This is a genomic window from Streptomyces sp. QH1-20 (assembly GCF_041283565.1).
Classification (GTDB): domain Bacteria; phylum Actinomycetota; class Actinomycetes; order Streptomycetales; family Streptomycetaceae; genus Streptomyces; species Streptomyces syringius.
The window spans coordinates 6,231,008-6,288,678 of record NZ_CP166299.1 but is presented as its reverse complement, the minus strand read 5'-3'; the positions used below and the strand labels follow the sequence as shown (position 1 = coordinate 6,288,678).

At 71.1% G+C, this 57,671-nt stretch carries 40 protein-coding genes (1 of these 40 cut by a window edge); 21 read left to right on the top strand and 19 right to left on the bottom strand.

Annotation, left to right across the window (positions count from 1 at the left end; translation table 11 throughout):
* A protein-coding gene (locus AB8O64_RS28410) for an acyltransferase family protein (protein WP_370422144.1) crosses the window boundary here: on the top strand, positions 1-82 show its final stretch. Its footprint begins 1,127 nt before the window's first position; the window shows 82 of its 1,209 coding nt (coding positions 1,128-1,209); the start codon falls outside the window, past its left edge; its stop codon occupies positions 80-82.
* Positions 83-323: 241 nt separating this feature from the next.
* On the opposite strand, the gene AB8O64_RS28405 is transcribed toward AB8O64_RS28410, so the two are convergent.
* From AB8O64_RS28405 to AB8O64_RS28390, 4 genes are all read right to left on the bottom strand, one after another.
* Positions 324-9,830 (bottom strand): amino acid adenylation domain-containing protein, encoded by a 9,507-nt coding sequence (locus tag AB8O64_RS28405; protein WP_370422142.1) that lies wholly within the window; start codon positions 9,828-9,830, stop codon positions 324-326.
* Between the two features lie 88 nt (positions 9,831-9,918).
* Complete coding sequence (locus AB8O64_RS28400; protein ID WP_370422141.1) at positions 9,919-12,732, bottom strand: amino acid adenylation domain-containing protein; 2,814 nt, start codon at positions 12,730-12,732, stop codon at positions 9,919-9,921.
* A 69-nt stretch (positions 12,733-12,801) separates the two neighbouring features.
* The gene (locus AB8O64_RS28395; RefSeq protein ID WP_370422139.1) at positions 12,802-13,626 is read right to left on the bottom strand and encodes an SDR family oxidoreductase; all 825 of its coding nucleotides are present in this window, start codon (positions 13,624-13,626) and stop codon (positions 12,802-12,804) included.
* A 13-nt stretch (positions 13,627-13,639) separates the two neighbouring features.
* Positions 13,640-14,395: a thioesterase II family protein gene (locus AB8O64_RS28390; RefSeq protein WP_370422138.1), complete on the bottom strand. Its 756-nt coding sequence runs from the start codon at positions 14,393-14,395 to the stop codon at positions 13,640-13,642.
* A 323-nt stretch (positions 14,396-14,718) separates the two neighbouring features.
* On the opposite strand from AB8O64_RS28390, the gene AB8O64_RS28385 reads away from it, so the two are divergent.
* Genes AB8O64_RS28385 through AB8O64_RS28350 form a run of 8 tightly spaced genes read left to right on the top strand, consistent with a single transcriptional unit; the run spans position 14,719 to position 23,081 of the window.
* A complete protein-coding gene (locus AB8O64_RS28385) occupies positions 14,719-15,987 on the top strand; it encodes a beta-ketoacyl synthase (RefSeq protein ID WP_370422136.1) in 1,269 nt (422 codons plus the stop codon).
* Positions 15,984-17,111, top strand: a complete 1,128-nt coding sequence (locus AB8O64_RS28380) for a beta-ketoacyl synthase (protein ID WP_370422134.1) — start codon at positions 15,984-15,986, stop codon at positions 17,109-17,111. The genes AB8O64_RS28385 and AB8O64_RS28380 overlap by 4 nt, the downstream gene beginning before the upstream one ends.
* Positions 17,108-18,016, top strand: coding sequence for a beta-ketoacyl synthase N-terminal-like domain-containing protein (locus tag AB8O64_RS28375; RefSeq protein WP_370422133.1), 909 nt, complete (start codon positions 17,108-17,110; stop codon positions 18,014-18,016). The genes AB8O64_RS28380 and AB8O64_RS28375 overlap by 4 nt, the downstream gene beginning before the upstream one ends.
* The gene (locus tag AB8O64_RS28370; protein ID WP_370422132.1) at positions 18,013-18,762 is read left to right on the top strand and encodes an alpha/beta fold hydrolase; all 750 of its coding nucleotides are present in this window, start codon (positions 18,013-18,015) and stop codon (positions 18,760-18,762) included. Before AB8O64_RS28375 ends, AB8O64_RS28370 begins: the two co-directional genes overlap by 4 nt.
* 27 nt (positions 18,763-18,789) lie before the next feature.
* Complete coding sequence (locus AB8O64_RS28365; protein ID WP_370422131.1) at positions 18,790-19,824, top strand: hypothetical protein; 1,035 nt, start codon at positions 18,790-18,792, stop codon at positions 19,822-19,824.
* Complete coding sequence (locus tag AB8O64_RS28360; protein ID WP_370422130.1) at positions 19,821-20,924, top strand: beta-ketoacyl synthase N-terminal-like domain-containing protein; 1,104 nt, start codon at positions 19,821-19,823, stop codon at positions 20,922-20,924. The genes AB8O64_RS28365 and AB8O64_RS28360 overlap by 4 nt, the downstream gene beginning before the upstream one ends.
* A complete protein-coding gene (locus tag AB8O64_RS28355) occupies positions 20,921-21,832 on the top strand; it encodes a 3-hydroxyacyl-ACP dehydratase FabZ family protein (protein ID WP_370422128.1) in 912 nt (303 codons plus the stop codon). Before AB8O64_RS28360 ends, AB8O64_RS28355 begins: the two co-directional genes overlap by 4 nt.
* Positions 21,833-21,869: 37 nt before the next feature.
* Positions 21,870-23,081, top strand: coding sequence for a cytochrome P450 (locus AB8O64_RS28350; RefSeq protein WP_370422127.1), 1,212 nt, complete (start codon positions 21,870-21,872; stop codon positions 23,079-23,081).
* A gap of 110 nt (positions 23,082-23,191) precedes the next feature.
* Here AB8O64_RS28350 and AB8O64_RS28345 read toward each other — a convergent pair whose 3' ends face one another.
* The 5 genes from AB8O64_RS28345 to AB8O64_RS28325 all read right to left on the bottom strand — a co-directional run bounded on the left by AB8O64_RS28345 (position 23,192) and on the right by AB8O64_RS28325 (position 27,375).
* Complete coding sequence (locus tag AB8O64_RS28345; RefSeq protein ID WP_370422125.1) at positions 23,192-25,159, bottom strand: ABC1 kinase family protein; 1,968 nt, start codon at positions 25,157-25,159, stop codon at positions 23,192-23,194.
* 165 nt (positions 25,160-25,324) lie between these two features.
* Positions 25,325-25,531, bottom strand: a complete 207-nt coding sequence (locus AB8O64_RS28340) for an MbtH family protein (RefSeq protein ID WP_370422124.1) — start codon at positions 25,529-25,531, stop codon at positions 25,325-25,327.
* A complete protein-coding gene (locus tag AB8O64_RS28335) occupies positions 25,528-26,193 on the bottom strand; it encodes a 2-hydroxychromene-2-carboxylate isomerase (RefSeq protein ID WP_370422122.1) in 666 nt (221 codons plus the stop codon). Before AB8O64_RS28335 ends, AB8O64_RS28340 begins: the two co-directional genes overlap by 4 nt.
* Positions 26,194-26,245: 52 nt before the next feature.
* Positions 26,246-26,992 (bottom strand): 3-oxoacyl-[acyl-carrier-protein] reductase, encoded by a 747-nt coding sequence (fabG, locus tag AB8O64_RS28330; RefSeq protein ID WP_370422120.1) that lies wholly within the window; start codon positions 26,990-26,992, stop codon positions 26,246-26,248.
* 98 nt (positions 26,993-27,090) lie between these two features.
* On the bottom strand, positions 27,091-27,375 hold the full coding sequence (locus tag AB8O64_RS28325) for an acyl carrier protein (RefSeq protein ID WP_130881606.1): 285 nt from the start codon (positions 27,373-27,375) through the stop codon (positions 27,091-27,093).
* Positions 27,376-27,695: 320 nt separating this feature from the next.
* Between AB8O64_RS28325 and AB8O64_RS28320 the strand changes: the two genes are divergently transcribed.
* Positions 27,696-29,858, top strand: coding sequence for an MMPL family transporter (locus AB8O64_RS28320; protein ID WP_370422119.1), 2,163 nt, complete (start codon positions 27,696-27,698; stop codon positions 29,856-29,858).
* A gap of 132 nt (positions 29,859-29,990) precedes the next feature.
* On the opposite strand, the gene AB8O64_RS28315 is transcribed toward AB8O64_RS28320, so the two are convergent.
* The 4 genes from AB8O64_RS28315 to AB8O64_RS28300 all read right to left on the bottom strand — a co-directional run bounded on the left by AB8O64_RS28315 (position 29,991) and on the right by AB8O64_RS28300 (position 33,612).
* On the bottom strand, positions 29,991-30,746 hold the full coding sequence (locus AB8O64_RS28315) for a thioesterase II family protein (RefSeq protein ID WP_370422117.1): 756 nt from the start codon (positions 30,744-30,746) through the stop codon (positions 29,991-29,993).
* Positions 30,747-30,779: 33 nt separating this feature from the next.
* Complete coding sequence (locus tag AB8O64_RS28310; protein WP_370423992.1) at positions 30,780-31,694, bottom strand: ACP S-malonyltransferase; 915 nt, start codon at positions 31,692-31,694, stop codon at positions 30,780-30,782.
* Positions 31,695-31,891: 197 nt separating this feature from the next.
* Entirely contained in the window at positions 31,892-32,713 is an 822-nt protein-coding gene (locus tag AB8O64_RS28305; protein WP_370422116.1) for a LuxR family transcriptional regulator, read from the bottom strand.
* Positions 32,714-32,859: 146 nt separating this feature from the next.
* Positions 32,860-33,612, bottom strand: a complete 753-nt coding sequence (locus AB8O64_RS28300) for a DNA-binding response regulator (protein ID WP_370422115.1) — start codon at positions 33,610-33,612, stop codon at positions 32,860-32,862.
* An 889-nt stretch (positions 33,613-34,501) separates the two neighbouring features.
* On the opposite strand from AB8O64_RS28300, the gene AB8O64_RS28295 reads away from it, so the two are divergent.
* The 3 genes from AB8O64_RS28295 to AB8O64_RS28285 are packed head-to-tail and all read left to right on the top strand — an operon-like array spanning position 34,502 to position 38,768.
* A complete protein-coding gene (locus AB8O64_RS28295) occupies positions 34,502-37,345 on the top strand; it encodes an AMP-binding protein (protein ID WP_370422114.1) in 2,844 nt (947 codons plus the stop codon).
* Between the two features lie 5 nt (positions 37,346-37,350).
* Positions 37,351-38,274 carry an NAD-dependent epimerase/dehydratase family protein gene (locus tag AB8O64_RS28290; protein WP_370423991.1) on the top strand — a complete coding sequence of 308 codons (924 nt, stop codon included), beginning with the start codon at positions 37,351-37,353 and terminating at the stop codon, positions 38,272-38,274.
* Between the two features lie 35 nt (positions 38,275-38,309).
* Positions 38,310-38,768 carry a nuclear transport factor 2 family protein gene (locus AB8O64_RS28285; RefSeq protein WP_370422113.1) on the top strand — a complete coding sequence of 153 codons (459 nt, stop codon included), beginning with the start codon at positions 38,310-38,312 and terminating at the stop codon, positions 38,766-38,768.
* A 60-nt stretch (positions 38,769-38,828) separates the two neighbouring features.
* Here AB8O64_RS28285 and AB8O64_RS28280 read toward each other — a convergent pair whose 3' ends face one another.
* Positions 38,829-39,083 (bottom strand): LysR family transcriptional regulator, encoded by a 255-nt coding sequence (locus AB8O64_RS28280; RefSeq protein ID WP_130881613.1) that lies wholly within the window; start codon positions 39,081-39,083, stop codon positions 38,829-38,831.
* 316 nt (positions 39,084-39,399) lie between these two features.
* Here AB8O64_RS28280 and AB8O64_RS28275 point away from each other — a divergent pair, with 316 nt between their 5' ends.
* Positions 39,400-40,080: a hypothetical protein gene (locus AB8O64_RS28275; RefSeq protein ID WP_370422111.1), complete on the top strand. Its 681-nt coding sequence runs from the start codon at positions 39,400-39,402 to the stop codon at positions 40,078-40,080.
* A gap of 196 nt (positions 40,081-40,276) precedes the next feature.
* Entirely contained in the window at positions 40,277-40,930 is a 654-nt protein-coding gene (locus AB8O64_RS28270) for a UdgX family uracil-DNA binding protein (protein ID WP_370423990.1), read from the top strand.
* A 58-nt stretch (positions 40,931-40,988) separates the two neighbouring features.
* Here AB8O64_RS28270 and AB8O64_RS28265 read toward each other — a convergent pair whose 3' ends face one another.
* The 4 genes from AB8O64_RS28265 to AB8O64_RS28250 form a co-directional block, all read right to left on the bottom strand.
* Positions 40,989-41,396, bottom strand: a complete 408-nt coding sequence (locus AB8O64_RS28265; RefSeq protein ID WP_370422109.1) for a hypothetical protein — start codon at positions 41,394-41,396, stop codon at positions 40,989-40,991.
* Positions 41,378-45,214, bottom strand: a complete 3,837-nt coding sequence (locus AB8O64_RS28260) for a polymorphic toxin-type HINT domain-containing protein (RefSeq protein WP_370422108.1) — start codon at positions 45,212-45,214, stop codon at positions 41,378-41,380. The genes AB8O64_RS28265 and AB8O64_RS28260 overlap by 19 nt, the downstream gene beginning before the upstream one ends.
* Before the next feature lie 599 nt (positions 45,215-45,813).
* Entirely contained in the window at positions 45,814-46,128 is a 315-nt protein-coding gene (locus AB8O64_RS28255) for a hypothetical protein (protein ID WP_370422106.1), read from the bottom strand.
* On the bottom strand, positions 46,122-50,078 hold the full coding sequence (locus AB8O64_RS28250; RefSeq protein ID WP_370422104.1) for a polymorphic toxin-type HINT domain-containing protein: 3,957 nt from the start codon (positions 50,076-50,078) through the stop codon (positions 46,122-46,124). The genes AB8O64_RS28255 and AB8O64_RS28250 overlap by 7 nt, the downstream gene beginning before the upstream one ends.
* Between AB8O64_RS28250 and AB8O64_RS28245 the strand changes: the two genes are divergently transcribed.
* From AB8O64_RS28245 to AB8O64_RS28230, 4 genes are all read left to right on the top strand, one after another.
* On the top strand, positions 50,028-51,710 hold the full coding sequence (locus AB8O64_RS28245) for a DUF885 domain-containing protein (RefSeq protein WP_370422103.1): 1,683 nt from the start codon (positions 50,028-50,030) through the stop codon (positions 51,708-51,710). The two genes, AB8O64_RS28250 and AB8O64_RS28245, sit on opposite strands and share 51 nt — an antisense overlap.
* A 229-nt stretch (positions 51,711-51,939) precedes the next feature.
* Positions 51,940-52,665, top strand: coding sequence for a trypsin-like serine protease (locus tag AB8O64_RS28240; protein WP_370422102.1), 726 nt, complete (start codon positions 51,940-51,942; stop codon positions 52,663-52,665).
* 207 nt (positions 52,666-52,872) lie between these two features.
* Positions 52,873-53,640, top strand: a complete 768-nt coding sequence (locus AB8O64_RS28235; protein WP_370422100.1) for a MerR family transcriptional regulator — start codon at positions 52,873-52,875, stop codon at positions 53,638-53,640.
* A 129-nt stretch (positions 53,641-53,769) separates the two neighbouring features.
* Positions 53,770-54,318 (top strand): RDD family protein, encoded by a 549-nt coding sequence (locus tag AB8O64_RS28230; protein ID WP_370422099.1) that lies wholly within the window; start codon positions 53,770-53,772, stop codon positions 54,316-54,318.
* A 74-nt stretch (positions 54,319-54,392) separates the two neighbouring features.
* Here AB8O64_RS28230 and AB8O64_RS28225 read toward each other — a convergent pair whose 3' ends face one another.
* On the bottom strand, positions 54,393-54,968 hold the full coding sequence (locus AB8O64_RS28225) for a class IV adenylate cyclase (RefSeq protein ID WP_370422098.1): 576 nt from the start codon (positions 54,966-54,968) through the stop codon (positions 54,393-54,395).
* A 563-nt stretch (positions 54,969-55,531) separates the two neighbouring features.
* Here AB8O64_RS28225 and AB8O64_RS28220 point away from each other — a divergent pair.
* Together AB8O64_RS28220 and AB8O64_RS28215 are read left to right on the top strand one after the other, a co-directional pair.
* Positions 55,532-56,419: an NAD(P)-dependent oxidoreductase gene (locus AB8O64_RS28220; RefSeq protein WP_370422097.1), complete on the top strand. Its 888-nt coding sequence runs from the start codon at positions 55,532-55,534 to the stop codon at positions 56,417-56,419.
* 97 nt (positions 56,420-56,516) lie between these two features.
* Positions 56,517-57,659: a hypothetical protein gene (locus AB8O64_RS28215; RefSeq protein ID WP_370422096.1), complete on the top strand. Its 1,143-nt coding sequence runs from the start codon at positions 56,517-56,519 to the stop codon at positions 57,657-57,659.
* Positions 57,660-57,671: the final 12 nt, after the last annotated feature.

The following is a 57,671-nucleotide window of genomic DNA, read 5'->3' as shown; positions in this document are numbered from 1 at the left end:
GCCGGAGACCTCCGACTCCTCGGTGAGCTCGCCCTCGGCGGACTCACGCCCGGTCGCTTCCTCCGCGTCCGCGGTCAACTGAGCTGCCCCGCACCCATGGTGGGCTCACCGAGCCCCACCCGTAGGCAGGGACAGCGCTCCGGCTACTGAGGCGCCTGTTTGACGACCATCCCGGTCGTCAGGCAGGCGCCTCAGTAGTGTTCGGCCACCCGTTCGGCCACCCCTTCAGTCATCCGTTCAGCTCCAGCCGGGGCCGCGTCGACAACGACGAAGCCGGGGCGGTGGCTCATCGCCACCGCCCCGGCTCCTTCAGGCCGTTCGCGTCAGAATCCCCATTCCTCCGACAGCAGGTCCAAGTCCTTCTGGCTGAGGTTCACCAGCGGGAGGTCGGAGGGGGTGAACCCGCCGGCGTCGGGTGCCTCCGCGTGCGTGACGAGTGCGCCGAGCGCCCGGAACCAGCTCTCGGCGAGTTCACGGACGTCGTCCTCCGTGAACAGCTCCCGCGGCCATGACCAGGTGGCCATGAGCCGCGGCCCGTCGGGCTGGTCCTGCGTGACCGCGTTCAGCTCCAGGGCGTGGCCGAACGGCATGGCCGGGTCGTGTCCGTCGCCCAGGTCGGCGTCCGACCGTACGGCCCAGTCCGCCACAGCGCCGCCCTGGGCGCCGTCGGTCATGTCGATGCGCCCCAGGTAGTTGAAGCTGATCTGCGGCGACGGCAGGGCCGACAGGGTGGCCGCGGTGTCCGGGTGGAGGTGGCGCAACAGCCCGTAGCCGATGCCGTTGTCCGGAATCGCGCGCAGCTGCTCCTTGATCTCCTTCAGGGCCCGGCCCAGGGCGGGGCCGCCCGACCAGACCTCGGGCCACTCGCTGTCGTCGAGCCGCGGGTCCAGCCGTACCGGATACATGCTGGTGAACCAGCCCACGGTCCGGGAGATGTCGAACCCGTCCGCGATCTCCTCGCGCCCGTGGCCCTCCAGGTCGAGCAGCACCGAGCCGGCTCCGGCGATGCGGTCACGCCGCCAGTCGGCGACCGCGAGGGTGAAGGCCGTCAGGAGCACGTCGTTGATGCCCGCGTGGTAGATGGCCGGCAGCCGGGTCAGCAGCGGCTCGGTCTGCTCGGCGGACAGGGTGAGCGTGAGCCGGCTCGAGGCCGCGGCGGTGTCCCGCGCGGGGTCCAGCGCGCGGGCGCCCAGCGGAGGTTCGGGCTCACCCAGCATCTCGGTCCACAGCGGGAGTTCCGCCGTCCGACGCGGCTCCTGGGACTCCTCGGCCAAGTACCGGGCCCAGCTCCGGAAGGAGGTGCCCACCGAACCCAGCTCGGCCGCACGCCCCTCGGCCGCCGCCCGGTACAGCTCGGACAGCTCCGGGAGCATGATGCGCCAGGAGATGCCGTCGACCACCAGGTGGTGGACGGTGAGGAGCAGTTGTCCCGGAGCGTCGGGGCCCGCGTCGAACCACACGGCCTGGAGCATCACCCCGACCGCCGGGTCCAGCCGCCGCTGGGCGGCCCGGGCCTCCTCGGCGATGTCGGCACCGAACGCGTCGGTCCAGCGGAAGATCTCCTCCGCCCGGATGCTGCCGGGCGGCCGTACCTCCAGCTCCCAGTCACCACCGGCCGGCCGGGCCATTCGGGCCCGCAGGACGTCGTGCCGGTCCAGCAGCGCGCCCAGCGCGCCGGCCAGTGCCTCGGCGTCGCAACCGGCGGGAGTCTGTACCAGCATGGCCTGGTGGAAACCGTCGACCGGTCCGCCGAGCTCCCGCAGCCAGTGCATGATCGGGGTCAGCGGCACCGGGCCGAGGCCCGCTTCCCGCGGTTCCTGCGCCGACCCGGCGACCTCCTCGGCGACCTCCGCGAGCGCGGCGGGCGTCTGGTGGTCGAAGATGTCCCGCGTCCGGAGCAGCAGTCCGGCCCGGTGGGCGCGGCTGACCAGCTGGATCGAGATGATGCTGTCGCCGCCCAGCTCGAAGAAGTTGTCGTCGATACCGACACGTTCGAGGCCCAACAGCTCGGCGAACAGAGCACAGAGCTCACGTTCCCGGGCGTTGCGGGCGTCACGGCCGGTGGCCTGCTCGCCGAAGTCCGGGGCGGGCAGGGCCTTGCGGTCCAGCTTGCCGTTCGCGGTCAGCGGCAGCGCGTCGAGAGTCACGAACCCGGCCGGGACCATGTACTCCGGCAGCCGGTCCACCAGGTACCGGCGCAATGCCTCCTGGTCGATGCCCTCGTCCGCCGGCACGACGTACGCCACCAGTCGCTTGACGCCCGGCCGGTCCTGACGGACGACGACGGCGCTGTGGGCGACGGAGTCGTGACCGGCGAGTGCCGCCTCGATCTCACCGAGTTCGATACGGAAGCCGCGCAGCTTGACCTGGTTGTCCGCCCGGCCGAGGAACTGGATCTGTCCGTCCGCGGTCCAGCGGGCCACGTCGCCGGTGCGGTACATCCGCTCCCCCGGCATGCCGTGCGGGGAGGCCACGAAGCGGTCGGCGGTCAGCCCCGGCCGGTTGAGGTAGCCCCGGGCCAGACCGGTGCCCCCGATGTACAGCTCGCCCGGCACGCCGGGCGGCACCAACCGCAGATCACGGTCGAGGAGATGAATCCGCATGGAGTCCAGGGGCCGGCCGATCGGGACCGACGACGGAAGCTCCGTGTCCGGCCCGATCCTGAAGCAGGCGGCGAAAGTGGTGGTCTCGGTCGGACCGTAGCCGTCCACCACGACCAGTCCCGGGCACACCTCACGCACGCGGCGCACCGCGTCGGCCAGGACGACGTCACCGCCGGTCCACACCTCGCGCACACCGTTCAGACAGCCGGGGTCGTCCTCGGCGAAGAGGTGGAACAGTGCGGCGGTCAGCCAGATCGCGGACACACCGTGGCGTGCGATGACATCGCGCAGCAGTGCGGCCGACAGGTCGCCGGGCGGGGCGATCACGGCCCGGCCCCCGGCCAGCAGCGGTACCCACACCTCGTAGGTGGAGGCGTCGAACGCCTGCGGCGAGTGCACCAGCACCGCCTCGTGGCCCGTGGCGAAACGGCCGTCGCCGGCCAGGGCGACGACGTCCCCGTGCGTGACCAGTACGCCCTTCGGCTTGCCGGTCGACCCGGAGGTGTACATCACATACGCGCCGGAGTCCGGCGTCAGGGAACCGCCACGCTCGGCGTCGGTGATGTCACCGTCGGCCAGTGCGGCCAGTTCCGCCGCCAGGCCCGGCTCGTCCCACACCAGCAGCCGCCCGTCGTCCGCCATCAGCGGTTCCAACGTGCCGGACTGCTCCGCCGTGGTCAGCAGCAGCCGGGGCCGCGCGTCCCGCAGCATGTGCGTGATGCGGTCGGCCGGGTACCCCGGATCGACCGGAAGATACCCGGCCCCGGCCTTCAGCACCGCGAGCAGTGCCACGATCATGTGCTCGGAGCGCGGCAGCGCCAGCACCACCAACTGCTCCGGCTTCACGCCCCGCGCGATCAGATGACGCGCCATCCGGTTGGACCGCGCGTTGAGCTCCGCGTACGTGAGTGAGCCGGACTCCGACACCACGGCGACCGCGTCGGGAGTACGGGCCGCCTGGGCCTCGAACAGCTCCGGCAGCGTCGCGGCGGAAGGCACGTACCCGGTGGGGTTCCACTCGGTCAGGATGCGCTCGCGCTCACCCGGCGCCAGCAGGTCGAACCGCGCCGGCACCAGGTCCGGTTCGGCGGCCACCGCCGTCAGCAGCCGCTCCAGCCGCCCGGCCAGCTGCTCGACCGTGGCACGGTCGAAGAGGTCGGTGGCGAATTCGAGGCCGCCCTCGATGCCCACGGGCGAGCCGTCGGCGGCGAAGACCTCACCGAGCTGGAAGGACAGGTCGAACTTCGCGGTGTCGATGTCCACCGGCAGCGGGGCAGCCGATACATCACCCAACCGCATCGTGGCGGCCGGGGTGTTCTGCATGGACAGCATGATCTGGAAGAGCGGGTGCCGGGCCAGGGAACGGACGGGGTTCAGGTCGTCGACCAGCCGCTCGAACGGCACGTCCTGGTGGGCGTACGCGGCCAGGTCCGTGTCCCGGACGCGCTCGACGATCTCACGGAAGGTGGGGCTGCCGCTCAGGTCGGTGCGCAGCACGAGGGTGTTGACGAAGAAGCCGACGAGGTCGTCGAGTGCTTCGTCGGTGCGTCCCGCGATGGCGCTGCCGATCGGCACGTCCTCCACGCCGCCGAGCTTGCCCAGCAGTGCCGCGATCGCGGCCTGCATCACCATGAAGACGGTGGCACCCGACTCACGGGCCAAGCCGGCCAGGTTCCGGTGCAGCTCGGGGCCGAAGCGGAGCGGCACGGTCTCGCCGTGGTAGCTCATCCGGGCGGGCCGCGGGCGGTCGACGGGAAGCGGCAGCTCCTCCGGCAGGTCGGCGAGCGCCGAGCGCCAGAAGTCGAGTTGCGCGGCGATGGGGCTGTCCGGGTCGTTCTCGTCGCCGAGTACGTCGCGCTGCCAGAGGGTGTAGTCGGCGTACTGGACCGGCAGCGGCTGCCAGTCCGGGGCCGAGCCGGTGCTGCGCGCGGCGTACGCGGTGGACAGGTCCCGGGACAGCGGTGCGTTGGACCAGCCGTCGCTGGCGATGTGGTGGACGACGAGCAGCAGGACGGAGTCGGTGGGGCTCAGTACGAACAACTGGGCGCGCAGCGGAGGTTCGACCGAAAGGTCGTAGTCGACCGAAGCGGCGCGCGTGAGGGCCGCGTCGAGGTCACTCGCGTCGACGGCGGTGACGGTCAGCTCCGGGACGGCCTGCTCGGGGGCGAGGATCAGCTGTCGCGGCTGCCCGTCGGTGTCGGGGAAGACGGTCCGCAGACTCTCGTGCCGCGCCACGACATCGGCCAGCGCCGCACGCAACGCCGCCTTGTCCACCGCACCGGACAGCCGGAGGGAGAGGCCGGTGTTGTAGTTGCCGCCGGCGTCCTCCATACGGTTGATGAACCACAGCCGCTGCTGCGCGGGCGACAGCGGGATGTGTTCCGGCCGCTCCTGAGCGGTCAGCGCCGACCGGGCGCCAGAGGCGCCGGTGAGCCGCGACGCCAGCGCCGAGACGGTGGGGGCCTCGAAGATGGTACGAACGTCGACCTCTACGTCGAGTTCGGTGCGGATGCGGCTGATGAGGCGGGTGGCGAGGAGGGAATGGCCGCCGAGGTTGAAGAAGCTGTCGTCGATGCCGACGGTGTCGAGGCCGAGGACGTCGGCGAAGAGGGTGCAGAGCAGTTCTTCGCGTGCGTTGCGGGGTGCGCGGCTGGTTGCCTGTGCGGTGAAGTCGGGGGCGGGCAGGGCCTTACGGTCGAGCTTGCCGTTGGCCGTCAGCGGCAACGTGTCGAGAGTGACGAAGGCGGCGGGGACCATGTACTCGGGCAGGACACCGGCGACGTGGGTGCGCAGGGTGTCGGTGTCGAGTCCGCTGTCGTCGGTGGGGACCACGTAGGCGACGAGGCGTCCGTCGCGGACGATGACGGTGGCTTGCGCGACCGTGTCGTGGGTGGTGAGGGTGTGCTCGATTTCGCCGAGTTCGATGCGGAAGCCGCGGAGTTTGACCTGGTCGTCCGCCCGGCCCTGGTACTCCAGCACCCCATCGGCGGTCCAGCGGGCGATGTCGCCCGTGCGGTACATACGCTCGCCCGTGGTGCTGTACGGGTCGGCGGTGAAGCGTTCGGCGGTCAGGCCCGGGCGGCCGGTGTAGCCGTGGGCGAGCTGGATGCCCGCGAGGTAGAGCTCGCCGGGCACGCCGACGGGTGCGGGCCGCAGGGCGGCGTCCAGGACGTAGGTGCGGGTGTTCCAGATGGGCCGGCCGATCGGCACCGACGCGCTGGCCGCGTCGGGTGCGCAGGTGTGCGCGGTGACGTCGACGGATGCTTCGGTGGGTCCGTAGAGGTTGTGCAGCTCCACACCGGGAAGCAGCTGGTGGAAACGCTGGACGGCGTCGGCGGGCAGTGCCTCGCCCGAGCAGATGACCCTGCGCAGTCCGGTGCAGTGTCCGGCGGCGGGGTCGGCGAGGAACGCCTGCAGCATCGACGGCACGAAGTGCACCGTCGTGATGTTCTCGTCCTGGATCAGGCGTGCCATGTAGGCGGGGTCCTTGTGCCCCTCCGGACGCGCCAGCACCAGCGTGGCGCCGGTGCGCAGGGCCCAGAAGAACTCCCACACCGACACATCGAACCCCGACGGCGTCTTCTGCAGCACCCGGTCCGACGCATCCAGCCCGTACGCGTCCTGCATCCACTCCAGCCGGTTGTGAATGCCCTCGTGTCCGACGACGACACCCTTCGGGCGCCCGGTCGAGCCGGACGTGAAGATGACATACGCCGCCGCGTTCTCCGGCAACACCCGCTCGGGAGCCGTGTCGGGCCGGTCGGCGGCGATGCCGTCTGCGGTGTCCAGCAGCAGGGTCGGCACGCCCGTCTTCGGCAGAGCCGGGGCCACCTCGACAGTCGTCAGCAGCAACGCCGGCTTGGCGTCCTCAAGGATCCAACCAATGCGCTCGGCCGGATAGTCCGGGTCCACCGGCACGTACGCCGCACCGGCCTTGACCACCGCGTACAGCGCGACCATCAACTCCAGCGACCGAGGCGCGGCCACGGCGACGAAGTCACCACTTGCCACCCCACGGGCCACCAGCTCATGCGCCAGCCGGTTCGCCCGAGCGTCCAACTCCGCATACGACAACGACTCGTCCTCGAACACCACAGCCGTCGCATCCGGCGTCCGCGCGACCTGCGCCTCGAACACCTGCGGCAGTGTGCCCGCCGCGATCTCACGACCCGTCGCGTTCCACTCCTCGACGACCAAACCGTGCTCAGCTCCGGACTGCACCTCCACCGCACCGATCGACACACCGGGATCAGCCGCGACCGCCTCCAGCAGTCGCACCAGCCCCTCGGCCAACCGCCGCGCCGAACCCTCATCGAACAGATCCCGCGCGAACTCCAGACGACCACCGATACCGGCGGCCGAGCCGTCCGGCGCGTTCTCCTCGACCAGCCGGAAGAACAGGTCGAACCTGGCGCTCCCGGTGTCCATCAGCTCGGAGTCCGCGTCCAGGCCCGTCAGTTCCAGGCGTGACGTGTCGCCGCTCTGTACGTCGAGGGCGGTCTGGAACAGCGGGTGGCGGGCCAGCGAACGGGTCGGGTTGAGGGCCTCCACGAGGCGCTCGAACGACAGGTCCTGGTGCGCGTAGGCCGCGAGGTCCGTCTCCCGGACCCGGCCCAGCAGTTCTCGGAACGTCGGGTCGCCCGAGGTGTCCGTGCGCAGCACCAGCGTATTGACGAAGAAGCCGACCAGGTCGTCCAGCGCCGCGTCCGTACGACCCGCGATCAGTGAACCGATGGGGACGTCCGTGCCCGCCCCGTAACGGGTGAGGAGCGCGGCCACGCCCGCCTGCGCGAGCATGAACATGCTGGCGCCGTTCTCGGCGGCCAGTGCCCGGAGCTTGTCGTGTGTGTCCGGGGAGAGCCGGAAGGAGACGCGTCCACCCTCGTACGTCGCCGTCGCCGGGCGCTGCCGGTCGGTGGGCAGGGGGATCTCCTCGGGGAGCCCCGCGAGGGTTTCACTCCAGTAGCGCAGTTGTCCCGCGAGCTCGCTGTCCCGGTCTTCGGCGTCGCCCAGCACGTCGCGCTGCCAGAGCACGTAGTCGGCGTACTGCACGGGCAGCGGCTGCCATTGGGGTGCCTCGCCCGTGCGGCGGGCGGCATAGGCGGTGGACAGGTCGCGGGTGAAGGGGGTGACCGACCAGCCGTCGCACGCGATGTGGTGGACGACCAGTTGGAGGACGTGCTCGTCCTCGGCGAGGGTCAGCAGCCGGGCGCGGACGGGGATCTCGGTGCCGAGGTCGAAGCCGTGCCGTGCCGTTTCCGCGAGGGCGGTGGGCAGGGTGGCCGGGGTGACCGGCTCCACGGGCAGGGCCACGGTCGCGGCGTCCGGTGCGAGGATCAGCTGGCGTGCCTCGCCGGCGAACTCGGGGTAGACCGTGCGCAGGCTCTCGTGGCGGGCCACCACGTCGTTGAGTGCCGCGTGCAGCGCCGGGACGTCCGGGCGGCCGTGCAGGCGGATGGCCACGGCCTCGTTGTAGACCGCGTCCTGGCGGCCCAGCTGGTTGAGGAACCACAGCCGGTTCTGGGCGGCCGAGAGCGGGATGATCTCCGGGCGGGCGGCGGCGGTCAGTGGCCGCCGGGCTCCTCGGGCCCCGCCGAGCTGCTCGGCGACGCCGGCGACGGTGGGGGCCTCGAAGACGCGGCGGAGGGGGAGTTCGGCCTGGAAGAGGGCGCGCACCCGGCTGACGATCTTGGTGATCTGGAGGGAGCGCCCGCCGAGCAGGAAGAAGTTGTCGTCGACGCCGATGCCGTCGACGCCGAGCACCTCGGCGGCGATCCGGCAGAGGACTTCCTCCTGCGGGGTGCGCGGGCGGCCCGGGACCGTCGCTTCGGTGGTGGGGGCCGGGTCGGTCGTTCCGTTGTCGGCGGAGGTCGCGGCGACCGCCCGCCGGTGGGTGTCGCGTGCCGCCTCGGGGGCGGTGAGGTCCTCGACGCGCCGGTCCGGGCCCGCCGTGGCGAGCTGCCGCAGGAACTCCAGGAAGCCTTCCTGGTAGGTGGTGAGTTCGTCCTCGCCGTAGAGCTCGGCGTTGGCGTCGCAGTCGATCTGCAGCCCGGGCTCGGCCGTGCGGTCGTAGATGAGGAACGACAGGTCGTCGACCGGGCCGGTGGCCAGGGTGCGGGGGCGGGAGGGGTGCTCGCCGAACGACAGCTTGTGGTCGAAGAGCATGAGGTTGACGTGCGGGCCGGTGAGCCGGCGCTCGTCGGCGAGCATGCCGAGGTCCTGGCGGATGTCCTCGTACGGGTACCGCTGGTGGCGGGTGGCTCCGCGCAGTTCGCCCGAGACCTGGGCCATCAGTTCGGCGACCGTCATACCGGGGGTGAAGGTGATCCGCAGCGGCAGGACGTTGGAGACCATGGACGGCACGCTGAGGGCCGTACGGCCCAGCCGGTTGGACACCGGGAGTCCGAGGATCACCTCGTCCTCGCCGGTCAGCCGCTGGAGGTAGGCCGCGACCGCGCCGAACAGCACCGGGGGCCAGGAGACGCCGGCCGCGCGGCCGAGGCCGCGCAGGTCGTCGGTGTCCTGCTGGGGCAGGTGCGCGGTGCGGTGGATGAGCCTCTCGACGGTGCCGGGGCGGCGCCCGGACAGTCCGGCCGGTTCGGGCGCGTCGGCCATGTGCTCCGACCAGTACGCCCGGTCCTTCGCCCCGCGCTCGGAGCTCCGGTACGCGGTGTGTTCGGCGATCAGGTCGGCCAGCGGCGCGAACGGGGTGTCGCCGACGGGCCGGCCTTCGGCGAGAGCCGAGTAGATCTCCGGTACGCGTTGTGCGATGACGACGACGGTGTATCCGTCGGCCAGCAGGTGGTGGTAGCGGTAGAACCAGAAGTAGCGTTCGTCGGCGACCTTGAGCAGCGCGAACCGGAACAGGGGGTCGCGCATCGGGTCGACCGGGCGGTCGAGTTCGGCGGCCATCCAGGCGCGGGCCGCGGCCCGGGGGTCGCTCTCGCCGGTGAAGTCCAGCCGGTCCGGTGACCAGGCGAAGTCCGCCGCGCGCAGGACCCGCTGGACGGGCTCGCCGTCGGCCAGCTCGAAGCGGACGCGCAGGGTGTCGGCTTCCTCGACGACGCGGCGCAGGGCCCGCTCCAGCAGTTCCACGTCCACGGCGCCGTCGATGTCGAGGTACTCACCGAGGTGGAAGATGGTGTTCTGCGGGTTCAGCTGCTGTGCGTACCAGATGCCGGCCTGGGCGGCGGTCAGCGGCAGCGGGACGCCCTGGTGTTCGGACACGACTAATTACCTCCAGCGGAGTCGATGCCGCCCCGGGGTGTCCGAGGGCGCTCGTGAATACCTGCTGCCTCGTCGTCGGTGGACGGGCTCAGCCTTGGCTGCCGACGAACGAAATGAACTGCGCCGCCACGGAGTTGCGGTAGAAGTCCTGGGTGGCGACGCGGGGCAGACCGCGGTCGCGCATTTCCCGCAGGAGCCGGATGACCAGCAGGGAGTTCCCGCCCAGTTCGAAGAAGTTGTCGCCGGGCCCGACGTCGGTGCCCAGCACCTGGCTCCACAGGGCGAGGATGTCGGCGGCGAGCGGGTCCTCGGGGGCGGGAGGCTGTGCGGCGTCGGCGGGCCGGGTGGCGGGAGCGGGGGTCTCCCGGGTGGTGGTGGGTTCGGGGAGCGCGGCGGTGTCGACCTTGCCGTTGATGGTCAGCGGGATGGCCGCGACCGGGGTGAGGGTCGCCGGCATCATGTAGTCGGGCAGCACACCGCTGGCGTGGCCGAGCAGGTCGGCCGTCCCGGTCCCCGCCCCGCTCAGCGCGACGTACGCGTCGATGCGGGCCGTGGCGGTGTCGCCCGGTGTCTCCTGGCGGAGCACGACCGCCGCGCCGGTGACGTCCGGGTGGCTGAGCAGGACGTTGCGGATCTCGTCGAGTTCGATGCGGTGTCCGCGGACCTTGACCTGGTTGTCCAGGCGGCCGAGGTGGTCGAGCCGGCCGTCGGGGCGCAGCCGGCCGCGGTCGCCGCTGCGGTAGACACGCCCGCCGCCGTACGGGTCCTCGATGAACCGCTCGGACGTCAACTCCGGCTGGTGCAGGTAGCCCTGGGCCACTCCCGCGCCGCCGACGTAGATCTCACCCGGGGCTCCGGGCGGCAGTATCCGACCCCGGGGGTCGCGGACCGACACGGACCAGCCGGGCATGGCACGGCCCACGGACCGGCCCTTGACGGCGACGTCGGCGGGGGTCACGGTCTGCTCGGTGACGTGCACGGTGGTCTCGGTGATGCCGAACATGTTGGACAGGCGGACGCGCGTGTGGGAGTGCCGGGCGAACCACGGGGTCAGCATGCCGACGTCCAGCGGTTCGCCGCCGAAGACGACCAGGCGCAGGGCGAGGGGGGAGCGCAGCCGGCCGTCGGCCTCGATGAGCTGCGCGAAGGCGGACGGGGTCTGGTTGAGGACGGTGACGCCGCGGTCGACGAGCAGCTCGTAGAAGAGTTCGGTGTCGCGGGTCACCCAGTAGGGCACCACGACGAGCCGGCCGCCGGTCAGCAGGCAGCCCCAGATCTCCCAGACGGAAAAGTCGAAGGCACTGGAGTGGAAGAACGTCCACACGTCGGTGCCGCCCAGGGCGAAGTCCTCGCGGGTGGCGGCGATCAGTGCGGCGACGTTGCGGTGCGGGACGGCGACGCCCTTGGGGCGGCCGGTGGATCCCGAGGTGTAGATGACGTACGCGGCGGCCGCGCCGTTCTCGGTGAGCGGGGGCAGCTCGTCAAAGGTGCGCGCCGCCAGCGCGATCAGGTCGGCGGGGGCGGCCACGCGGACGTCGTCGATCGCGGGGAAGGCGTCGGCGGAGCCGATGACGATCCGGGTGCCCGCGTTGCCGACGGTGTAGCGCAGCCGCTCCTCCGGGTAGCGGATGTCCATGGGCACGTACACGCAGCCGGCCTTGAGCACGCCGAGCAGCGTCACGATGAGTTCGGCGGTGCGGTCCAGGGCCACGCCGACGAGGTCGCCGGGGGTGGCGCCGAGCACCCGCAGGCCCCGGGCGAGACGGTCGGCGCGCTCGTCCAGCTGGGCGTAGCTGAGTGTGGTGTCGCCGTCGACGACGGCGACGGCGTCCGGCTGCCGGCGGGCGGTGTCCTCGAAGAGGCCGTGGATGGTCCGGTGCGAGGTGTCCGGGCCGACGGCGGGCGTCGCCCCCGATGCGACGATCTCCAGGGCGTCGGCCCGGCTCATGAGGTCGATGTCGGCGAGGGTGCGGTCCTGGTCGGCGGTCAGCTGATCGGCGACGTGGGCGACGTGGGCCGCGAAGCCGCGGGCGATCTCCGGGGCGACGTCGCCCTCGTCGTAGGCGAGGACGCCGTCCGTCGTGCCGTCGGCGGCACGACGCCAGTGCAGGACGAGGGGCAGCGCGGGGGCGAGGAACGGCCGGTGGTCGGATCCCGGGCGCAGCTCGCCGAAGACCACGCCCACGGCCGGTACGGGGCCGGTTGCGGTGGATTCGGCGCCGTCGGTGGCGGCCCACTCGGTCACGTACGCCTCGGCCGTCAGCGTCTCGTCGGGGGCGACGGAGCGGACGAGGGGGCCGGTGTCGGCGCTCGCCGCGTCGAAGACGGCGACCGCGGTGCTCTCCCCCGCGGAATAGCGCGCGAGGACCAGGCCCACGGCCGCGAGCAGGGTCGCGTCGGACGGCTCCGGCTCCTTGAGCTCCACCGCCACCGTGCCGGCCAGGCCCGCGCGGGACGGGTCACCGAGGCCCCACTCCGCCTCCGGGCGCGTACCGGTGGGGTACGCCGGCTGGTCGCCGAAGGCCGTGACGCGCGGCTCGGGGCCGGTGCCCTCCAGCAGGTACGCGGCGAGTTGCCGCAGTCCCTCCTCACCCAGGGCCGCCCGCCGGGCGACGAGCACGAGGTCGGCGGGCCCGTCGGTGTAGCGCAGCAGCACGGCACGGACCGGGGGGCCGGAGGGGGACAGCGGGCGGCCGGCCTCGGCTTCCCGGCGGGCCCGGGCGAGCGGGGTGTCGGAGGCGGCGGGCACGGGCTCGTGCCAGAGGTGGACGCCTGCCACGGTCGCCGGTGCGACCGGGCCGCGGGCCCGGACGGTCAGGCTGTGGCAGGACCTTGCCTGGGCGGCCGGCAGTCGGCCCGGGCCGACGGGGACGGCCACACGGTAACGGACGGCTGTCGCCATGTGCGCAACTCCTGCGGAACGAGGTGATCGAGGGCGTGGATCGGGTGGTGCGGGGCGGGCAGGCCCGGCTCAACGTGCGGTGAAGCCGCCGTCGACCGTGATCGTGCTGCCGGTCACCTGGCGCGAGTCGTCGCCGGCCAGCCAGAGGGCGGCGCCCGCGATGTCTTCGGGCTCGATGAGCCTGTTCATCGGCTGGGCCTGGACGAAGATCTGCTCGTGCTCCTCGACGGCGACGTCGAGGGAGCGGGCGATCTCGGCGAGCATGCGGCCCTCGACGAGCGGATCGTCGCGGACCGAGCCGGGGCACAGGGCGTTGACGCGCACCCGGTGCGGCGCGTAGTCGAGTGCCGCCGCCTTGGTGAGGCCGATCAGACCGTGCTTGGCCGCCACGTAGCCCGCGAAGTGGCGGTAGCCGACGAGGCCCGCGGTGGAGGCGACGTTGATGACGCTGCCTTCGTTGCGGGCGACCATGTGGGCGCTGACCGCCTTCGTCATGCGCCACGCGCCGGACAGATCCGTGTCGATCATCAGGTCCCACTCGTCGTCGGTGATCTCGTGGACCGCCTTGCCCGAAGGGGCCGCGATACCGGCGCCGTTGACCAGTACCTGCACCGAGCCGAACCGGTCGAGGGCCTGCCCGATCACCGCCTCGCACTCCGCGGACCTGCGCACGTCGGCGGTCACCGCGAGCACCGCGGCGCCGTGGGCGCGGCAGAGGTCCGCGGTGTGCTCCAGCTGGCCGCCGGACCCCAGGGGGTAGGGCACCCCGTCGAGGTCCTGCCCGATGTCCAGCAGGACGAGGTCGGCGCCCTCCTCGGCGAACCGGGTGGCGCAGGCCCGGCCGAGGCCGCGGGCCGCGCCCGTGATGACGGCGGTCTTGCCTTGCAGCTGCATGGTGCGGCCTCTCTCAGCCAAGGGTCCGGGTGACGGCCGCCAGCAGCGGCGCCGGGTCGTCGGCCAGGTACATGTGACTGCCGGGGATCTCCACCAGCTGGAAGTCCGCGGCGGTCGCCTCCCGCCACTCGTCGGCCTGCTCACGGGTGACCAGCTCGTCGTCGGTGCCGCGCAGCGAGGTGACGGGGATGTGCAGCGGGTCCTTGGAGACGGGCTTGTAGTCCTCGTGCATCTCGACGTCGGCGCGCAGCAGCGGCAGCAGCAGCTCCCGCATGTCGGGGTCCTCCAGCGCCTCGTGCTTGTAGCCCGCGAAGGACTCGACCTGGGCGAGGAAGCCGGCGTCGTCCAGGCCGGTGGCCCGGTCGCTGCGCCCGCTCCAGGGGCCGGGCGATCCGCTGACGAAGAGATGGCAGGGGCGGCCGGTGCCGGCCCGGTCGAGGTTGCGGGCGATCTCGTAGGCGAGCACGGCGCCGAGGCTGTGCCCGAACAGGGCGATACGGCCGTAGCGTCCGCCGATGTCGGCGACCTGCTCGGCGAGCCGCTCGCCGGCCACCACGGCGTCCCGGAACGGCTCGTCGATGAAGAGTTCCTCACGGCCGGGCAGTTGGAGCGGGACGACGACCGGGCCGCCGGCCGGCAGGTCCTTCAGGTCCTTCCACGCCCGGTAGAAGCCCGCACCGCCGCCCGCGAAAGGCAGGCAGATCAATGCGCAATCCGCCGGGGCCCCGGCGGCGTCGGCAAAGGGACCGGCAAAGGTATTGGTCGCCATCGTCAATGTCTTCCTTTTCCGGCGAAAGTACGAAGGAGGCTGCGGGCAGACCTGGGCCCGACCCGTGCCATCCTGCGGTCGGCCGGTATTCCCGGCAATCGGCCCTGCAACAAGCTGCCATGGCCGACTTCTCCTCGTCACGGGCGTCATGGCAGCTTGCTGCAGCGGCACTTGAGCCGACCACGACGTGCCGGTCACCGTGTGGCAGACGATGCCCTCAGGCTTTGGTGCGGGGCCTCGGCCGACCGCAGGAATACCTGCCGGATAAACGCGCGACATGGCAGCTTGCTGCGGGCGCGCTTCAATCAGACCGAAGGATAGGTATGTCCCCAGCGCTTCCCGGCAGTGCGCCGGAAAGGCACCGTGTGGTGCTCACCGGATTCGGCGTGGTGTCCAGTATCGGCATCGGTGCCACCGAATTCACCGAGAGCCTCAAGGCGGGCCGCAGCGGCGCGAAGCCCATCTCGATATTCGACGTCGAGGGCTTCGCGCACAGCAACGGCTGCGAGGTCTCCTCGTTCGACCCCGAGCAGTGGGTGCACAACACCCCCATCTCCTCCCTCGGCCGGGCCAGCCGCTTCGCGGTCGGCGCGGCCCGGATGGCCCTCCAGGACGCCGGGCTGGAGCCCGCGCAGCTCGCCGACCGGCGTGGGCTGATCTCGCTGGGCACTACCGACGGCGAGTCCTACGAGCTCGACCAGCTGGTGGCCGTCGAACTCGCCGACGGGCCCGAGCGGATGGACCCCGAGGTCGTCCGCCGGGTGTCCCCGGTGCGGCTGTCGACGGCCATCGCCCAGGAGCTCGGGCTGACGAACGTGGAGGCGCAGACCATCGCGACGGCCTGCTCGGCGGGCAACTACGCGATCGGGTACGGCTTCGACGCGGTGAGCTCCGGCGAGGCGGAGTTCGCGCTGTGCGGCGGGGCCGACGCGATGTGCCGCAAGACCTTCACGGGCTTCTACCGGCTGGGCACCATCGCGCCGGAGTGCTGCCAGCCCTTCGACATCAACCGCAAGGGCATCCTCACCGGCGAGGGCGCGGGCGTCCTGGTCCTGGAGCGCCTGGACTCGGCGCTGGCGCGCGGTGCCACGATCTACGCCGAGGTGCTCGGTTACGGGCTCAACTGCGACGCGTACCACCAGGTCGCCCCGAACGGCGCCAGCGTCGCGAGCTGCATGGACATCGCGCTGAAGAACGCCGGCGTGAAGCCCGAGGAGGTCGATCTGATCTCCGCGCACGGCACCGGAACCAAGGCCAACGACATCACCGAGGCGCACGCCATCCGGGATGTCTTCGGCACCGCCCCGCCGCGCACGATCTCGCTGAAGTCGATGCTCGGCCACACGATGGGCGCCGCGAGCGCACTCGGCGCGATCGCCAGCGGGCTCGCCATCGCCCACGGCTTCATCCCGCCGACCATCAACCACACCGAGACCGACCCCGAGTGCGAGATCGACTGCGTGCCGAACCACGCGGTCGAGGCGGATCTGCGGATCGTGCAGAACAACGGGCTGGCGTTCGGTGGCAACAACGCGATCGTCATCCTCGGCAAGTACGAGGAGGGCCAGGAGAGCCGGGAGAGCGCGGCATGAGTTTTCCGATCACCGGGGTCGGCGCGGTCGCGAGCATCGGGAACACCCCCGATGAGATCTTCGCCGGACTGTGCGCGGGCGTGAGCGGGCTCGCCCCGCTGCGCGGCTTCGACCGGGAGAAGTTCAAGGCACAGCAGCTCTTCGAGATCGACGACCGGTCCGGGGAGGGCGACGAGCCCGGCCGGGCGACCCGCTTCCTCATCGAGGCCGTGCGGCAGGCCGCGGCGGACGCCGGGCTGGGCGAGGACCTCAGCGGCGTGCCGGTCCTGGTCGGCACGGGTCTGCGGGAGCTGCGGTCGCTGGAGCTGTGGTGGCGCGACGGCATCCCCTTCGACGCCGCGGACCTGGACTTCGGCCCCGCGCTGCGGGAGCGGTTCGGGGCGCTGGACACCCATTCCTTCGCCGGCGCCTGCTCGGCCTCGCTGTACGCGCTGGCCCTGGGCTGGGACCTGCTGGAGCAGGGTGAGGCTGAGACGGTCATCGTGGCCGGCTGCGACGCGGTGACCGAGTCGATGTTCGGCCAGGCCGACCGGGTGCAGTTCGACCCGCCGCCCGCCGTGCGCCCGTTCGACCGGGAGCGGCAGGGCACCATCCTCGGCGAGGGGGCCGTCGCGGTCGTGCTGCGCCGCGAGGCGGCCCCGGGCCGTCCGGTGCGCGGCTGGCTGCGGTCGGTGGCCGTCAACTGCGACGCCGTGCATCCCACGGCGCCGGACCGGGAGGGCATCACGGCGTCCATCCGGCAGGCCCACGAGGCGGCGAAGGCCGCCCCGGGCGACATCGATCTGGTGCTGTTGCACGCCACCGGGACCCCCGTCAACGACCTCATGGAGGCCAAGGTGACCGCCGAGGTCTTCGCCGGTGCGCGGCCCGCCCTGACCGGCATCAAGTCGCAGACCGGCCACACGTCCGGCTCGGCCGGGCTCATGAGCCTGCTGGTGGCCCTGTCCGCCATCGCGTCCGGGCGGATACCGCCGATCGGCGGGCTGGTCGACCCGCTGCCGGAGGCGGCGGGGCTGCGGCTGGTCACCGGCACCCCGCTGGCCGAGCCGGTGGGGGTCGCCCAGGTCAACGCCTTCGGGTTCGGCGGCGTCAACGCCGTGGCGATCGTGGCGGGTGCGGCATGAGCGTCGCGATCACCGGTGTGGGGCTGCTGCTGCCCGGACTCACCGACCCCCAGGGGCTGCTCGGGCCCGCCGTGTCCGGCGCCGACCCCGTCGACCCCGCCGCCCTGATCGGCAAGAAGGGGCTGCGGTACAAGGACCGGGCCACGCAGATCGGGCTGTGCCTGGCGTCGGCGGCGCTGACCGACGCGGGGCTGCTGGCCGACGGCGGGCTCACCGTGCCCGGTGAGCGGGTCGGCATTGTCGTCAGCACCAACCTCGGCAACGCCGACACGGTCTGCCGGGCGGTCGCGACCATCGCGAAGGAGGGCACCACCGGGCTCAGCCCGATGGACACCCCGAACGCCTCCAGCAACATCACCGCCTCGGAGACCGCGATCCGCTTCGATCTGCGCGGCCCGAACCTGACGGTGTGCAACGGCGTCACCTCCGGTCTGGACGCGGTGCGCTGGGCGGCCCTGACCGTCCGGGCCGGCCGCGCCGACCACATGCTCGTCCTGGGCGTGGAGCCCGACAACGAGGTGACGCGGGCGCTCGTCGGCGGGCCCGTCGTGGACGGCGGCGCGGCCGTGGTCCTCGGCCGGGCCGCCGGGAACACCCGGGCCAAGGTCACGCTCGGCCCGTCGGTCCGGGCCGCCTCGCTCGCCGCCTGCGCGGACGAGCTCACGCGCACGGCTCCCGGCGCCGCCGGGTGGCTCACCGACGACCCGGCGCTCGTACCGGTCGGCGCGGAGCACTTCGGCCTGCACGGCTGGGGCGAGTGCTCCGGCGCGCTGGGCGTCCTGCAGTGCGCGGCGGCGGCCGGCTGGGCCGCCACGGGCCGCACCGAGCCGGTGTACGCGCTGCTCGGCGGTGCCGGTACGACCTCCGCCGGGCTCGTCCTCACCCCCTGCGGGCCGTCCTCATGAAACAGGTCGTGCTGCTGCACGGGCTCGGCAACAACGGCGCCATCTGGTCGCGCACCCACGAGCACTTCCCTGCCGATGTGCGGGTGCACGCCCCCGATCTGCCCTGGCGCAGCGACGGGATCGACGCCTGGCGCTTCGAGACCGATTCGGCGGGCCGGCTCGCGGAGATCCTCTCCGCCGTGCCCGGCGGGCCGGACCTGGTGGTCGCCCACTCGTTCACCGCGCTGCCCCTGCTGGAGCTGCTCGCCCGCCGGGCGCTGGCCGGTGAACAGCCCGGGACGGCGGGGCTGGTGGTGGTGACGCCGTTCTACCGGCGGGACCCGGGCGACTTCCACTGGAACATGATCGCGCCGCTGCTGGACAGCTTCCCCGAGACCATGTCGGAGGCCATCCGGCTGCAGGCCGGGGACCGGCCCGTGCAGCCGGACCTGCGGGCCGACATGGCCCGCAGGCTCTGCGAGTGGATCGGCCCCTACGGGTGGCTGCGGTTCTTCGACGCCTACCTCAACTCGCCGCGGCTGAGGCTGGATCTGATCACCGTGCCCACCTTGGTGATCGGCGCCGAGCAGGACGTCACCGCGCCCGTCGCCGAGGCCCGGCAGCTCGCCGCGGACCTGCCCGCGGGCGAGGCGCTGATCCTGCCCGAGGGCGGTCATTTCCCGATGCTCGACCGACCGCGCGCGTTCGTCGAGGCGGTGCGCGCGTTCCTCGACCGCGTACCGGCCCGGCTCAGCCCGGCCGCCTGAACACGAACAGAAGAAAACGAACCGACCATGACCGAACTGAAGGAGTCAGCGATGAGCCCGGTGCTCGATCCCGCTGTGGCGGCGCTGCTGGACAACCCGACCACGACCCGGCTGCGCCCCGTCTTCGAGGGCAACAACATCAGCTTCGCGATCGGCTTCAAGCACATCAACTACGTCGCGGAAGCGGCCGTCCTGAGCCACTTCCGCGCGGCGGGGCTGTCCGTCGGCTCGATGTACAAGCGCTTCGGCCTGGGCTTCGAGGTCGTGGAGCTGCGCTCCCGGCTCGGTGCGCTGCTGGACGTCGACGACGAGGTGGAGGCGGAGGTCACCCCGGCGACGAAGGACGGCGCCACCGAGTTCACCTTCAAGGTCGCGCAGTTCGTCGAGCGGGACGGGGAGCGTCTGAAGTGCGCCACGTCCACGGTGCGGGTGGCGCTGCGGATCGACGACCACATCGCCGCTGCGGAGGCGTACCCGGCAGGTCTGGAGCGGTTCGCCGTGCGCACCCTGGGCAGCGGGGACCGGCTGGAGCTGGCCGCGACGCCGAGCCCCTACGGGAGCCTGGTCGAGGGCCGCGGGACCGTCGGTTCGGACCCGGTGCTCGACGAGCTGATCGGTGAGGACAACGCGTTCGGCTGGCGCTGGCGGATGCCCTACTTCTACTGCCACTTCAACGACCGGGTGCAGATGTCGGGCTTCCTGCGGGTGATGGAGGAGGTCGAGGACCTCTTCCTCGCCTCCCGGGGCCTCGCCATCAAGGAGGTTCTGGACACCCGGAACTGGATCCCGGTCGTCACCCAGTCGGAGCTGCGGCTGCTCGACGAGACGCTGATGGAGGAGGAGCTCTACACCGTCTACACCATCGAGAACGTCTTCAAGAGCCTCCTGTACACCGCGCGGATGGACTGCTACGTCATCCGGGACGGCGAGCTGGTGCGGACCGTGACGGGCACCATCACCCACGGCTATCTGACCGAGCACGCCCCCAACGAGTGGTCGATGGCGACGTTCGACGAGGCGACGGTCTCGGCGCTGAGCACCCCGAAGCGGGTGGACGCATGAGTGCCGTGACCACGTCCCGGCCGGTGATCTCGGCGTGGTCGGCCGTGTCCCCGTACGGCATCGGCGCGCAGGCCCTGACCGAGGGGCTGCGGGAGGGGCGGGCGACGTCCGCGCCGGTGGACACCGAGCGCTGGCGGGTGCCGGCGGGCGACGCCCATCTGGTGCCGGGCTTCGAGGTCCGCGAGGTGCTGGGGAAGAAGGGCACCCGGTCCATGGACCGGGTGACCGGGCTCGCGGTGACCACCGTGGGCGCCCTGCTGGAGCAGCCGCAGGCCGACCGGGACCGGGAGACCGGGGACCGGGCCGCGCTGGTGCTGGGCACCACGACGGGCAGCGTAGCCAGCATGATGGACTTCACCCGCAGCTCCCTGGTGGGGGCGCGGCCGTTCGACGTCGACCCGGCGCAGATGCCCAACGCGGTGATGAACTGCGCGGCGGGCCAGTGCGCGATCTGGTACGGCATGCGCGGGCCCAACACCACCCTCGCGGGCGGCCGGACGGCCAGCCTGTCGGCGGTGAACTACGCGACGCGGCTGCTGTCGTCCGGGCGGGCCGAGTCGGTGCTGTGCGGCGCGGCGGAGGAGTTCTCCTCGGCCCGCTACTGGCTGGAGCGGCACAGCAGGGAGTCCGGGGCGACGGATCCGGCGCTCGGCGAGGGCTGCGCGATGCTGCTGATCCAGCCCGCCGACGCCTGCAGCCCGGAGCGTCCCGCGCTCGCCGAGATCCTGGCGGTCGAGTCGCGGGTGGCGTTCGGGGACGATCTGCGGGCGACGCTGGAGGCCTGTGTACGGTCCGCGCTCGCCGCGTCCGGCGGCGCGGCCGAGGAGGTGTGGGCGGCCAGTCACAGCGAGGCCCCCGGCGCGGCCGGGGTGGTGGAGCGCGAGGTGCTGGCCTCCGTCGTGGGCGAGCGGGCGCTGGAGCGGGTGCCGGGCGTGGGCACGCTCGGCGATGTCTCGGCCGCCTCCGGCGCGTTCCAGATCGCGATGCTGCTGGCCACCGCCGACGGTGACGCCGAGGCGGCCGGCCGGCTCGCGGTGGCGACCTCGGTCGACCGGGACGGCTCGCTGTCCTGCGCGGTGCTGCGGCTGACGGCGTCATGACCGGCACCCTGACCCGGGACTCCGGCATCAGCCCGGTGGCCGGACGGGTGTCCGTCGTCTCCCCCCGGGGGGACGACGGGAACGCGGCGACACGGTTCACGGTCTCCCCCGACGAGCCGGTGTTCGCCGGCCACTACCCCGACTTCCCGATCTTCCCCGGGGTGTGCGTGGTCGACTGCGCGCACCGCGGCGCGCTGGCCACGGCCCCGGAGCCGGTCGAGCTGGCGGCCGTGGAGTCGGCCCGGTTCACCGGGCCGGCGTTCCCCGGCGACGTCCTGGACTTCGCGCTGAAGTGGCGCCGGAAGGACGGCGACTGGCGGCTGTCGGCCACCGCCACCACCGAGCGCGGCGCCGCCGCGTCCGTCCGGCTGCGCTACCGCGCCGCGGGCAGTGCCCCGCAGCCGCCGGACGCCGGCGCTGATGCTCCGCCCGTGGCCACGCGGGCGGGCGGGGAGGCGGAACTGCCCGAGGTGGCGGACCTGCTGCCGCACCGGTATCCGATGCTGCTGGTCGACCGGATCACCGCACTCGTCCCGGGCGAGCGGATCACCGTGGTCAAGACCGTCACGCACAACGAGCCCTGGTACGCGGGGCTCGCCCCTGGCCATGACCTCGCCTACCCGGCCTCGCTGCTGGTCGAGTCCTGGGGCCAGGCCGCCGGGCTGCTCGCCTCGGCGGCGGCGCCGGACGCCCGCAGCCAGGTGATGCTGTTCGGCTCCGTGTCGCAGGCGGTCCTCCACCGCCCTGTACTCCCCGGCGACGTGGTGGAGCACCGCATCACACTGTCCCGGTCGCTCGGCGACTCGGTGATCTTCGAGGGCGAGAGCCGTAGCGAGGCGGGCCCGGTGATGTCCGTCGGGCAGATGGTGATGGCCTTCCGCCCCGGCGATCACCTACGGCCGGCCTGACCCGGCGACGAGCGAATTCCCGGTCGAGAAGGAAGACATGACGCAACAGCCGAAACTCTCCAAGTACTGGATGCTCACCGATGACTTCACCCAGAACCCGTATCCGGTTCTGGAGCGGGTCCGCGAGGAGCAGCCGGTCTGCAAACTCTCCATCCCCGGAGCGGGCCATGCCTGGGTGGTGACCCGGCACGAGGACGCCAAGGCCGCTCTCGCCGATCCGCGGCTCAGCCGCGACATCCACACCCACTACAAGCTGCTCTCCAAGCTGACCGGGACCGCCCTCACTCCTCCGCCGGAGCACGCCAACCATCTGGCGAACCTCGAGCCGCCGCGGCACACACCGCTGCGCAAGGCCATCAGCTCGGCGTTCACTCCGCGCCGGGCGGACGCCCTGCGCCCGCACATCGAGTCGGTCGCGGACGAGCTCCTGGACAAGCTGGACGGGAAGGCGGGCGCCGATCTCATCGCCGACTACGCCGATCCGCTGCCGGTGATCGTCATCGCCACGCTGATGGGCGTGCCGGCCACCGCCTGGCCGGACTTCCTGCGCTGGTCGACGGAGCTGCGGGCGACCGACCCGACCGACCCCGCCGCGGACCGCACGGTCAAGGAGCTGTCCGCCTATATGTCGGCGCTCATCGAGGAGAAGGAGCGCGAGCCGGGCGACGACTTGATCTCCGCCCTCCTCCAGGCGGAGCCCGACCGCCGGCTGTCCGGTACGGAGATCCTCTCCACCAGCTTCGCGCTGATGACGGGTGGCAACGACACCACCGCCAGCCTGATCGGCGGAGTGCTGCGCACGCTCCTCACCCACCCGGCGGAGCGCGCCGAGCTGCTGGCGGCACCCGGCCGGTGGATGGCGGAGATGGACGAGCTGGTCCGCTACGTCAGCCCCATCGCCAACACGCTCCAGCGGGTCACCCTGGAACCGGTGGAGATCGGCGGGGTCACCATTCCCGCCGACGAGGTCGTGATCATTTCCGCGATGTCGACCAACCGGGACCGGTGCCCGTTCCCGGAGCGCCCGGACGAGCTGGACCTCAAGCGCCCCAAGCCCGCCCACCTCAGCTTCGGCCACGGCATCCACTACTGCTCGGGTGCGCATCTGGCGAAGCTGATGACGGAGGTGGCGGCGCGCCGCTTCTTCGAGAGGTTCCCGGACGCCCGGCCGGCCGTGGATCCGTCCGAACTGCGCTACGTACAGAACATGGTGGTGCGCCCGCTGGAGTCCCTGCCCGTGGTGTGGTGACACCGAGCACCTCCCGCGACGCCTCGCGCCCCCGGTCCGGATGCGGCCGGGGGCGCGAGGCATTGCGGGAGGCATTGCAGGAGGTGCCGGGCCCTTCAGCGTTGTGCCCGTCAGCGTTGGGCCCGGAAGATGGCGAAGACGATCCGCAGGCACAGCACACCGCTGATGACCAGCAGGTGGTAGCCGAGCATCTCGAAGAGCCGGATCGACCGGGTGACCATCGGCCCGCCGGTGGTGTGGAGCAGGATGACCGCCATCAGACCGAGGGTCGCCGCGAGACAGGTGAGCAGGATCTCGTGGACGAGCGCACGGAAGTAGCGGCGGTCACGGCTGTCGGCGAACAGCCGTACATTCACCGCGAGCCGCCCGGACTCCAGGGCGCTGGTGACCCGGTCCAGCCGGCGTGGCAGCCGGCGCAGCACGGAGAGCGCGGAGTACAGCTCCTTCTGGGCCCCGGACCCGGCGGACGCGTAACCGGCCTGGCCCGTGAACTGCCGCACGGCCCAGCCGCGTGACTCCGCCACGATGTCGAAGCCCGGTGACAGCCGGGCCAGGGTGCCCTCCAGGGTCGCCAGCGCCCGGAAGACCGCGGCCACCTCGGGCGGGATGCCCAGGCCGTGCTGGGACACGACCCGGAACAGATCCACGAAGACCTGGACGTCCGGCACGGCGCCGGGGGTGAAGTGGCGGGCCATGAAGCGGCCCAGCGACCGCTCCAGGCCTTGTTCGTCGATTTCCTCCGGGCGGGTCACCAGGTCCAGCAGGGCATCGCACAGGGCCGCCGAGTCGGCGTGGTCCACCGCCATGAGGAAGCGCCGCAGTGCGGTCCGCACCTGGCCGTCGAGCCGGCCGACGGAGCCGAAGTCGACCAGCCCCACCCGGCCGTCGTCGAGCAGCAGGATGTTGCCGGGGTGCGGGTCCGCGTGGAAGGTGCCGTCGGCGAGTATCTGGGTCAGCAGATTGCCGAGCAGTGCCCGCGCCAGGTCGGCCTGGGCGGCCGGCGAGGCGTCGGCGAGGGCGTCGTCGGCGCTGATGGGCCTGCCGGGCAACTCCTCCAGCACCAGGACCAGTTCGCCGCTCAGCTCCTCATGGGTGTCCGGGATGACCACCGAGGTGTCGGCCTTGCGCTGTTCCCACGCGGCCCGGACGGTGGTCAGGTTCCGCGCCTCGATCCGGAAGTCGAGCTCTTCCCGCACGGACGCCGAGAACCCTTCGGCCAGCTCGATCATGCCCAGGGTGCGGGCCCAGTGCGCGCGGGTCTCCAGCAGTCGCGCGATCCGTCGGATGATGTCCAGGTCCCGCTCGACACCGGGCCGCACACCGGGGCGCTGGACCTTGACCACGACCCGCTCTCCGGAATGCAGCCGGGCCAGGTGGACCTGCGCGATCGAGGCCGCGGCCAACGGCTCGGGGTCGTACGAGGCGAACACGTCCTCCGGCGGCCTCCCGAACTCCGTGTGCAGCTGCTGGGCGATGCGCTCCGCGGGCTCCGGCGGCACCTGGTAGTGGAGCCGGCTCAGCTCGCTGATGAAGGCGGGCGGCAGCAGGTCGTGGCGGGTGGCCAGCACCTGGCCGAGCTTGACGAAGGTCGGGCCGCCCTCCTCCAGTGCCAGCCGCAGCGGCCTGGCCAGCAGCGCGGTGGCCCGGCCGGCGCCCGCGGCCTCGCTGCCACCGCGGTCGATTCCCCGCCCGCGCAGGTACGGTCGCAGCCCGTGCCGCACCACGATGCCGCTGATCTGCGCGTATCTACGGGCCCTGGCGACACGGGAGCGCAGCGCGCGTAACCATCCGACGGCCGGCCCGGCGGAGTCGCTGGGAAAGACCATGTCCGCCACGGCCAGGAACCCCATGCCGAGCAGCAGGGCACAGCCCATCTGTACGCCCATCAGCAGCCCGCCGCGCTCCGGTGACCGGATGACGGTGCTGAACACCAGGACTCCGCCGACGGTGACGGCTCCGGTCAGGAAGGTGCGGATGACTCCCACCCGCACCCCGAGCAGCCGCCGCGCCAGCACCGGGAAGACGACCAGGAACAGCGCGAAACTGGCCGCCGCGAGGACGACGGTCGCTATCGTCATGCGTATTCCTCAATGATGCGGATGGTGTTCTTGAATTCTTCTCAATTCTTCTAACAGCCCGCTGGAACCAGGAACAAGGCGGGTAGCAGCAAGCTGCCAAAAACGGTGCGGGGCCCGGCGTCGTCGGGGGTTTCGACGCGGGGCCCCGCAGTTTGGGGAGGACGATCAGCCCATGGCCTCGACGAGGCTCTTCGGGCGCATGTCGGTCCAGTTCTGCTCGACGTACTCCAGGCAGGCGGCGCGCGTGTCCGCACCGAAAGCGGCCGTCCAGCCGGCCGGGATCTCGGCGAACGCGGGCCACAGGGAGTGCTGGTTCTCGTCGTTGACCAGAACGAAGTAGCTGGCGTTGTCGTCCTCGAAGGGGTTGCTCATGATGCGGTTCCTTCCGTGCGGGTCGTAGAGGTGGTCGCGGCGACGGCCCGGGCGGCACGGACCGTCTCGGCGAAGACGGGGAGCCGGTCGATTCCCCAGAACTTGTCACGTCGATGGATGAAGAAGGGCACGCCGAACACCCCGTCCCGCTCCATCTCGCGGAGGATGTCGAGGCCCCGTGCCCGCAGCCGCTCGTCGTCCACCGCGTTCGCCACCCGGTCCGGGTCAAGGCCCAGCTCCTCGGCGACGGCGGCGATGACCTTGCGGTCCGCGATGTCGTGGCCCAGCTCCCAGCGGGCCCTGCTGACCGCCGCGATGTAGTCGCGGCCGCGGCCCTCGTCCTCGGCCACCAGGTAACCGAGGTGGGAGATCGCCCAGTTGGGGTCCTTGTCGATGGGCCAGGCGACCTGCAGACCCCGTTCGGCGCTCAGCCGCTTGACGTCCTGGAGGATGTAGAAGTGCTTCTCCTTGGACATGGGGACGTACGGGAGCTGGACGCCCTCCTCGGCGAGCAGCCGGTTGCTGACCTCGTCCGGCTCCCAGTACGGGCGCCATTCGATGACGTCCGCGACATCCGGGTACCGTTCGGTGAGGTCACGGAACGCGAGCCATGAGTACGGGCTGCGCAGTGAGAAATACCAGCGCGGTGGCTTGATGGCCAACGAATGCCTCCTGGAATACCGGGCCCGGTGCATCCGGTGTGTCCGGGCGAAGCTAGATGGTGATGCCGCCGTCGATCTGCAGGACCGACCCGGTGACATAGCCGGCCCGGTCGGAGGCGAGATATCCGACGAGGTCGGCGACCTCTTCGGCGGTTCCCAGCCGGCCGAGCGGTACCTGCTCCAGGGCCTTGTCCTTGACGGCGCCGGTGAGCACGGAGGTCATGTCCGTGTCGATGAAGCCCGGTGCCACCACATTGACGCGGATGCCGTACCGGCCCACTTCCTTGGCGAGGGCGCGGGAGAATCCGATGATGCCCGCCTTGGACGCGGAGTAATTCGTCTGGGTCGCGTTCCCGTACACCCCGGCCACGGAGGAGAGATTGACGATCGCTCCCGACTTCCGCTTCATCATCGGGAACACCACGGCGCGGCAGAGGTTGTAGACGCCGTCGAGATTGACGTCCAGCACCTGGTGCCACTGGTCCTCGGTCATCATCACCAGCGGGTTGTCCCGGGTGATGCCCGCCGCCGTCACCGCCACGTCGACGGGTCCGAGCAGGTCCTCGGTCTCGGCGACCAGGGCCTTGACCGCTTCGGCGTCCGTCACATCGGCCTTGCGCGCCAGGACGCGGACACCGATCTCGGTGACCTGCTTCTCCAGCTCGCGGGCGGCCTCGTCATTGGACTGGTAGCAGAAGGCGACATCGAAGCCGTCCTGTGCCAGTCGCAGCACCGTCGCCCGCCCGATGCCACGCGAACCGCCCGTGACAAGGGCGACCCGGGTGTCCTTGCTCGTCATTGCTCTCCCTCAACCTATGCGCCGGCCGCACCGGCCTGTGCTGCCCGTGGCGGCGGTGATGCCCTGGCGAGAATCAGCAGGGCATCGACCGACCCCCGCTACCAGCCGGCGGACTCCGCGACGACCTCGTAGACACCCTTGAGGTGGACCATGCGGGACAGTTCCGACTGGTCGATGACGATGCCGAACTGCTTCTCCAGCGCGGCCAGGATCTCGATGGCCCGCAGCGAGTCCGCGCCGTGGTCCTCCTTGAAGAGGCTGGTCTCGGTGACCTCGTCCTCCTCGAGCTCGAGAATGTCGCAGATGATTTCGCTGATCTTGGCGAGGCGCTCTTCGTACGTACCGCTCACGACGGATTCAGCCCTTTCGGTATGCCGATTCATTTCGGCCACAATGACGAAACTCGGTCGGACACATTTCTAGGAGTCGCGGCCGACCACCGGCAAGGCGGGCTTCAGCAAGCTGCCACTCGCCGCCGTCCGGGCCTCGGCGGAGCTCGGCGACAGGGCTTTGACCGGCCGTGTTGTCAACAAGCGGACACCGTTGACGCGCGTGGCCTCTCCTGCCCGCGCCCGGTGGGAACCTGATGCCTATTCGTGGGGCGGAGCGCGGGCTTCCGTGCCGGTCTTCCCCATCGAGCACATACCGCTGGCCGGAGTCGGAAGTCCGGACAGTGGCGAAGCCTTTTCCTTTAAGGAGCCCCATGTTCGGACGAGTCGGACGGTTCTGTGTCAACCGCCCGTGGCTGACCATCGTGGCTTGGATTGTCGCGGCGATAGCGCTCAGCGCGCTCGCGCCTTCACTCAAGCCCACCGATGACCAAGCCGACTTCCTGCCTTCGCACTATCAATCGGTGCAGGCGGCGAAGCTGCAGGAGAAGGCCTTCCCGCAGCGGGACCAGCCGGCGGCCATCATCGTCTTCCAGCGGTCCGACGGCGGGAAGCTGACCGCTTCCGACAAGGAGGCCGTGGGCAAGGTCGCGAAGAATCTGCAGGAGAAGAAGTACAAGAAGGTCAAGCAGGTGCTGTCGGACCCCGCCGCGGTGTCCGCCGACGGCACGATCGCCCTGGCGAACGTCCTCGCCGACACGAAGAACGTCTACGACGAGGACCTGCAGGACGGGGTCAAGCAGATGCGGGAGGACGCCAAGTCCCCGCTCGGCGGCACCTCGCTGAAGATGGGCATCACCGGCTCGGCGGCCACGGCCCTGGACAGCCGGGAGTCGTCCGGCGACACCGACGCCATGATCATGATGGCCACACTGGTCCTGATCATCGTGCTGCTCGGGGTCATCTTCCGCAGCCCGCTCATCGCGTTCCTGCCGGTTCTCACCATCCTCGTGGTCTTCACCGTGGCCAACGGGCTCATCGCGACGGCCAGCGAGCTGGGCGGCCTCAAGGCGGACCAGAGCGTCTCGGCCCTGCTGATCGTCGTCCTCTTCGGTGTGGGCACCGACTACATCCTCTTCCTGCTGTTCCGGTACCGGGAGGCGCTGCGCGCCGGTGAGCAGCCCAAGAACGCCTTGGTGAACGCCGTGAGTTCGGTGGGCGAGACCATCGCCTCGGCGGCCGGCGCGGTCATCGTGGCGTTCCTGGCCCTGCTGCTGTCGACCATGGGCAGCATGCGGTCCCTCGGCCCGTCCCTGGCGATCGCCGTCGCGGTGACCCTGGTGGCCGCCCTCACGCTCGTACCCGCCGTCTTCTCCCTGCTGGGCACGAAGGCCTTCTGGCCGTCCAAGGCATGGCAGAAGCAGCCGAAGAACACCACCGCCAACCGCATCGGTTCGCTGGTCAGCCGGCGACCGGCGGCCGTGGCCGTGGTGTCGGCCGGCATCCTCGCGGTGCTCGCGGTCGGTGTCTTCGGCTTCAAGGCCGAGTTCGACTCGGAGAGTTCGCTGCCCAAGGACCTGGAGTCCGTCCAGGCCATGGAGCTCCTCCAGAAGGGCTTCGCCGCGGGCGGCGCCGACCCGACGCTCGTGTACCTGGAGACGAAGGACGGCGGCAAGCTGGACAAGCCCGAGCTGAAGGCGTTCCACGACGCGCTCGCGGGCGTGGCAGGAGTGGGCCAGGTCTCCGAGGCCGTGCCCAGCCCCAAGGGCGACGTCGCGCAGTTCAGCGTGGTGCTGAAGTACCGGCCCGCCGAGGACAAGGCGATCTCCCTGGTCTCCGGCCCGCTCCGCGACGCGGTCGACAAGGCGGCGCCGGAAGGCAGCAAGGCCCTCGTGGGCGGCACGACGGCCGTGCTGGCGGACATCGAGACTGCGGTCAACCACGACTACAAGGTGGTCTTCCCGGTGGCGGGCGTCGCCATCATGGTCATCCTCGGTCTGCTGCTGCGCAGCGTCGTGGCCCCGCTCTATCTGATGGTGTCCGTGGGCCTGGGCTTCGCGGCGACGCTGGGCTCCACGGTGTGGCTGTTCCAGGGCGCGCAGGGTGAGAAGGGGCTGCTGTTCATGCTCCCGGTCATCGTGTACCTCTTCGTGGTGGCGATCGGCACCGACTACAACATCCTGATGGTGGCCCGGCTGCGCGAGGAGATCCGCAAGGGCACCGCGCCCCGGGAGGCCGTCCGGCTCGCCGTCGCCCAGTCCGTGCCGACCATCAGCGCGGCGGCGGTCATTCTCGCCGGTACGTTCGGTGTGCTGATGCTCGCCGACAACAGCATGCTCCAGCAGATGGGCTTCGCGGTGTCGTTCGGCATCCTGCTGACCGCGTTCATCATGGCGCTGCTGCTGGTGCCGACCCTGACGACCCTGCTGGGCGAGAAGGCGTGGTGGCCCGGACATCAGGCGCCGGACGCCGCGGCACCCACGGACACGTTCCGGGAGGACGGGGACCGGGTGGTCTCCGGATCCGCCTCCAGGTGACGCTCCGACTCGACGGGCGGCCGGCACGACCAGATTCCTGGTGGTGCCGGCCGTCGGCCGTTCTCTCCGCTGCCCCGGCAGCACAGAGCCCCGACGGCTTCGGACGCCGTCGGGGCTCGTGCGGTCGTGCGGTCAGGGACGGAGCGCCTCCAGTCGTGCGCGGATGTCGGCGACGAGTTCCGTCCGCCGGTCGATCAGGTAGAAGTGATCGCCGGGCAGGACCACCATGTCGAATCCCCCCGGGGCGAGGTCGGACCACCCGGAGACGGACACGGGGTCCACATCGGGATCGCTGTCGCCGACGTACGCGACGACGGGGCACGGCAGCGGGACCCCCGGGCGGGCCGGGTAGTCGGCGACGATCCGGAAGTCCGTCCGGATGGCGGGGAGTACGAGCTCACGCAGGTCGGGGTCCGCCAGCAGGGCGGCATCGGTGCCACCGAGCCGGCCGACCTCGGCGACGATGCTGTCGTCGTCGTCGAGATCGGTCTCGCGGGGGGTGAGCAGGTGCGGCGGCTTGCGGCCGGACACCAGCAAGGCGGCGGGCGACACGCCGTACCGCTCGCGCAGCCGCAGGGTCAGCTCGTAGCCGATGGAGGCGCCCATGCTGTGGCCGAAGAGGGCCAACGGCGTGTCGGTGTACGGCCCGAGCTCCTCGGCGAGCGCGTCGGCCATCCCCTCCATGGTGGTGACGAACGGATCGGCGATCCGCTCCTGGCGCCCGGGATAGCGGGCGACCATCACCTCCACGTCGTCCTCGAAGGCGCGCCCCCAGGGGTGGAAGAAGCTCGCGGAGCCCCCGGCGTGCGGGAGGCAGAGCAGGCGCAGCCGGGGCGGGGCCGGGGTGGTGAACCGGCGCAGCCAGGTGCTCCGGATGTCTACTGCCATGGTGCTTCGGTCTCCTCTCTCGGGTGGGCGGCGTCAGCCCAGCACGTCGGGGCTGTTCACGGACAGCACCGGGGTGTCGGGGGAGATCCGGCGGACCAGCCCGGCCAGGGTCTTGCCCGGGCCCAGCTCGATCAGCCGGCGGCAGCCCAGCCGGTCGACGAGGGTCCGCACGCTCTCCTCCCACAGCACGGGGGCGGTCAGCTGCCGGGCGCCGAGCGCCGGCCAGTCGCAGATCCCGGCGTAGGGCTCGGCGTCCACGTTCGCGACCACCGGCAGGCGGGAAGGCGCGAAGAGGGTGTTCTTCAGGGCCCTGGACAGCACATCCGCGGCGGGCTCCATGAGCGGGCTGTGGAAGGCGCCGCCCACCCGCAGACGGATCATCTTGGCTCCGATGGAGGGCGCCGCCTCGGCGGCCCGCTCGACACCTTCGACGGAGCCGGAGACCACGGTCTGGCCGGGTGCGTTGATGTTGGCCACCCACACCTCGGCCCCCGACTCGCGCAGTCCCTCCACGAGTTGCCGCACGTCGGGCAGCGGCGCGGCGACGAGGACCCCCATGGTGCCCGCGCGCTGCCGAGCGGCCTCCCGCATGGCGCGGCCGCGGGCGGCGACCAGTGCCGCGGCCTCGCGGACGGTCAGGACACCGGCCGCGGTCAGCGCGGTGTACTCGCCGAGGCTGTGTCCCGCGCAGGCGACCACGGTGCCGTCGATCGCACCGCGGCGCACCGCCTCGGCGTGGGCCATCACGGAGACGGTGAAGACGGCGAGTTGGGCGAGATCGGTTCTGCGCAGGTCCTCGTCGGAGGCACGCAGAAGGATTTCGGATATGTCCTCGCCGGTTGCCTCGGATACCTCGGCGGTGACGCACCAGGAGTCGGTCTCCCGCCAGGGTTCACCCATCCCTTGGCGCTGAGTTCCCTGTCCGGGAAATACCAGGGCGATCGGCATCGGATTCATCGAATCACCTTAGGAACAGAGGGCATGGGACGGCATGGAGCCCGGAAGCCGCATTCGCGGCTCCGGGCCCATGCGACGACGGCTCACGAAGGGGTAGGGCCGTCGGACAAGAGGCATTCCCTGTGGGGTGAAATGCCTTCCTCACATCCCATGGAACTGTGTGCGCGGCGCCTTGGGCAACGGCCCGTTCAGGAAGCTGCCATGGACCTGTCCGGTGCCGTTCGTCCCGGCCCGGAAGCCGAGGAGCCGGTCGTCCAGGACGGTGGCAGCAGCCTCAGCTCGGCCGCACGCACGCCCGCTTGGAAGCGTGAGCGGGCACCCAGCAGTGTCATGATCTCGGCGACGTAGCGCCGGTAGGTGCGGACCGAGACGGTCAGCTCCCTGGCGGCCACCTCGTCGGTCACGCCGGCGCGCAGCGCGCCGAGGATCTGCCGGGCGAGGTCGGCCCGTGACTGGTCACCGAAGAAGATGCGTTCGTTCACCGGCACCGCTCCCCGCCACACGCCCTCGACCAGGGTGTGCAGGGCGTGGAGGATCTCCGGCGCCTGGACGACCGAGGCCCGGCGGCCGAGCGCGGACTCGGCGACCACCAGGCCGCGGGAGCCGTCGACGATCAGCGCCTGGATCGGGGGAAGTCCGGCCACCCTGATCGACACCGGGCGGTGGCGTCCGGCCTGTTCGCGAACGAAGTACTCGTCCAGCAGGGCGGGGGAGCTGAGCAGCCGCACCCGGACGGCGTCGGGGGCGTCGGAGAGCAGGTCGCGTTCGGCTTCCCGCGGTTGGCCCTCGTGTCCGACGCTGCGGCCGTGGATGATGTCCACGCTCTCCACAGCGCCGTTGATCAGCTCCTGCGCGGTGTCGAGGATCTCGCCGTATCCGCCGTCGACCGTGTCGATCAGCCGGCTGCCGGTCAGCTGGCTGCGGTGCTGGCTGACGGCCGTCTCGATCAACGCCCGGATCTCGCGGAGCGCTTGCTCGAGGTCGCTTTCGGCGGCTCCGTGCACGCTCATCGGCACGCCCCGCTCGCCGGACGTCTTCGGTCGCCGCGTCTCCCGCCGTGCCGGCTTCTGTTCAGTGGCATGTGTCCGCCTCTCCCCCGTAGTTGATCGGCCTGTGGTCCGAGTGTGCCCGCTCGGTTCAGTGCGCCGTTCCTCGCCTAGACGGTCCTGTCGGGCAGCAGCCCCAGTTCCACCGCGCGTACACCCGCCTGGAAGCGTGAGGTCGCGTCGAGTTCACGCATGATCTCCGCGACGTGGCGGCGGTAGGTGCGCAGGGAGACGCCCACCTCGCCCGCTGCCTCCTCGTCGGTGTAGCCGGCGCGGAGCTTCTCGAGGATCCTGCGCGCCATGTCGGTGCGCAGCCGGGTGCCCAGCCCGAGGTGCACGGAGAGCGGGCGGGCGCCGGACCAGGCACCGGCGAAAAGTAGTTCAAGTGCTCGAACCGCGGCGGGGTCCTTCACGACGGCGGCGTGCCCGTCGGGGCTCGCGGCCTTCGAGTGCACCAGGGCCACGGCTCCGTCGACGACGAGGAGCTCGCGCATCTCCCCCTCGGCCACCCGGATTTCCATGGGTACGTCGCGCACTTGATCGGCCAGGGCGAGCAGTTCGGGCACGGCATTCGCCGCCCAGAGCATCCGCACCGCGACCCGCGGGGCGGATCCGGAGCCACTACGGGCGACAGCCTCCGGCGCACGCTCCGCGAGTGCGTGCGTGACCGCTGCCACGAACGCTCCGGCCCCGGTCACGGTGACGCTCACCGAGTGCCGTACGCCGTCGAGGAACTGGTCCACCGCGTCCGCGACGAGATTGCCGTCCAGGCGCGAGAGCAGCACCGGGGCCTCGAACCGCTCCTGGTGCAAGGAAAGTGTGGATTCGATCAAAGCGTCGGCTTCCAGCAGGGCCTGCTCCACGCGCGTGGCGTGATCCCCCTGGTTCGCCCGATCTGCTCCGTCAGCCCCCGCAGGACCGACCGGCGTACCAGCCATTTCCCGTACCCCCGATTACCGAACCCTGTCGGCCGACACAGCCACCCGGGCCGACCAATTACGGATCCGGTGACCCCACCACAGGCACAACAAACCGGCTGGTCGGCGCGCGTCCCTCATTGTCATCGGACCTGCCCGAACACGCAAGGAACGCAGTTGATCACCGAGACGATAGTTCGCACCCTCCGGCCGGTCAATGCGACGGAATCCGGCACGCAAGCGCGAGCGGACGACCGGGATCCATTCTCATTCCCGGGGCCGGCCCGATCCGGGGCGGCCCGCTGTCAGCAAGCTGCACCCCTCTCGGCGCAACCGGAATTAAATCTTTCCGGTTTCCACACCCTAAATCACGCCCCGCTCACGTTCCGTAGCCACCCTGTCCTCTACTGGCCATGGCCCCGCGTGTCACCTCGGCCCCGAACTACGGTCACCGTGTGACCACAAGCTGCACATGGGCATCACACGCAACAACGAAACCAGCGCCACAGCGACCGCATCACCGTTAAACCATCGGCGAACACGTACATAATTCGGCTTTCAAGCAACGTGCACCGGCAGCGAAAACGCGTGATAGCTTCCACTCGGCTCGAAGCCTATTCGATCCGAACTCGACAACATTCACTCCGGGGGGATGAGTGTGTCCGCATATCGAAATACCCGACGCGTGGCATGGAATTGCCATTCACAGTCGATGGCGCGCCTGATCTGAGGCCCATCCGGCCGGCCCGCACACCCTTCCGGCGCCCGGCCCCGTAATGCCCATCTTGCGCACTACATCCAGGTGAACCCAGAGAAAAGGCAATTGGATAACACCATGGCCATCCTCGCGCTCGAAACCGCCGTGCCCGAAACCGCCGAATCCGCATACCTCGCGGCCGAATGCCGCACGAGTGGCACCGGCACTCCCACGGACACCCGATCCATCGCGGGCCTCCTCCTGCGAGCCGCCCGCGAGCATCCCGACTCCGGTCTGCGGCACTGCCGGGGCGGCGCCGCCGCCCCCTCGTCCTTCCAGACCTACCCGGAACTGCTGGACCAGGCCCGCCGGGTCCTGACCGCGCTGCGCGCCCGGGGGGTGCGCCCGCGGCAGAACGTGGTCCTGCTGCTGGACCGGCCGCAGGAATTCCTCACCGCCTTCTGGGCCTGTGTGCTCGGCGGTTTCGTGCCCTGCCCCATGACCCCGCTCGCCGGGGACCCCGAGCGCTGGGCGGCCCAACTGGCCCACGTCGACGCGCTCCTGGGCAGGCCCCTGCTGATCGCCGGCGAGTCGGCACACGCCGAGCTCCCCCAGTCCTCGGACCTCACCGTCACCACACTCGCCTCGCTCCGCGGTGCACAGCCCGCGGAACGGCTCCACGAGGCGGAGCCACAGGACACCGCGGTGCTGATGCTGACCTCCGGCTCCACCGGCAACTCCAAGGCGGTACGGCTCACTCACGCCAATCTGCTGGCGTCCATGGCCGGCAAGAACGGCTACCACCGGCTCACCGCCACGGACACCACGCTGAACTGGGTCTCCTTCGACCATGTGGCGGCGCTGCTGGAGTGCCATCTGCTGCCGCTGTACGCCGGGAGCCGGCAGCTGCACGTCGAACCCGGGGTCGTCATCGGCGACCCCGCCGAGTTCCTGCGGCTCGTCTCCCGTCACGGCGTCACCATGACCTTCACCCCCAACTTCCTTCTGGGTCTGCTGAACGCGGCCGCCGACCGCATCACCGAGGAGCCGCTCGACCTGTCGTGTCTGCGGCACGTCATCAGCGGCGGCGAGGCCGTCCCCCGCGCGACCGGCGAGGCGTTCCTCGCCCGCTTCGCGCCGCTGGGCCTCGCGCCGAACACCCTGTGGCCCGCCTTCGGGATGACCGAGACCTGCGCGGGCAGCGTCTACTCCCGTCACTTCCCCGCGGCCGACCGGAACCGGGAGTTCGCCAATCTGGGCACCCCCGTCGAGGGGCTGCGCATCAGGGTCGCGGACGAGCGGGACCGTGCCCTGCCCGAGGGCGAGATCGGTGAACTCCAGCTGTCCGGCCCCATGATCACCCCCGGTTACTACAACGACGTCCGGGCCACCGCCGACGCCTTCACCTCCGACGGCTGGTTCCGCAGCGGTGACCTCGGGCGGATCGACGAGGGACGGCTCAGCCTCGTCGGGCGGAGCAAGGACTGCGTCATCGTCAACGGTGTCAACTACTTCAGCCACGAGATCGAGACCGCGCTGGAGCAGCTCGACGGGGTCGCCAGGTCCTACGTCGCCGCGTTCCCGATCCGCCCGGCCGGCAGCGACACCGAGCAGCTGGTGATCGCCTTCCACTGCGAGACCCCCGCCGACGACGAGGCCGCGCTGTACCGCGTCCTGACCGCCGTGCGCTCCACCGTGGTGATGCACTGGGGATTCCGTCCCGCCCTGGTCGTCCCGCTGCCCAAGGCCGCCTTCCCGAAGACCAGCCTGGGCAAGACGCAGCGCGCGGTGATGCGCCGCCGGCTGGAGGACGGACGGTACGACGCGGCCGTCGAGCGCGTCGCCGAGCTCACCCTGCGCCGCCTCGGCGGCTACACGGCACCCGAGGGGGAGACCGAGCGGATCCTGACGGAGATCTACGCCGAGATGTTCGACACCGAGCCGTCGCGCATCAGTGTCACGGCGAGCTTCTTCGACCTCGGCGGGACCTCCCTGGACATCCTGCGACTGCGCCACCAGGTCGCTCGCCGGCTCGGGGTGACGGACCTGGAGGTCGTCACCTTGCTCACGGCACCCACGGTCCGCGCGCTGGCCGCCCGGCTCGCGCGGCGCGGCGAGGCGGACGGGCAGGCGTACGACCCGATCGTGCCCCTGCAGACGAGCGGCGACAAGACACCGCTGTTCTGTGTGCACCCCGGCGTCGGCGAGGTGCTGGTCTTCGTCAACCTCGCGAAGTACTTCGTGGGCGACCGGCCGTTCTACGCGCTGCGCGCCCGCGGCTTCAACGAGCACGAGAAGCCGTTCGCCTCCTTCGGGGAGATGGTCGACACCTATGTGGCGGCCATCAGGAGCAGACAGCCGCACGGACCGTACGCCGTCGCCGGGTACTCCTACGGCGGGGCGGTGGCCTTCGAGATCGCCAAGGTGCTGGAATCCGAGGGCGAGCGCGTGGACTTCGTCGGCAGCTTCAACCTGCCGCCGCACATCAAATACCGCATGGAGGAGCTCGACTTCGTCGAGACCGCGGCCAATCTCGCCTTCTTCCTCGCCCTGATCGACAAGAAGCAGTCACTGGAGCTCCCCGGCCGGCTCCGCGGCCTGCCCCGCGAGGAGCAGCTCGCCCACATCATCGACCTGGCACCGAAGCACCGGCTGGCGGAACTCGACCTGGACCTGCGGAAGTTCAGCGACTGGGCCGAGCTGGCCGACGGTCTCACCGACCTCGGGCGCACCTACCAGCCCAGCGGCACGGTCCGCTCCATGTCGGTCTTCTACGCCGTCCCGCTGCGTGGCACCAAGGAGGACTGGCTGCGCCACGAACTCCGCCGCTGGGATGAACACACCACCGGGACGGCCCGCTACCTCGACGTACCCGGCGAGCACTACACACTGATGGGCCCACGGCACGTGGCCGCGTTCCAGGCAATCCTGCGCCGCGAGCTCGACCGTGCCCTGGGCGAGGGCGAAGGGGTAACGGCATGACGGGCATGACGGGCAAGAAGATCCTGGTCACCGGGGGCACCGGGCAGGTCGCCCGACCGGTCGCGGAGGCACTGGCCGCGGACAACGACGTGTGGTGCCTCGGCCGGTTCGGCACCCCGGGAGTCGAGCGGGAGCTGCACGAGCGGGGCATCACCACCTGGCGCTGGGACATGGACGACACCAGCGAATACGCGCTGAAGGGCCTGCCCGAGGACTTCACCCACGTCATCCACTCCGCCGTGCGCCGCGGCGAGGACGGTGACTTCAACGCGGCCGTCGAGGTCAATTCGGTCGCGGCCGGCCGGCTGATGACGCACTGCCGCACCGCGGAGGCGTTCCTCTACGTCTCCACCGGCGCCCTCTACGCCCGGCAGACCCTCGACCACCGGTACACCGAGTCCGACCCGGTGGACGGGGTGGCCGACTGGCTGCCCGCGTACCCGGTCGGCAAGATCGCGACCGAGGGCGCGGTACGGGCCTTCGCCCGGGTGCTCGGACTGCCCACCACCATCGCCCGGCTCAACATCGCGTACGGCCCCGGCGGCTACGGCGGGGTGCCGATGCTGTACTTCCGGCGGATGCTGGCAGGCGAGCCGATCGCGGTGCCCCGCTCGGGCCAGAACTGGTGCTCCCTGCTGTACACCGACGACCTGGTCGCCCAGGTCCCGCGGCTGTGGGACGCCGCGTCGGTGCCCTCCACCCTGGTCAACTGGGGCGGTGACGAGTCCGTCGGGATCACCGACTGCGTACGTCACATCGAGGAGCTCACCGGGGTGCCGGCCCGTCTCGTGCCGAGTGACGTCACCCGGGAGACCTACCAGTTCGACCCCACCCTGCGCCGCGCCCTGACCGGGCCGTGCGAGGTGACCTGGCGGGACGGTATCCGCCGCACCCTCGAAGCGCTGCACCCCGAACACATCAAGCACTGACCACCGCCGCACCACCGCTGAGGAAGGCCCCTGACATGCCTCGTCACACCGACAACCTCGAAGTGATCCACGCCGCGTACCGCGCCTTCCGCGCGCGCGACCTGGGCGGACTGCTGGAGGTCCTGGACCCCGGGATCGAGTGGGTGCATCCGCTGGGGATGGCCGAGTTCGGCCTGGGCGGGACCAAGTCGGGCCATGCCGGTGTCAAAGAGTTCCTGGCGCGGGTTCCCCTGGTGCTGGGCGGCATGAGACTGGACCCCCAGGAGTTCATCGAGTCCGGCGACCGGGTGGTGGTGTTCGGCGTCCGGGAGGTCACTTCGGTCACCGGTCACACCGAGACGCTCGACTTCATCCACTCCTGGACGATGCGCGACGGCCGGGCCGTCCGCATGGAGGACGTCTTCGACACCGTCCTGTTCCACCGGCTGATCCGGGCCGAGGGCCCCACGGCGGACGAGCTGGTGGACGACCTGGTGGGATCCGCCGCCGCCTGACGGAAAGGGCCGCCGCCGATGACATCGGCGGCGGCCCTGCCGGGATACGGCATCCGTTCCTCAGACCTCGCACACGTCCTTCATGCTGTCGATGAGCGTGAGCACGGCCCGCGCCGACGGCAGGATCATGCGGCCTTCGGGCGTCAGCCGGGCTCCGGCCGAGCCCCGGACGAACAGCTTGGCGCCCAGTGTCTGCTCCAGGCACCTGATCTGATAGCTGACGGCGGGCTGGGAGTACCCCAGCATCTTCGCCGCCCTGTCCATCCGCCCGATCTCCGCGGTGGAGATGAAAGCGCGGAGCTCCCGCTCGAGCATGTTTGCCCCCCTACTTCTCCAGTGGGCCGCGATCGGCCGCGCTGAATTCCGGTTCCCGTGAGCCGGACTGTCGAGATCTGCAGCCCATACCAACGGACGGCCGGAGCACGGGGCAATGGGCGGGGCAGGAAGCTGCACGGCCCCCGTCGAGGGCCCGGCATCCGCCGTGGGAGGCCGCGAACGCTCCCGGACGAGCCGACGGCGACACCGGCGCCGGGACCGGGGATGTCACCTTCCTGCCAACCATCGAAGATCCACAACTCACCCCGCTCCCCCCTGGTTACGCTCCACCGGGAATTCACGAAGGGTATGCGAAATGCGCAAGAAGCTGTCCGTCCTCACCACCGTCGCCGCCGCGCTCGCGGCCGGTCTGATGCCGCTCACCGCCACCTCCGCCGCCGCGGCCGACACACCGGGCCGGGACACCTCGAAGGACTGCGGAAGCCTTCAGCTCTCCGGCGAGCTGCCGGCCCCGCCGGCCGGCCAGACGGTCAGCCAGGTGGTGACCATAGGCCCCGACTGCAAGCCGCAGCTCGGCACGGTCCAGTACACCCCGGCCCCGGCCGCCCGGCAGCAGAGCCTGGCCGCCGCCGACGGACAGCGCCACCAGGTGAAGTCCGCTTCCGAGATGTTCGACTGCTGCAAGATCCGGATGACCGGTCTGTACACCACCTCGGACTGGAACACCGCGGGCGGCCGCATCACGGACGCGAAGACGACGGTCACCCACGGCTGGAACCGGGAGCCGTGGGACGCCGGCTGGTCGCTGAAGACGCCCACGCAGAGCGAGGACTGCCTGAAGGACTGCGCGACCTCCACCACGAAGGCCCACGCCGACTTCACCTACAAGGGCATCTTCGACGTGACGGGCTCCTGGTACGCCAACTCCCACGACACGTCGGTCGAGCTGCGCGCGGACGGCACGTCCGCCTGCACCTTCGACGTGCAGCTCAAGCACAGCTTCATCGGCTGGAACTGGGTGCGCAGCTGCTCCTGACCACCGGCACCCGGCAACGCCCCGCCCCCTCACGGCCTCTCCGTGCGGGAGCGGGGCGTTTGCGTCCGTCCGGGGGATTCGGGGCGCGCGGCGTTTCCCCGGCCGGTGACCGGTCACTCCTCACACTGTGGTGCGGTGCGCCGCCCACCGCGAGGTGACCGCCTCGCGCAGGTGCGAGAAGGGCCTCGATGATCTGATGCCGGACCCCGAGGACTACGACGCCGGGCCCTTCGTGCCCGAGGCCGCGGATCTCACCGCGCTGCGGGAGGCCGCGGCGGGCTGCGCGGGCTGCCCGCTGTTCCGGGAGGCCACACAGACGGTCTTCGGCTCCGGCACCACGACGGCGCGGCTGATGCTCGTGGGCGAACAGCCCGGCGACCAGGAGGACCGGCAGGGCGAACCCTTCGTCGGGCCCGCGGGAGGTGTGCTGACGCGGGCCGTCGCCGAGGCGGGCATCGATCCGGCGCAGACGTATGTGACCAACGCGGTCAAGCACTTCAAGTTCGAGCGGCCGGCGGGCGGAAAGCGCCGCATCCACAAACCGCCGAACCTGCGGGAGATCAGCGCGTGCAAGCCTTGGCTCACCTCCGAACTGCACCTGGTCGCCCCCGAGGTGGTAGTCGCGCTCGGTGCCACGGCGGGGAAGTCGCTGCTCGGCTCCTCGTTCCGCGTCAGCCAACGGCGCGGCGTGCCCTTGACGCTGCCTTCCCCGGACGGGGGCGGGGACGAGGGGACGCTCGTGGCCACCATCCACCCCTCGGCCGTGCTGCGTGCGGGCGACCAGGCCCGCAAGGACGCGTTCGCGGGCCTGGTGTCGGATCTCAAGGTGGCCGCCCGGCTTCTGCGCTGAGACCGCACGCGAAAGCCCCACCGGGTGATCCCGGTGGGGCTTTCACACACCCGCGCGGCTACGCCTCGGGGGTGGGTTGTTGCGCTGTGCCTTCCTCATCCTGCCGGGTCCAGGCGCCCGAGGCGCGGAGGTGGAGGAGGGTGCTTTCCAGGGCGTCCCGCAGATACGGACGCGCGTCACCGGCGTCCGCCTTCTCCAGCAGGACCGGGAGGAACTCCGCGTCCGGGTATCCCGACGCGGTCTCCGGTGCCCGGGTGGCCCAGAGCTGCGACCAGACGACGATCATCATCTCGTTGCAGGCGCGGGCGGCCCGCAGACTGCCGCCGGCCTCCTCGCCCCCCTCGCCGAAGACCACACGGGTCGAGGTGCCGAGCCGATGGCCGAGGGCCAGCAGGAAGGTCTCCCGGGCCCCGGACGCCAGGATCGAGTGGACTTCCGCCCGTACGTTCACTGCTCCATCGCCCACATCTCCTCGTCGGTCATCCCCGTCTTCTCGTACCGCTCACGAGGAAGCGAGTCGACATCGTAGCCGCGCTCCTTCAGGACGGTCAGCCGGGTGTTGCCGTTGTGCACGGCGCCTTCCGGGGTCACGCGCAGCGCCTCGTGGGCGCCCGGCCGCAGGGAGTACACGATGTCGTCCGTGGACTGGTCGCCCCAGAACTTCAGCGACGCCGGGGAGAGGGACTCCGGCGGGTGGATGTTCGTCAGCGGGACGTCGCAGTTGTGGACGAGGACCGGGGTCTTTCCGGCCACCGCGTAGTAGGTGTGGATGTCGCTGACGGAGAGGTTGAAGACCTTCTGCTCGGCAGTCCGGGCACGGGTCGCCGTGACCTTCACCGACGTGCCGGCCGGTGTGCGCAGCAGCGCCCCCGGCTCGAGGTCACCGGCCTTGACCCAGGCGCGCTTGTCCTGGACCCAGAAGGGGTGGCCCTTGGTCGCCGTCAGGGTGCCGGTGGCCCGGCCCTTGTCACCGTCGGTGTCGACGGTGAGCTCGACCAGGTGCTTCTGCCCCGTGCCGACGATGGTGTTGTACACCGGCTTCGCCACGGTCCGGCCCGTGTCGGGGTCGGTGGCCAGCACCTTGTCGCCGATCACGACGTTCTTGATCGGCTTGGTGGTGCCGCCCGCCATCACCACCGGGGTCTCCGGGGTGAAGCTGTTGGGCACCTTGCAGGCCTTCTGGCCGCCTCTGACGAAGCTGAGGCCCTTCTCGCCGTACTTGGCGAGCTTGGCCGCGGACGCCGCGGACCCGGCGACGGGGATGGCCGCGAGGCAGGACATGCCGGCGTTGACGTAGTCGCCCTCGGCCGCGTACCAGGCGCAGTTGATGCCGTTGGTCACCGTGCCCAGGCCGGGCACGGCTCCGGCGACGTCGAGCAGGAAGTGCCCGCCCTCGCGCAGCCAGCCCCAGCGGCCGGCCTTCTTCTTCTCCTCGGCCTCGCGGCGGGCCTGCTCCTTCTGCTGGAGCTCGATCCGCTTCTTGCGGGCCTCCTCGTCGCGTCGCTTGGCCTCGTCCTCCGCGCGCTGCTTGGCAACGGCGATCGCGAAGGCCTCCTTGGCGGCCTTGCCGGCCGCCGCGGAGTCCTTGCCCGCCGCCACGGCGGAGGCACGGGCCTGGCTCGACGCGGCGTAGGCCTGGTCGGCGGACGAGCGCGCCCACATGGCCGAGGCCCCGGCGCGGGCGGCGGAGTCGTCGGCGTTACGGGCGTCGCGGCGGGCCGCGGCGGCGGCGTCACGGGCGGTCCGGGCGGACTTGGCCGCGTCGGCGGCCGAGGATTCGGCCTGCTTGGCCGAGGTGCGGGCCGCTTCGGCGTAGCCCTTGGCCTGGTTGGCCGAGTCCTGAGCCTGCTTGGCGTAACTCTTGGCCTCTTCCGCTGCCTTGCGGGCGACGGCGGCCACGCGGGCGGCCTCCGCCGCGTTCGCCTGCGCCGTCGCCGCCACCCCGGAGGCCTCGGCGATGATCCGCTTCACCTCTGCCACGTGGGTGGCGGTGAGCTGGTCCTTGCGGGCCGCCTTGTACTGCCCGGCCTGGATGAATCCGTGCAGCACCTCGACCGGGCCGGCGAGGGCGACCTGGGCCGCCGCCTTGAGCTCGGCGCCGCCGGTGGTGGCCAGCTGGACGGCGCGGACCCGCTCGTCGGCCTCCCGGGCGGCGTACTGCCCGGTGTTGAGGAACTCACGGAGCTTGTCCGGCGAGCCGTCCTTCAGCGCGGCCTTGGCGGCCTCCTGGATACCCCGGTCGGTGCCGGTGGCGATCTGTACCACCCGCACCCGGTAGTCGTCCGCGGCGGCCTTGTGCTGGCCCGTCCGCAGAAACTCCGTGATCTTCGCGGCGTCGCCCTTGAGGGTCTCCTCGGCGGCGTTGCGCACGGCTTCGGAGTCGGCCTGTTCCGCGAGGACCTCGACGCGGGCGCGCTCGTCCTGCTGGGCGGCGGTGTTCCAGTCGGTCCGCACGTAGTCACGGACGACGTCGTCCGTGCCGCCCAGGGCGGTCGCCGCGGCCGCGCGGCTCCAGGGCCCGCGGACCTTCATCGCCAGGAGCGCCACCTTGCGGCCCTTGGCGGCGACGTCCTTGAGGTCCGTGCCCGGCTTGGCCGCTTCGGCGGCGAGGCGCGTCGCCTCGTCGTCGAGCTCCTTGGCCTCCTTGGCCGCCTCGGCGGACTTGGCCTTGCGCTCGTCGTCGCTCGCCTTGAGGTCCTTGGCCTGCTCGATGGCGCCCGCGGTGCGGGCCTTGAGGTTCTCGGCCTCGATCCTGGTCGCCAGCTCGTGGACCTTGCCGGCCTTCTCGACCGCGGCCGAGGACGCGTCCGCGGCCTTCTTGGCGGCCTCGGCGTGGGTCGTCGACTCCTTCGCGGCCTTCACCGCGTCACCGGCGTGCTTGGCTGCCTCGTCGGCTGCCGCTGCCGCCGCGTCGGCGTGGTCGGCGGCCGAGTTGGCCGCGTCCCGTGCCTGGTACGCGGCGGATGCCGCCTCGTCGGCCAGCGACTTGGCCGCACCGGCCGCGCGGGTCGCCTCCCGCGCGTGGCGCCTGGCCGACGCCGCGGCCGACTTGGCCCGCGCGGACTGGGCACCGGCCTCGTCGGCGAAGCCACCGGCCTGGGCCGCCGCACCGGCGGCCGCTTCGGCGTTGGCACCGGCACTGGCCGCGGCAGAGGCCGCCTCGCCCGCCGCCGTCGCGGCGGTGCCCGCCTGCACGGCGGCCTGGGCCGCCAGCCGGGCGCCCTTCGCCGCGTTGCGGGCGTCCTCCGCCGCCTTGCGGGCGGCGGCGGCCTGGCCGGCGTCCGTCGCGGCGGCGGATGCCGCACCGCGTGCGCGCGAGGCGGCCTCGGCCGCACCGGCGGCCGCGGACGCCGCCTGCGACGCGGCGCTCGCCGCTATTCGGGCCGAGCTGTTCGCCGCCCGGGCGGCGCTGATGGCCTCCTGCGCGGCCTCGGCGGCACCCGCCGCCGCGTCCGCGGCACGGCCCGCGGCGTTCGCCGCGCGCTTGGAGTCCTTCTTCGCCGCCTCGGTCTCGCCGGCGGCCTTCTGTGCCGCTTCCTTGGCGAGCTTCGACGCGGCCACCGCCCGCTCCGAGGCCTCCTTGGCCGCCTCGGTCTCGCGCTTGGCCGTCTTGCCCGCCTGCGTGGCCTGCTCGGCCAACTGCGCGACGGTGGCCCGCTCCTGGTCCCGGGCGCGGGAGACGTGCTGGCCCGTGTCCAGGAACTCCCGGATGTCCTCGGCGGAGCCGTTCAGCGCGACCTTCGCGGCTTCCTTGGTCGCCGGGCCGGAAGCACTCATGATCTGCATGAGCTGCACCCGGTCGTCCTGCTCCCGGGCGGTGTACTGGTTCTCGCTGAGGAACTCGCGGATGTCACCGCTCGTACCGCCGAGCGCGGCCTTCGCCGCGTCCTGGACACCGCTGCCACCGGCGCTGCCGATCTGCGTGGTCCGCACCCGCTGATCCTGCTCGAGCGGCTCCCGCCACCCGTCCTTCAGGAAGTTGCTCAGATCCTCGCGGGATCCGGCGAGCGCCTTCTTCGCGGCCTCGCGCACCCCGCGACCGCCCACGGTGAAGAGCTGCATCGTGTAGATGCGGTCGTCGTGGAGTGCGGCGATTTCCTTCTCGCTGCCGAGGAACCGCTTCACGTCCTCGTCGCTGCCCATGAGGGCCGCCTCCGCGGCGGCCGTGACACCGGGCCCGCCCGACTTCCACAATTCCAGGACGCGGCCGCGGTCGGTCGGCTGATCCGGCTCGTCCGCCGCGAAGGCGGTACTCGTCCCGAGCAGGCTCGCCACGAGCGCCATGGGCAGCACGCTCAGACACACCGCACGCGTGCAGAGCCCCTGCTTCGCCCCGGGTCTCGCCCCGAAGGGCTTTCTTCTCACCACGTTGACCGTTCTTGTCAGTTGATGGCCGAAACTCATCGGCGCGTGGTGGAGCATAACCCCGCTGATTGGCCGTCATGTGGCCTTATACGGGGCCTTACTTGAGGCGGTAGTGAGCGGAATGCAAAGCTCCGGGAAATGGGCCTATGTCATGCCCACATCCATCACTACCGGGGGTATGGCCAGCGATTCCAGGCCTTACGGCAGTCGAAATTCGGTCAACTCCTGGCAAAGTTCTGGTAACTGGTAGGCTATCGCCGCCCGCCTTTATCTCGTCATTACCTACGACGGGAGCATGTGAGGCGCATCGCGCTACGCGGGATTCGGCCCACTAAATTTTTCCGGTGCGGCCTCCTTGGAGCATGACGAGAAGCGCGCCGGGAAATTCGGATTAGGAGATTCCGTATCCTGGAGAAGCCGCGATCGCCCCGCTGGACACGGGGATCGGCGTGTCCGTACACCGGGAACGCGGAAGCGGCCTGCCGGGAACCCCGACAGACCGCCTCCACATCACGGGGTCAGGACTGTTTCCCGACCCACTCCGCCGTCACCCGCAGAGCATCCTCCAGATCCGCTCCGGAGCGGATGTCGCGATGCTCCGGGACCTCGGTCCTCGACTCGAAGTCGTAGAACACGAGCTCGGCGTTCCCGTCCTCCCAGACCATGATCTCGGCAGCCTTGAGAGGGATTTCGAGCGTCAGCTGAACGGCTCCGGGCCCGGGGCCCTCGAACCATTCCCTGACCTCGACCCCAATGCCGTCACCACGCATCCCCGCCGCCTGCTCGGCGAGCCAGGACCGCACGGCGTCCATCAGGCCGGATCCACTCAGCACGACGGACCGCCCTCGAGGGAGATGTTCAGCGCCGCCGGGAGCTCGGGAATGGGACGCCCCAGCTTCGCGGCGTACTTCGCGTCGTTGGAATTCGCGCCGGCCATCTTGAAGTCGGTCGGCCGGCCACCCGGATAGAGCGACGACTTCGGCACATCGAACTCCACGTACACGGAGCCCTTGTAGGTGGGCTTGTAGGTGTTCCGGTCCGGCGGGTGCACCACGTACGTCCGGTCACCCGCGCCCGGCTGAACCATGCCGCTCTTCATCATCTTCTCGTACTCGTTCTGGCCCATCCAGCGGCCGACCCGTACCAGCTCACCTTCGCCGCCCGAGTTGTGAACGAGGACGTTCACCGCTCCGGCACCGACATGGTACGTGTGGAGGCCGCTGACGGAGAGGTTGAACACCTGCTGGGCAGCGGTCCACGCACGGGTCGCCGTGACCTTGACCCACGTACCGGACGAGGTACGCAGCAGCGCGCCCGGCCTGATGACGCCGGCGTCGACCCACGTGTGCTGGTCCTCGACCCAGAACGGGTGGTTCTCGGTCGCCTTGATCGTGCCGGTGGCGTTGCCCTTGGTGCCGTCGGTGTCGACGGTCAGCTCGACCAGGTGCTTCTGGCCGTGACCGACGATGACGGCATCGACCGGGCGAACCGCCGACTTGCCGGTCAGGGGGTCAGTGGCCAGGACCTTGTCCCCGGCCTTGACGCTCCTGATCGCCTTCGTGGAACCGCCGGCCATCAGCACCCGGGTCTCCGGGGTGAAGCTGTTCGCGCTGCGCCCGAAGGTCCTCGGGACGACCTTGCACGCCTTCCTGGCGCCCGCTTCCGCGCGGCCGAGCCGGCCGGCGGAACTCTTGTAGAGCGACTCGAGCAGCTCGGCGCCCTTCTTGCCGTCCTTCCCTAGCTTGATCGCGGTAGCGCCCTCACCGGCGACCGGAATGGCGGCGAGGCAGGACAGGCCGGCGTTGACGTAGTCGCCTTCGGCGCCGTACCAGGCGCAGTTGATGCCATTGGTCACCGTTCCCAGCACGGGCACGGCACCGGCGACATCGAGCAGGAAGTGGCCGAACTCGCCCCAGGCCTTCTTCTTCGCCTTCTGCCGCTCCTCCTCCTGCTTCTCGAGCTCGGCCCGCTGCTTCCGGGCTTCCTCCTTACGCCGTTCGATTTCCTCACGGAGCTTGGTGACGGCCGCGTCGTAGGCTTCCTTGGCGGCCTTGCCGGCCGCCTCGGAGTCCTTGCCCGCCGCCTTCGCGTAGGCGCGCGCGTCGGTCGACGCGGCGTAGGCGTCGTCCGCGGAGACCCGCGCCGCCGAAGCGGACGCCTGGGCGTAGGCGGCGGAGTTGTCCGCGTCGCGGGCGTCACGGTCGGCTGCCGCGGCGGCGTCGCGGGCGGTCTTGGCGGACTTGGCCGCCTCGGCGGCCGAGGACTCGGCCTGCTTGGCCGAGGTGCGGGCCTGCTCCGCGTAGCCCTTGGCCTGGTTGGCCGACTCCTCGGCCTGCTTCGCGTAGCCCTTCGCCGCTTCCGCGGCCTTGCGCGCGATGGCCGCCACGCGGCCGGCCTCCGCCGCGTTCGCCTGCGCCGTCGCCGCCACACCGGAGGCCTCGGCGATGATCCGCTTCACGTCCGCCACGTGCGTCGCGGTGAGCAGGTCCTTGCGGGCCGCCTTGTACTGCCCCGACTGGATGAACCCGTGCAGCAGCTGCGCCGTGCCCTCCAGCGCGACCTTGGCCGCGGCCTTCGTCTCGGCGCCGCCGCTGGTCACCAACTGGACGGCGCGGACCCGCTCATCGGTCTCCCGGGCGGCGTACTGCCCGGTGTTGAGGAACTCACGGAGCTTGTCCGTCGAACCGTCCTTCAGGGCCGCCTGGGCGCCTTCCTTGACGCTCCGGTCACTGCCGTTCGCGATCTGGACGACACGCACGCGGTAGTCGTCCGCCGCGGCCTTGTGCTGACCGGTGCGCAGGAACTCGCCGATCGCGGCGGCGTCGCCCTTGAGCGCTTCCTCGGCGGCCTTGCGTACGGCCTCCGAGTCGGCCTCGTCGGCCAGGCGCTCGACGCGGGCGCGCTCGTCCTGCTCCGCGGCGTCCTTCCACCCCGTCCGCACGTACTCGACGACGGCGTCGTCGGCGCCGGCCAGGGCCACCTCGGCCGCGGACCGGCTCCAAGGGCCGCGGGTCTTCATCGCCAGCACCGCCACCCGGCGGCCCTTCTCGGCGACCTGCTTCGCGTCCGTACCCGGCTTGCCGGCCTCCGCGGCCAGGCGGGCCGCCTCGTCGTCGAGGTCCTTGGCCTCCTTGGCGGCACGGGCCGACTTGGCCTTGCGTTCCTCGTCCGCCGCCTTGAGGTCCTTGGCCTGCTCGATGGCGGCCGCGGTACGGGCCTTGAGCTCTTCGGCCTCGATCTTGCTCGCGAGCTCGTGGACCTTTCGTGCCTTGTCCACCGCCGCGCTCGCCACGTCGGCGGCCTTCTTGGCCGCCTCGGCGTGCGCCGTCGACTCCTTGGCCGCCTTGACGGCGTCGCCGGCGTGCTTCGCGGCCTCCTCCGCCTTTTCCGCCGCGTTCTCGGCGTGCTCGGCGGCCGAATTGGCCGCGTCCCGCGCCTCGTACGCCGCGCTCGCGGCCTCACCGGCCAACGACTGGGCGGCGCCCGCCGCGCGATTGGCCTCACGCGCGTGCCGGTGAGCGGCCGCGGCCGCGTTCCTGGCGCGCGCCGACTGGGCACCGGCCTGGTCGGCGTAGCCACCGGCCTCATCGGCGGCATCGGCCGCGGCGTCGGCGTTGGCACCGGCGTTGGACGCCGCGGCCGCGGCCGCACCGGCCGCCGTCGCGGCGTTGCCCGCCTGCTCGGCGGCCTTGGCCACCTCGCGTGCGGCCTTCGCCGCGGTCCGCGCGTCCTCGGCCGCCTTCCGCGCCGCCGCGGCCTGACCCGCGTCGGTCGCCGCTGCCGACGCCGCGCCACGTGCCCTGGACGCCGCTTCCGCGGCACCCGCGGCGGCGGAGGCCGCCTGGGACGCGGCACTCGCCGCTATTCGGGCCGATGAGTTGGCCGCCCGGGCCGCGTCGATGGCTTGCTGCGCGGCCTCGGCGGCGCCCTCCGCCGCCTCGGCGGCCCGGCCCGCGGCGTTCGCCGCCCGGCCCGCGTCCTTCTTCGCGGCAGCGGTCTCGGCCGCCGCCTTCTGTGCCGCTTCCTTGGCCAGCTTCGATGCCAGTACGGCCCGTTCGGAAGCCTCCTCGGCGGCCAGCGTCTCCCGCTTGGCCGTCTTGCCGGCTTCCTTGACCTGCTCGGCCAACTGCTCGACGGTGGCCCGCTCCTGGTCCCGCGCGCGAGCCACGTGCCGGCCCACGCTCAGGAACTCCCGGACGTCCTCGGCGGAACCGTTCAACGCGACCTTGGCGGCCGCCTTGGTGGCCGGACCACCGGCGCTCATGACCTGCATGAGCTGCACCCGGTCGTCCGCCTCCCGGGCGGGGTACTGGCCTTCGTCGAGGAAATTCCGGACGTCCTCGGCCGAACCCTTCAGCGCGGCCTTGCCGGCCTCCTGGACTCCACTGCCTCCCTCGCCCACGACCTGCACGGCCTGCACCCGCTGGTCCTGCTCCAGCGGGGACTGCCAGCCGGACTTGAAGAACTGCCGCAGGTCGCCCGCGGAGCCGGCCAGGGCCTTGCGCGCGGCCTCGCGTACTCCTCTGCCGCCCACACTGACCATCTGGACGGCCGCGATGCGGTCGTCGTGGACTTCGGCGAGTTCCCGCTCGCTGTCCAGGAAGCGGCGCACATCATCGTCGGTGCCCAGGAAAGCGGCTTCCGCCGCCGCCTTGACGGCGGGGCCGCCGGACCGGGGGCGGACCCCATGGACCCGGTGACGCCGGCCCCCCGCCCGTACCAGGATGTCCGCATGCCAGAGACCCCCAACGGCGCGCTGCCCCGCCAGGTGGCCGACGCCCACGTCGACGCTCTCATCGCCCTCGACCCGATCACCGGCACGTATCTGGGAGATCGGGAGAGCTCCCCCCGGCTCCCCGACTTCTCCCCCGCCGGCCAGGAGGCCGTCGCCGACCTCTTCCGCGCGACGCTGAGCCGGCTCGCCGACGCGGAACGACTGCCGGGCGCCGAGCGGGATGTGGAGCGCCGGTGCGGGCGGCTGCTGCGGGAGCGGCTCACGGCGCAGCTCGCCGTGCACGAGGCCGAGGAGGGGCTGCGGTCGGTCAGCAATCTCAGCTCGCCCCTGCACAGCGTGCGGAAGATCTTCACGGTCACCCCGACGGAGACCGAGGAGGACTGGGCGGCCGTCGCCGAGCGGCTGCGGGCCGTGCCCGGGGCCTTCGCCGGATACCGGGAGTCGCTCGCCCTCGGCCTCGACCGGAAGCTGCCGGGCGGGCCGCGCGCGACACGGACCGTCATCGGGCAGCTGACGGAATGGGTGGGTGCGGACCGCGGCTGGTTCCAGGAGTTCGCCGCGGCGGGGCCGGACCCGCTGCGGCGTGAACTCGACGACGCCGCCGCCAAGGCCACGGCCGCGGTGGCCGGGCTGCGCGACTGGCTGCGGGTCGTCTACGCGCCCGCGATCGACGGCGCCCCGGACACCGTGGGACGGGAGCGGTACGCCCGCTGGGCGCGCTACTTCAACGGCACGGACCTCGATCTGGACGAGGCGTACGCGTACGGCTGGTCCGAATACCACCGGCTGCTCGCCGAGATGAGGACCGAGGCGGAGAAGATCCTGTCCGGCGCGGGCCCCTGGGAGGCGCTGGCGCACCTCGACGCGCACGGCAGCCACATCGAGGGGGTCGAGGAGACCCGCCTCTGGCTGCAGAAGCTGATGGACGAGGCGATCGAGGCGCTGGACGGCACCCACTTCGAACTCGCCGCCCCGCTCAAGGTGGTGGAGTCCCGCATCGCCCCCGCCGGCTCGGCCGCCGCCCCGTACTACACGGGCCCGTCGGAGGACTTCTCCCGCCCCGGCCGCACGTGGCTGCCGACCATGGGTGCGACCCGTTTCCCCGTCTACGACCTGGTCTCCACCTGGTACCACGAGGGCGTCCCCGGCCATCACCTCCAGATCGCGCAGTGGGTGCACGTCGCCGACCGCCTCTCCCGCTACCAGGCGACGATCGGCAAGGTCAGCGCCAACCTGGAGGGGTGGGCCCTGTACGCGGAGCGCCTCATGGACGAGCTGGGCTTCCTGCCGGACCCGGAGCGCCGCCTGGGCTATCTGGACGCACAGATGATGCGCGCGTGCCGCGTCATCGTGGACATCGGCATGCACCTGGAACTGCGGATCCCGGCGGACTCCCCCTTCCATCCGGGCGAGCGCTGGACCCCGGAGCTGGCCCAGGACTTCTTCGGCCGGCACAGCAGCCGCCCGGCGGCGTTCGTGGAGAGCGAGCTGACCCGCTACCTCTCCCTGCCGGCCCAGGCCATCGGATACAAGCTGGGCGAGCGCGCGTGGCTGCGCGGCCGGGAGAACGCCCGCGTGGCGCGGGGGGCGTCCTTCGACGCCAAGGCCTGGCACATGGCGGCCCTCTCCCAGGGCCCGCTGGGCCTCGACGACCTGGAGGACGAGCTGTCCCGGCTGTGACGCCGGTCACGCCCCGGGGCGTGCAGCCGTGCCGTTCGTCGCACGCAAGTGCCGCTACCCCCTCGATGAGGTGAACCGCCGCCTGGGCTCTGGCCATGGCTGATGTGCTGCGCTGTCCTGGCATTGGCCACTGGGACCGGCGTGAGCCCGGGCGTACTCGGTGGGCCGAGCGACTGTTCTCGATCCGTGGGGCCCTTGGCTGCCCCCGGTCCACAGGCAGGGAGCACTCATGCGTCGCCGCCGTAGAACCATCACCATCGGTCTCCTCACCGCTCTGACAGCGGTTCTGACGTTCCTTCCCGGTACAGCGTCGGCCATCGAAGGCGGGCACCAGGCCTCATATGTGCCGGCGGGCATGGCCTTCGTCAACGGGCAGCGGCAATCGGGCTACTGGCACCGTTGCGGTGGTGTTCTCATCCGTCCGCAGTGGGTGCTCACCGCAGCCCACTGCGCGGAGGAGAACGGCACGAAGGACACAGAGATCCGGGTGTGGGTCGGCAGTACCAAGGCAGGTCAGGGTACCCAGCTCTCGGCCCCCCAGTCGGGTATCCACATCCGCTGGGGGCAGGACATCGCCCTGGTCAAATTGAGCAGCCCGGCACCGTCGGGCACACCGACAGCGACCCTCGCCAACGCGCATGAGTACCCGACGACGGGCGAGACCGGCTACCTGTACGGCTGGGGCACGAGCGACACGGACCTGAAGTGGGCCGGACACAGGGTCAACTCGAACTGGTGCAGCGACGGCGCCGGAAACGGGTACGGGATCTCCGCCACCGGCGACGACGGCCACGCCGTCGCAGGTGACTCCGGCGGCCCGCTGTACCACGGGGACGTCACCAGGACGTCCGGCAAGGTCTACGGAGTGGTCTCGACGGCAAGCGGCGGGACCACCTGCTTCGCCAGCGTCGGCAGCGCACGGGAGTGGATCGACCAGACACTGAGCGCGGGGTAGGAGCAGGCGATGCCCGGAGATCAGCGCGCAGATCCCGCTGTCGTCCGCACCTACCGCTGACGATCAAACGGGCATACATCCTGGGGTGCCCCCGCGCTGGGGGGCACCCCAGGGGTTTTCGCGTTGCCCTTGCGGTTGCCGTTGCGTCAACTTCTACGGTCTTGTGTGTGGCCGGAAACACCGGCCCGGCGATGGAGGAGCAGGGCTATGGCCTGGTCGATCGCGGAGGTGGCCCGGATGTCCGGGGTGACGTCCCGGACGCTGCGGCACTACGACGAGATCGGCCTGCTGCCGCCGGCGTGGACCGGGGCCAACGGGCACCGCTACTACGAGGAGGCCGACCTGCTGCGGTTGCAGCAGATCCTGCTGATGCGGGAGCTGGACCTCGGGCTGCGCGAGATCCAGGCCGTCCTGGACAGCCAGGTCGATCAGGTGGCCGTGCTCCGCGAGCACCACCGGCGGCTGCTGGCGGAGCGGAACCGGCTGGAGACGCTCGCCCGCACGGTCGGCCGCACCATCGCCGAACTGGAGGAAAGCAAGGACACCAACGCCATGACGAAGATCAACAGGCCGGAGAACCTTTTCGAGGGCTTCGAGCCCTCCTCCGCCGAGGACGATGCCGAGGTACGGGAGCGGTGGCCCGAGGCCTGGGCCGAGTCCCGGCAGGCCGTCGAGACGATGACCGACGAGGACACGGAGCAGTGGCAGCGGGAGGTGACGGCGCAGATGATCCGCCTGGCGGAGTTCATGGTGGCCGGCACACCGGTCGACGATCCCGCGGTGCAGGCCGAAGTGGACGCCCACTACCAGGGCATCTGCCGCTTCTGGACCCCGAACGCGTGCGGGTACAAGGGCCTGGGCCAGACCTACGTCGACGACCCGCGGTTCCGTGCGAATTACGACAGGATCGCCGACGGGCTGGCCGTCTACCAGCGTGACGCGATGGTGGTCTACGCCGACGCCCGGCTGAGCTGACCGACACCTCACACCGCCGGGGGCTGCGGATCGGGGGACCGCAGCGCCCGGCGCCACGTGCGCCTTCGATACATCCCGGGTATCAACCTGAGAATCAGCTGTCACAGTCGTACGGCAGGATTGCCCCCCGTGATCGACTACCAGCACCAGCAGCACCCGAACCACCCGTACGCTCCCCAGCCGCCGTACGCACAGCCGCACCCGTACGCTCAGCCGCAGGCGTACCCGCACCCGTACGCCCAGCAGCACCCGCAGCCGTACCCGCAGCCTCCCGTCGTCCCCGAGGCGGTCGGTGATGCGCGCCGCGTGCTCTCCGCCCTGATCGACGGGGCCATCACGCTCTTCGCCGGCTTCGGTCTCGCCCACCAGCTCGCGGACGACAAGACGGTCGGCGTCTTCTGGGCCTACGTCGCCGCGGGCTTCTTCGGAGTGTCCTTCGTCCACCATGTGCTGGGGGCCGTGATATTCCGGACGACCGTGGGCAAGTTCCTGCTCATGACACGCGTGGTGCGCGAGGCCGACGCCGGGCGGCCGCGCTTCTGGCAGGCGGTGGGACGCTGGCTCCTCGGCCTGACGTGGCTCCCGCTGCAACCGCTGTGGAGCGTGTTCGGCGCGGAGGGCGAACTGTACGAGGACGCGTGCGGGCTGCGGAACGTACGCAGCAAGGACCTGCGCTGATCTGAGGCCCGGCCTGCCTGTCGGCGGTCGGCGCCACCGCCATCGGCGCCACGACGCCTGTGACTGCTCTGCGGTCACCCGCATTCCGTGGCTGACGGTCGGCGGGCGGCTGCCACGGCCTCTGTGTAGAGCTCGGTGGTCAGATCCCGCTCCGTGAATCCGAGGTCGTCGAGGACGGCCCGTACACCCTCCAAGGCAGCGGGCAGTTCATCGTCCTTCACCAAGGTCTCGACTTCGAGGAACGCACCGTCGATCTCCGGCACCCGGACCAGGGTCGCGAGCATGCGCCGACCGTGGGCCTCGAACTCATGGTTCCGGCACTGCTTCTCGAAGGCGATCGAGGGAACGTACCCAAGGCCACGCAGCACGGCGTGAACAGCGTCGGGATCATCAACACGGGTCTCGTGTTCGGGCTTCGAACCCGACACGTCATCGACGGGTGCGTCCTTGTACGTGAGAACCGCTCGGGTGCCATCGGTTCCTCGAACCGTTCGGACACGTAGTTCCCGGCCCTCTCGGCGCAGGGCCCCGTCAGGGGTGTCGAAGTAGGTGTCCTGATAGACCTCAGCTCTACCGGGGGCGTGCCGTTCGAGTTGCCGCATGACGCCCTCGGAGTCGCGCACGCGGACCTTCAACTCAGCCTCGATCACGAAGCGTTCCCTTCCGCTCAGACTGTGCGATCGGCATCGGCAACGATAGCCTCGAACATTCGCCGGAGACCTCGATACAAAGGACCGTGCGGCGTCTCCACCACCATGTACGTCGCCGACTCGTGTCCTTCCCATCCCGTATCGAAGGCAGACACGAACATCGTGGAGTCCAGGCGAATGATTCGCCATGTCGGCAGCATCCGATACAGGTACACCTGGACGTCACACACCTCGGCCCTCACGGTCGGCCGTGGGGCGTCCCCACACCGCTCACCGTCGGCACCCGATGGGACCTCGCGCAGATCGGCTTCGGTCTGGCATGCGCCGCCCTCACCCAACTCAGGGCGGACGGGCAACACATCGGCCCGTACCTCATGAGCGGCGCCGAGCGAACCGTGTGGTTCCCGCTCCCCCTCGGCGCCGCGCGAAGGCGTCTGGCCGGGAGGGCGGCCCCAACGACCCCGTGCCGGTGAGCGCACTGCCTCGGATCGTCCTTGACCTCAACTCCGGTTCAGGTTCTAGCGTGACGGTCCGCGCAGCACCGAACGGGGAGAGCGACTTCGATGAATACAGAACGAACCAATGCCCAGCCGGCCGTGGCCGTGATCGGTTTGGGCGAGATGGGCTTCGCGCTCGCCGGCGCCTTCCTGGACGGCGGGCACCCGACCACCGTGTGGAACCGTACGCCGCAGAAGGCCGATCCCCTGGTCGGCAGGGGGGCCGAGCGGGCCGCGACGGTTCGCGACGCCGTTGCCGCCAGTCCTCTTGTGGTCCTCAGCGTCAAGGGCAATGCGACGGCCCGCGCCCTTCTGGAATCGGCGGGCGACGCGCTTGCCGGACGCTCCGTGCTCAACCTCACCGATGGGACATCCGCAGAGGCCAGGGCCGTGGCCGAGTGGGTCAGGGGCCAGGGCGCGCAGTATCTCCATGGGCAGATCATGACGATCGCTCCGGGCATCGGGGACGCGGAGACGGTGGTTTTCTACGGCGGTTCCCACGCCGTGTTCGACCACTTCCACCCCACGCTCCAGCTCATCGGTGGCCGGGGAACGCTGGTCTCGGACGACGCCGGTGTACCGACCCTGTACGGGATGGCCGTGCACGGCACCATGTGGGGAGCGCTCAACGGATTCCTGCACGCGGCCGCCCTGCTGTCCAGCGAGGGCATCGCGGTACAGCGGTTCCTGGACGACGCAGGCCCGTCCGTCACCGCACTCCTGGCGTCCTTCCCGGTGCTCGCCGACGAGGTCGACCGTGGTGAGTACGCGACGCCGTACGGAGCGCTCCAGCACCACCGGCCCTCGGTCGAGGACCTGGTCCGCGAGAGCGAGGCGCGGAACATCGACGTCGATTTCCCCGGCTACACCCTCGGCCTCGTGGACAAGGCCCTGGAGGACGGTCATGCCGACGACAGCTACTCGCGTCTGATCGAGCACTTCAGGAAGCAGTGAGTGTTGCGTCGCGCGCCGGCAGGTTCCAACCCGTCCCTCCCTGGAAAGAGAATTCGCGTAGCAACTGAACCCGACGTCTTCCAGGAACGGGGTCACCGTGCGCGCGACTGGCGCTCTGCTGGTGTCGACCACCGACTTCGGCTGGGGAAGCATCGGGAAGCTGCGTCTGATCCTGGACGAACTCGACGGCGTCGACATCCTGATGGACGACGCGTCGAACACAGCTGAGCTCGCGGCGCAGGTCATCGGCGGACGACACCGGTTCGTTCACCGTCATGGCGTGCCGGCGGCTGCGGCCCTCGTTGTCAACGACCCCGTGTCCGCCGACAGGATCACCCGCTCCGGCACGCCGGTGGTCTACGTCGACAGCCTGCCGTATCTGTGGACGACAGAATCGGAGGTACCGGCTGGGGCGGCGGTGTACTGCGCACAGCGCAGCCCTGCGGGTGCGCTGCCCCCGACCAGCCCTCTGCGTCAGTGGGCCGACGTGCGCTGGGTGGAGCCGATCGTGCCACCACCCCGTCGCAGGCGCGGCGGCGCCGGGGTGGTGGTCAGCGTCGGCGGGCTGTACAGCCACCTGGTCAGCGGCGCTTCCGACGCCTACCTGCGCGCGGTCGTGATCCCATTGGTCGATGTACTGCTCAGTGCCGGGCATCGGATCGCGGCCGTCTGCGGCAACCTGCCGGTGTGGGCACGCACCGAACTGGCCGCCCGGCTGTCCGGATCCGTTCGCGTCGGGCCTTTCTCCGCGTATGAGTTCGAGGCTGCCCTGCTGCGGGCGGACCGGCTGTTCACCTCGCCCGGCAGTACGACGATCCTTCAGGCAGCCTCGGTGGGCCTGCCGACCGTCTTGCTGCCTCCGCAGAACCTCAGTCAGATCCTCAACGCCGAAATCTTCGGCGCCCCGGGTGGAAGCATCATCACCTGGCCGGGGTCGGTGATCGACCGCACCCTCGTCGACGGACTGCGGCCATCTGGTGAGGACGCCGTGCTGGGATACGTCTACCGGCAGATCAGCGAACGCTCCGACGACCCGGCCGTGCGGTCCGTGCTGAAGGAGCGGTTCCGTGCCCTGGCGGCCTGCACCGGTGTGCCGGACGGCCTCTCGCCCCACCTGCGGGAACTGGGACACGGGGGTGCCCGGCACGTGGCCCGCATCGTCCGGCAGACGATCGCACCCTCACCCGTGGAGGACAGCCGGTGGCCCCTGGCGCATTACCAACCGTTCCGCGCACGGTGACCGAGCCCCGAC

Bases quoted from the DNA above. Each gene is read 5' to 3' on its own strand.
- AB8O64_RS28400 (WP_370422141.1), bottom strand. From the start codon at position 12,732: ATGGCGACAGCCGTCCGTTACCGTGTGGCCGTCCCCGTCGGCCCGGGC.
- AB8O64_RS28395 (WP_370422139.1), bottom strand. From the start codon at position 13,626: ATGCAGCTGCAAGGCAAGACCGCCGTCATCACGGGCGCGGCCCGCGGC.
- AB8O64_RS28390 (WP_370422138.1), bottom strand. From the start codon at position 14,395: ATGGCGACCAATACCTTTGCCGGTCCCTTTGCCGACGCCGCCGGGGCC.
- AB8O64_RS28385 (WP_370422136.1), top strand. From the start codon at position 14,719: ATGTCCCCAGCGCTTCCCGGCAGTGCGCCGGAAAGGCACCGTGTGGTG.
- AB8O64_RS28380 (WP_370422134.1), top strand. From the start codon at position 15,984: ATGAGTTTTCCGATCACCGGGGTCGGCGCGGTCGCGAGCATCGGGAAC.
- AB8O64_RS28375 (WP_370422133.1), top strand. From the start codon at position 17,108: ATGAGCGTCGCGATCACCGGTGTGGGGCTGCTGCTGCCCGGACTCACC.
- AB8O64_RS28370 (WP_370422132.1), top strand. From the start codon at position 18,013: ATGAAACAGGTCGTGCTGCTGCACGGGCTCGGCAACAACGGCGCCATC.
- AB8O64_RS28365 (WP_370422131.1), top strand. From the start codon at position 18,790: ATGACCGAACTGAAGGAGTCAGCGATGAGCCCGGTGCTCGATCCCGCT.
- AB8O64_RS28360 (WP_370422130.1), top strand. From the start codon at position 19,821: ATGAGTGCCGTGACCACGTCCCGGCCGGTGATCTCGGCGTGGTCGGCC.
- AB8O64_RS28355 (WP_370422128.1), top strand. From the start codon at position 20,921: ATGACCGGCACCCTGACCCGGGACTCCGGCATCAGCCCGGTGGCCGGA.
- AB8O64_RS28350 (WP_370422127.1), top strand. From the start codon at position 21,870: ATGACGCAACAGCCGAAACTCTCCAAGTACTGGATGCTCACCGATGAC.
- AB8O64_RS28345 (WP_370422125.1), bottom strand. From the start codon at position 25,159: ATGACGATAGCGACCGTCGTCCTCGCGGCGGCCAGTTTCGCGCTGTTC.
- AB8O64_RS28340 (WP_370422124.1), bottom strand. From the start codon at position 25,531: ATGAGCAACCCCTTCGAGGACGACAACGCCAGCTACTTCGTTCTGGTC.
- fabG (WP_370422120.1), bottom strand. From the start codon at position 26,992: ATGACGAGCAAGGACACCCGGGTCGCCCTTGTCACGGGCGGTTCGCGT.
- AB8O64_RS28325 (WP_130881606.1), bottom strand. From the start codon at position 27,375: ATGAATCGGCATACCGAAAGGGCTGAATCCGTCGTGAGCGGTACGTAC.
- AB8O64_RS28320 (WP_370422119.1), top strand. From the start codon at position 27,696: ATGTTCGGACGAGTCGGACGGTTCTGTGTCAACCGCCCGTGGCTGACC.
- AB8O64_RS28315 (WP_370422117.1), bottom strand. From the start codon at position 30,746: ATGGCAGTAGACATCCGGAGCACCTGGCTGCGCCGGTTCACCACCCCG.
- AB8O64_RS28310 (WP_370423992.1), bottom strand. From the start codon at position 31,694: ATGCCGATCGCCCTGGTATTTCCCGGACAGGGAACTCAGCGCCAAGGG.
- AB8O64_RS28305 (WP_370422116.1), bottom strand. From the start codon at position 32,713: ATGAGCGTGCACGGAGCCGCCGAAAGCGACCTCGAGCAAGCGCTCCGC.
- AB8O64_RS28295 (WP_370422114.1), top strand. From the start codon at position 34,502: ATGGCCATCCTCGCGCTCGAAACCGCCGTGCCCGAAACCGCCGAATCC.
- AB8O64_RS28290 (WP_370423991.1), top strand. From the start codon at position 37,351: ATGACGGGCAAGAAGATCCTGGTCACCGGGGGCACCGGGCAGGTCGCC.
- AB8O64_RS28285 (WP_370422113.1), top strand. From the start codon at position 38,310: ATGCCTCGTCACACCGACAACCTCGAAGTGATCCACGCCGCGTACCGC.
- AB8O64_RS28280 (WP_130881613.1), bottom strand. From the start codon at position 39,083: ATGCTCGAGCGGGAGCTCCGCGCTTTCATCTCCACCGCGGAGATCGGG.
- AB8O64_RS28275 (WP_370422111.1), top strand. From the start codon at position 39,400: ATGCGCAAGAAGCTGTCCGTCCTCACCACCGTCGCCGCCGCGCTCGCG.
- AB8O64_RS28270 (WP_370423990.1), top strand. From the start codon at position 40,277: ATGCCGGACCCCGAGGACTACGACGCCGGGCCCTTCGTGCCCGAGGCC.
- AB8O64_RS28260 (WP_370422108.1), bottom strand. From the start codon at position 45,214: ATGGCGCTCGTGGCGAGCCTGCTCGGGACGAGTACCGCCTTCGCGGCG.
- AB8O64_RS28245 (WP_370422103.1), top strand. From the start codon at position 50,028: ATGCCAGAGACCCCCAACGGCGCGCTGCCCCGCCAGGTGGCCGACGCC.
- AB8O64_RS28240 (WP_370422102.1), top strand. From the start codon at position 51,940: ATGCGTCGCCGCCGTAGAACCATCACCATCGGTCTCCTCACCGCTCTG.
- AB8O64_RS28235 (WP_370422100.1), top strand. From the start codon at position 52,873: ATGGCCTGGTCGATCGCGGAGGTGGCCCGGATGTCCGGGGTGACGTCC.
- AB8O64_RS28220 (WP_370422097.1), top strand. From the start codon at position 55,532: ATGAATACAGAACGAACCAATGCCCAGCCGGCCGTGGCCGTGATCGGT.